The sequence below is a fragment of the Allobosea sp. CRIB-10 genome (assembly GCF_900112185.1).
GTDB lineage: Bacteria > Pseudomonadota > Alphaproteobacteria > Rhizobiales > Beijerinckiaceae > Allobosea.
On record NZ_FOKP01000002.1, the window covers coordinates 168,230 to 223,300 of the forward strand.

54 protein-coding genes, 1 tRNA gene and 1 pseudogene (1 of these 56 running past the window's edge) are annotated in these 55,071 nt (G+C 66.9%); 24 read left to right on the top strand and 32 right to left on the bottom strand.

Annotated elements, in window-relative coordinates; translation table 11 throughout:
* The 4 genes from BMZ69_RS03575 to BMZ69_RS03590 form a co-directional block, all read left to right on the top strand.
* Nucleotides 1-685 carry the 3' portion of an enoyl-CoA hydratase-related protein gene (locus BMZ69_RS03575; RefSeq protein WP_092154942.1) on the top strand. It extends 278 nt beyond the left edge of the window, so only the last 685 of its 963 coding nucleotides appear in the window; the start codon falls outside the window, past its left edge; the stop codon is at nucleotides 683-685.
* Between the two features lie 177 nt (nucleotides 686-862).
* Nucleotides 863-3,214, top strand: coding sequence for a putative bifunctional diguanylate cyclase/phosphodiesterase (locus tag BMZ69_RS03580; protein WP_175506653.1), 2,352 nt, complete (start codon nucleotides 863-865; stop codon nucleotides 3,212-3,214).
* A gap of 116 nt (nucleotides 3,215-3,330) precedes the next feature.
* Nucleotides 3,331-4,776, top strand: a complete 1,446-nt coding sequence (locus BMZ69_RS03585; protein WP_092154946.1) for a dihydrolipoyl dehydrogenase family protein — start codon at nucleotides 3,331-3,333, stop codon at nucleotides 4,774-4,776.
* 11 nt (nucleotides 4,777-4,787) lie between these two features.
* The gene (locus BMZ69_RS03590) at nucleotides 4,788-6,242 is read left to right on the top strand and encodes a sensor histidine kinase (RefSeq protein ID WP_092154948.1); all 1,455 of its coding nucleotides are present in this window, start codon (nucleotides 4,788-4,790) and stop codon (nucleotides 6,240-6,242) included.
* A gap of 127 nt (nucleotides 6,243-6,369) precedes the next feature.
* On the opposite strand, the gene BMZ69_RS03595 is transcribed toward BMZ69_RS03590, so the two are convergent.
* Complete coding sequence (locus tag BMZ69_RS03595) at nucleotides 6,370-6,996, bottom strand: S24 family peptidase (RefSeq protein WP_092154950.1); 627 nt, start codon at nucleotides 6,994-6,996, stop codon at nucleotides 6,370-6,372.
* Nucleotides 6,997-7,238: 242 nt separating this feature from the next.
* Between BMZ69_RS03595 and BMZ69_RS03600 the strand changes: the two genes are divergently transcribed.
* Together BMZ69_RS03600 and BMZ69_RS03605 are read left to right on the top strand one after the other, a co-directional pair.
* Nucleotides 7,239-7,595, top strand: coding sequence for a DUF952 domain-containing protein (locus tag BMZ69_RS03600; RefSeq protein WP_092155460.1), 357 nt, complete (start codon nucleotides 7,239-7,241; stop codon nucleotides 7,593-7,595).
* Complete coding sequence (locus BMZ69_RS03605; protein WP_092154952.1) at nucleotides 7,592-8,680, top strand: quinone-dependent dihydroorotate dehydrogenase; 1,089 nt, start codon at nucleotides 7,592-7,594, stop codon at nucleotides 8,678-8,680. Before BMZ69_RS03600 ends, BMZ69_RS03605 begins: the two co-directional genes overlap by 4 nt.
* 56 nt (nucleotides 8,681-8,736) lie before the next feature.
* On the opposite strand, the gene BMZ69_RS03610 is transcribed toward BMZ69_RS03605, so the two are convergent.
* The 3 genes from BMZ69_RS03610 to BMZ69_RS03620 all read right to left on the bottom strand — a co-directional run bounded on the left by BMZ69_RS03610 (nucleotide 8,737) and on the right by BMZ69_RS03620 (nucleotide 10,661).
* Nucleotides 8,737-9,333: a GNAT family N-acetyltransferase gene (locus BMZ69_RS03610; protein WP_092154954.1), complete on the bottom strand. Its 597-nt coding sequence runs from the start codon at nucleotides 9,331-9,333 to the stop codon at nucleotides 8,737-8,739.
* 145 nt (nucleotides 9,334-9,478) lie between these two features.
* Complete coding sequence (locus BMZ69_RS03615; RefSeq protein ID WP_092154956.1) at nucleotides 9,479-9,751, bottom strand: DUF6460 domain-containing protein; 273 nt, start codon at nucleotides 9,749-9,751, stop codon at nucleotides 9,479-9,481.
* 229 nt (nucleotides 9,752-9,980) lie between these two features.
* The gene (locus BMZ69_RS03620; RefSeq protein ID WP_092154958.1) at nucleotides 9,981-10,661 is read right to left on the bottom strand and encodes a response regulator; all 681 of its coding nucleotides are present in this window, start codon (nucleotides 10,659-10,661) and stop codon (nucleotides 9,981-9,983) included.
* Between the two features lie 294 nt (nucleotides 10,662-10,955).
* Here BMZ69_RS03620 and BMZ69_RS03625 point away from each other — a divergent pair, with 294 nt between their 5' ends.
* The 5 genes from BMZ69_RS03625 to BMZ69_RS03645 all read left to right on the top strand — a co-directional run bounded on the left by BMZ69_RS03625 (nucleotide 10,956) and on the right by BMZ69_RS03645 (nucleotide 14,496).
* Complete coding sequence (locus tag BMZ69_RS03625) at nucleotides 10,956-11,213, top strand: DUF4212 domain-containing protein (RefSeq protein ID WP_092154960.1); 258 nt, start codon at nucleotides 10,956-10,958, stop codon at nucleotides 11,211-11,213.
* Nucleotides 11,214-11,226: 13 nt separating this feature from the next.
* On the top strand, nucleotides 11,227-13,212 hold the full coding sequence (locus BMZ69_RS03630; RefSeq protein ID WP_092154962.1) for a sodium:solute symporter family protein: 1,986 nt from the start codon (nucleotides 11,227-11,229) through the stop codon (nucleotides 13,210-13,212).
* Between the two features lie 177 nt (nucleotides 13,213-13,389).
* Nucleotides 13,390-13,701 (top strand): YggT family protein, encoded by a 312-nt coding sequence (locus BMZ69_RS03635; RefSeq protein WP_092154964.1) that lies wholly within the window; start codon nucleotides 13,390-13,392, stop codon nucleotides 13,699-13,701.
* Complete coding sequence (locus tag BMZ69_RS03640; RefSeq protein WP_092154966.1) at nucleotides 13,698-14,039, top strand: hypothetical protein; 342 nt, start codon at nucleotides 13,698-13,700, stop codon at nucleotides 14,037-14,039. Before BMZ69_RS03635 ends, BMZ69_RS03640 begins: the two co-directional genes overlap by 4 nt.
* 73 nt (nucleotides 14,040-14,112) lie before the next feature.
* Entirely contained in the window at nucleotides 14,113-14,496 is a 384-nt protein-coding gene (locus BMZ69_RS03645; RefSeq protein ID WP_092154968.1) for a hypothetical protein, read from the top strand.
* A 1-nt stretch (nucleotide 14,497) separates the two neighbouring features.
* Here BMZ69_RS03645 and BMZ69_RS03650 read toward each other — a convergent pair whose 3' ends face one another.
* Nucleotides 14,498-16,135, bottom strand: coding sequence for a cisplatin damage response ATP-dependent DNA ligase (locus BMZ69_RS03650; protein WP_092154970.1), 1,638 nt, complete (start codon nucleotides 16,133-16,135; stop codon nucleotides 14,498-14,500).
* Nucleotides 16,132-17,187, bottom strand: a complete 1,056-nt coding sequence (locus tag BMZ69_RS03655) for a ligase-associated DNA damage response exonuclease (RefSeq protein WP_092154972.1) — start codon at nucleotides 17,185-17,187, stop codon at nucleotides 16,132-16,134. Before BMZ69_RS03655 ends, BMZ69_RS03650 begins: the two co-directional genes overlap by 4 nt.
* 60 nt (nucleotides 17,188-17,247) lie before the next feature.
* On the opposite strand from BMZ69_RS03655, the gene BMZ69_RS03660 reads away from it, so the two are divergent.
* From BMZ69_RS03660 to BMZ69_RS03680, 5 genes are all read left to right on the top strand, one after another.
* Nucleotides 17,248-18,183 carry a methyltransferase gene (locus BMZ69_RS03660; protein ID WP_175506654.1) on the top strand — a complete coding sequence of 312 codons (936 nt, stop codon included), beginning with the start codon at nucleotides 17,248-17,250 and terminating at the stop codon, nucleotides 18,181-18,183.
* A gap of 128 nt (nucleotides 18,184-18,311) precedes the next feature.
* Nucleotides 18,312-20,798 (top strand): ligase-associated DNA damage response DEXH box helicase, encoded by a 2,487-nt coding sequence (locus BMZ69_RS03665; protein WP_092155461.1) that lies wholly within the window; start codon nucleotides 18,312-18,314, stop codon nucleotides 20,796-20,798.
* Between the two features lie 44 nt (nucleotides 20,799-20,842).
* Complete coding sequence (gene pdeM, locus BMZ69_RS03670) at nucleotides 20,843-21,505, top strand: ligase-associated DNA damage response endonuclease PdeM (protein WP_092155462.1); 663 nt, start codon at nucleotides 20,843-20,845, stop codon at nucleotides 21,503-21,505.
* 193 nt (nucleotides 21,506-21,698) lie between these two features.
* Nucleotides 21,699-21,773: transfer RNA gene (locus BMZ69_RS03675), tRNA-Thr, on the top strand.
* 105 nt (nucleotides 21,774-21,878) lie between these two features.
* Nucleotides 21,879-23,585, top strand: a complete 1,707-nt coding sequence (locus BMZ69_RS03680; RefSeq protein WP_092154977.1) for a cis-3-hydroxy-L-proline dehydratase — start codon at nucleotides 21,879-21,881, stop codon at nucleotides 23,583-23,585.
* Nucleotides 23,586-23,631: 46 nt separating this feature from the next.
* Here BMZ69_RS03680 and BMZ69_RS03685 read toward each other — a convergent pair whose 3' ends face one another.
* From BMZ69_RS03685 to BMZ69_RS03705, 5 genes and pseudogenes are all read right to left on the bottom strand, one after another.
* Entirely contained in the window at nucleotides 23,632-24,813 is a 1,182-nt protein-coding gene (locus BMZ69_RS03685) for an enolase C-terminal domain-like protein (RefSeq protein ID WP_092154979.1), read from the bottom strand.
* Between the two features lie 10 nt (nucleotides 24,814-24,823).
* Entirely contained in the window at nucleotides 24,824-26,098 is a 1,275-nt protein-coding gene (locus BMZ69_RS03690; protein ID WP_244543195.1) for a TRAP transporter large permease, read from the bottom strand.
* Between the two features lie 5 nt (nucleotides 26,099-26,103).
* Nucleotides 26,104-26,616 carry a TRAP transporter small permease gene (locus BMZ69_RS03695; RefSeq protein ID WP_092154981.1) on the bottom strand — a complete coding sequence of 171 codons (513 nt, stop codon included), beginning with the start codon at nucleotides 26,614-26,616 and terminating at the stop codon, nucleotides 26,104-26,106.
* Nucleotides 26,617-26,625: 9 nt separating this feature from the next.
* A pseudogene (locus tag BMZ69_RS03700) lies at nucleotides 26,626-27,624 on the bottom strand (TRAP transporter substrate-binding protein).
* A gap of 54 nt (nucleotides 27,625-27,678) precedes the next feature.
* Nucleotides 27,679-28,338 (bottom strand): GntR family transcriptional regulator, encoded by a 660-nt coding sequence (locus BMZ69_RS03705; protein ID WP_092154983.1) that lies wholly within the window; start codon nucleotides 28,336-28,338, stop codon nucleotides 27,679-27,681.
* Between the two features lie 468 nt (nucleotides 28,339-28,806).
* Between BMZ69_RS03705 and minC the strand changes: the two genes are divergently transcribed.
* The 3 genes from minC to minE are packed head-to-tail and all read left to right on the top strand — an operon-like array spanning nucleotide 28,807 to nucleotide 30,674.
* Entirely contained in the window at nucleotides 28,807-29,559 is a 753-nt protein-coding gene (minC, locus tag BMZ69_RS03710; RefSeq protein WP_092154985.1) for a septum site-determining protein MinC, read from the top strand.
* Nucleotides 29,560-29,598: 39 nt separating this feature from the next.
* Nucleotides 29,599-30,414, top strand: a complete 816-nt coding sequence (gene minD / locus BMZ69_RS03715; protein WP_092154987.1) for a septum site-determining protein MinD — start codon at nucleotides 29,599-29,601, stop codon at nucleotides 30,412-30,414.
* The gene (gene minE / locus BMZ69_RS03720; protein WP_092154989.1) at nucleotides 30,411-30,674 is read left to right on the top strand and encodes a cell division topological specificity factor MinE; all 264 of its coding nucleotides are present in this window, start codon (nucleotides 30,411-30,413) and stop codon (nucleotides 30,672-30,674) included. The genes minD and minE overlap by 4 nt, the downstream gene beginning before the upstream one ends.
* A 40-nt stretch (nucleotides 30,675-30,714) precedes the next feature.
* On the opposite strand, the gene BMZ69_RS03725 is transcribed toward minE, so the two are convergent.
* From BMZ69_RS03725 to BMZ69_RS03740, 4 genes are all read right to left on the bottom strand, one after another.
* On the bottom strand, nucleotides 30,715-31,128 hold the full coding sequence (locus tag BMZ69_RS03725) for a (R)-mandelonitrile lyase (protein WP_092154991.1): 414 nt from the start codon (nucleotides 31,126-31,128) through the stop codon (nucleotides 30,715-30,717).
* Nucleotides 31,129-31,289: 161 nt separating this feature from the next.
* Entirely contained in the window at nucleotides 31,290-34,652 is a 3,363-nt protein-coding gene (locus tag BMZ69_RS03730) for an error-prone DNA polymerase (protein WP_092154993.1), read from the bottom strand.
* Nucleotides 34,649-36,184: a Y-family DNA polymerase gene (locus BMZ69_RS03735; protein WP_092154995.1), complete on the bottom strand. Its 1,536-nt coding sequence runs from the start codon at nucleotides 36,182-36,184 to the stop codon at nucleotides 34,649-34,651. Before BMZ69_RS03735 ends, BMZ69_RS03730 begins: the two co-directional genes overlap by 4 nt.
* A complete protein-coding gene (locus tag BMZ69_RS03740) occupies nucleotides 36,102-36,932 on the bottom strand; it encodes an ImuA family protein (RefSeq protein ID WP_210187986.1) in 831 nt (276 codons plus the stop codon). The genes BMZ69_RS03735 and BMZ69_RS03740 overlap by 83 nt, the downstream gene beginning before the upstream one ends.
* Before the next feature lie 174 nt (nucleotides 36,933-37,106).
* On the opposite strand from BMZ69_RS03740, the gene BMZ69_RS03745 reads away from it, so the two are divergent.
* The 3 genes from BMZ69_RS03745 (at nucleotide 37,107) to BMZ69_RS03755 (ending at nucleotide 40,268) form a co-directional block, all read left to right on the top strand.
* The gene (locus BMZ69_RS03745; protein ID WP_092154997.1) at nucleotides 37,107-38,111 is read left to right on the top strand and encodes a DUF808 domain-containing protein; all 1,005 of its coding nucleotides are present in this window, start codon (nucleotides 37,107-37,109) and stop codon (nucleotides 38,109-38,111) included.
* A 77-nt stretch (nucleotides 38,112-38,188) separates the two neighbouring features.
* Nucleotides 38,189-39,127, top strand: a complete 939-nt coding sequence (locus tag BMZ69_RS03750; protein WP_092154999.1) for an AEC family transporter — start codon at nucleotides 38,189-38,191, stop codon at nucleotides 39,125-39,127.
* A 43-nt stretch (nucleotides 39,128-39,170) separates the two neighbouring features.
* A complete protein-coding gene (locus tag BMZ69_RS03755; RefSeq protein ID WP_092155001.1) occupies nucleotides 39,171-40,268 on the top strand; it encodes an NADH:flavin oxidoreductase/NADH oxidase in 1,098 nt (365 codons plus the stop codon).
* An 11-nt stretch (nucleotides 40,269-40,279) separates the two neighbouring features.
* Here BMZ69_RS03755 and BMZ69_RS03760 read toward each other — a convergent pair whose 3' ends face one another.
* From BMZ69_RS03760 to BMZ69_RS03805, 10 genes are all read right to left on the bottom strand, one after another.
* Entirely contained in the window at nucleotides 40,280-40,588 is a 309-nt protein-coding gene (locus tag BMZ69_RS03760) for a DUF1330 domain-containing protein (protein ID WP_092155003.1), read from the bottom strand.
* Between the two features lie 2 nt (nucleotides 40,589-40,590).
* On the bottom strand, nucleotides 40,591-40,878 hold the full coding sequence (locus BMZ69_RS03765) for a DUF1330 domain-containing protein (RefSeq protein ID WP_092155005.1): 288 nt from the start codon (nucleotides 40,876-40,878) through the stop codon (nucleotides 40,591-40,593).
* A gap of 138 nt (nucleotides 40,879-41,016) precedes the next feature.
* Nucleotides 41,017-41,724, bottom strand: a complete 708-nt coding sequence (pyrF, locus tag BMZ69_RS03770) for an orotidine-5'-phosphate decarboxylase (RefSeq protein ID WP_092155007.1) — start codon at nucleotides 41,722-41,724, stop codon at nucleotides 41,017-41,019.
* A gap of 115 nt (nucleotides 41,725-41,839) precedes the next feature.
* A complete protein-coding gene (locus tag BMZ69_RS03775; RefSeq protein ID WP_092155009.1) occupies nucleotides 41,840-42,499 on the bottom strand; it encodes a DsbA family oxidoreductase in 660 nt (219 codons plus the stop codon).
* Between the two features lie 72 nt (nucleotides 42,500-42,571).
* On the bottom strand, nucleotides 42,572-42,898 hold the full coding sequence (locus BMZ69_RS03780) for a type II toxin-antitoxin system VapC family toxin (protein ID WP_348272448.1): 327 nt from the start codon (nucleotides 42,896-42,898) through the stop codon (nucleotides 42,572-42,574).
* The gene (locus tag BMZ69_RS03785; RefSeq protein WP_092155011.1) at nucleotides 42,895-43,140 is read right to left on the bottom strand and encodes a type II toxin-antitoxin system Phd/YefM family antitoxin; all 246 of its coding nucleotides are present in this window, start codon (nucleotides 43,138-43,140) and stop codon (nucleotides 42,895-42,897) included. Before BMZ69_RS03785 ends, BMZ69_RS03780 begins: the two co-directional genes overlap by 4 nt.
* 66 nt (nucleotides 43,141-43,206) lie before the next feature.
* A complete protein-coding gene (locus BMZ69_RS03790) occupies nucleotides 43,207-44,271 on the bottom strand; it encodes a lysine-2,3-aminomutase-like protein (RefSeq protein WP_092155014.1) in 1,065 nt (354 codons plus the stop codon).
* Entirely contained in the window at nucleotides 44,268-45,332 is a 1,065-nt protein-coding gene (gene epmA / locus BMZ69_RS03795; RefSeq protein WP_092155016.1) for an EF-P lysine aminoacylase EpmA, read from the bottom strand. The genes BMZ69_RS03790 and epmA overlap by 4 nt, the downstream gene beginning before the upstream one ends.
* Before the next feature lie 11 nt (nucleotides 45,333-45,343).
* The gene (locus BMZ69_RS03800) at nucleotides 45,344-45,661 is read right to left on the bottom strand and encodes a BrnA antitoxin family protein (RefSeq protein WP_244543196.1); all 318 of its coding nucleotides are present in this window, start codon (nucleotides 45,659-45,661) and stop codon (nucleotides 45,344-45,346) included.
* Nucleotides 45,642-45,914, bottom strand: coding sequence for a BrnT family toxin (locus BMZ69_RS03805; RefSeq protein ID WP_092155018.1), 273 nt, complete (start codon nucleotides 45,912-45,914; stop codon nucleotides 45,642-45,644). Before BMZ69_RS03805 ends, BMZ69_RS03800 begins: the two co-directional genes overlap by 20 nt.
* Before the next feature lie 153 nt (nucleotides 45,915-46,067).
* Between BMZ69_RS03805 and efp the strand changes: the two genes are divergently transcribed.
* Entirely contained in the window at nucleotides 46,068-46,637 is a 570-nt protein-coding gene (gene efp, locus BMZ69_RS03810) for an elongation factor P (protein ID WP_092155020.1), read from the top strand.
* 92 nt (nucleotides 46,638-46,729) lie between these two features.
* On the top strand, nucleotides 46,730-47,248 hold the full coding sequence (locus BMZ69_RS03815) for a DUF1993 domain-containing protein (RefSeq protein WP_092155022.1): 519 nt from the start codon (nucleotides 46,730-46,732) through the stop codon (nucleotides 47,246-47,248).
* 123 nt (nucleotides 47,249-47,371) lie between these two features.
* On the opposite strand, the gene BMZ69_RS03820 is transcribed toward BMZ69_RS03815, so the two are convergent.
* The 7 genes from BMZ69_RS03820 to rpoN form a co-directional block, all read right to left on the bottom strand.
* A complete protein-coding gene (locus BMZ69_RS03820; RefSeq protein WP_092155024.1) occupies nucleotides 47,372-48,829 on the bottom strand; it encodes a phospholipase D-like domain-containing protein in 1,458 nt (485 codons plus the stop codon).
* Between the two features lie 356 nt (nucleotides 48,830-49,185).
* Nucleotides 49,186-49,851, bottom strand: coding sequence for an MBL fold metallo-hydrolase (locus BMZ69_RS03825; protein ID WP_092155027.1), 666 nt, complete (start codon nucleotides 49,849-49,851; stop codon nucleotides 49,186-49,188).
* Between the two features lie 32 nt (nucleotides 49,852-49,883).
* The gene (locus BMZ69_RS03830) at nucleotides 49,884-50,216 is read right to left on the bottom strand and encodes a hypothetical protein (RefSeq protein ID WP_092155029.1); all 333 of its coding nucleotides are present in this window, start codon (nucleotides 50,214-50,216) and stop codon (nucleotides 49,884-49,886) included.
* Nucleotides 50,213-51,829: a fumarate hydratase gene (locus tag BMZ69_RS03835; RefSeq protein WP_092155031.1), complete on the bottom strand. Its 1,617-nt coding sequence runs from the start codon at nucleotides 51,827-51,829 to the stop codon at nucleotides 50,213-50,215. The genes BMZ69_RS03830 and BMZ69_RS03835 overlap by 4 nt, the downstream gene beginning before the upstream one ends.
* Before the next feature lie 128 nt (nucleotides 51,830-51,957).
* Nucleotides 51,958-52,419, bottom strand: coding sequence for a PTS IIA-like nitrogen regulatory protein PtsN (gene ptsN, locus BMZ69_RS03840; protein ID WP_092155033.1), 462 nt, complete (start codon nucleotides 52,417-52,419; stop codon nucleotides 51,958-51,960).
* Between the two features lie 84 nt (nucleotides 52,420-52,503).
* Nucleotides 52,504-53,091, bottom strand: coding sequence for a ribosome hibernation-promoting factor, HPF/YfiA family (gene raiA / locus BMZ69_RS03845; protein ID WP_092155035.1), 588 nt, complete (start codon nucleotides 53,089-53,091; stop codon nucleotides 52,504-52,506).
* Nucleotides 53,092-53,279: 188 nt separating this feature from the next.
* A complete protein-coding gene (gene rpoN / locus BMZ69_RS03850) occupies nucleotides 53,280-54,812 on the bottom strand; it encodes an RNA polymerase factor sigma-54 (RefSeq protein ID WP_092155038.1) in 1,533 nt (510 codons plus the stop codon).
* Nucleotides 54,813-55,071: the final 259 nt, after the last annotated feature.

Consider the following 55,071-nt stretch of genomic DNA (forward strand, 5'->3'; position numbering starts at 1 on the left):
CTTCCGCGGCACGGGGCCGTTCTTCACCCTCGGCGGCGATCTCGACTTCTACCTCGATTGTCTCGCCAAGAACGATCGTCCGGCCCTGGCTGAGTATGCCCGGCTCTCGGTCGAGGACGCCTTGCGCAATGCCAGCGGCCTCAACGGCATGGCCGTCACCCTGTCGACGATCCACGCCAAGGCGATCGGCGGCGGCATCGACGCGCCGCGCTCATGCAACATCATGATCGCCGAGGAACAGGCCTCGTTCGTCTACCCCGAGATCAAGTTCAACCATTTCCCGATCACGGCCGTCGGGCTGCTGTCGCGCCGCATGGGTCCGCGCGCCGCCGAGCACATGCTGCAATCCGGCGAGGAGATGAGCGCCGCCGAGTTCCTGGCCGCGGGCGGGCTGGAAGCGGTCGTTCCGACCGGCACCGGCGAGGACTGGATCCGCAAATACGCGTCCGACTCGCTGCCGATCCACGCAGCCCGCACCGCCCTGTTCTCGGCCTTCAACCGCCGCGCCGGCAATCTGCGCGAGGAGCTCGACTATCTCGGCCAGCTCTGGACCGACTGCATGCTGCGCCTGCACCCGAGCGCGATCTCGAAGCTGCAGCGCATCGCCCAGACCCAGGACCGCATGCTGGCGCGCGTGTACCAGCGCAGCCCCGAAGAGGCCTTCGCCAGTGCCGGCGCGGCCTGAATGAACCGTCAAATGGAGTCGCACGATCGGCATTCGCGCCGATCGTGCGACTCCGCCGTGTAACTCTCATGAAACTTTTACCTTTCCCTCTTATAGCCGTTAGGTGATGCGGCACAGGATGGGCTCGTTCACCCGCCTCTCCCGAGACCGTCAAAAAGGCAGGAGTGGATGGCGGGAGTGCCGAACCGGTTGCATAGCGCCAGCGCCGACAGAGCGATCGCAGAGCAGCCGGCCGGACACGAAGGCCGGAGCGCGGTTGATCTCGCCGATTATCGCCTGCTCGTCTCTTCCCTGTTCTCCTCGCCCGGCTCGATCATCCCGGGCGGGATCGCCGGCATCCTGACGCCTTTCCTGTGCTGGGTCGCGACCCGGGCCGAGCTGTTCATGGTTCTGACGATCTGCGTCGCGCTCGTCGTCGTCATGCGGATCATCACGGTCGTCCGGTATCGCAGGCTCGACCATTCCGAGGATACACTCGCCCAGACCGAGCGCTGGGACCGCGAATATTTCTTCGGCGCCACCGTGTTCAGCGCGGTGCTCGGTTTCAGCTGCTATGCGGCGCTGGCCTGGACGGACGATGCCGCCGCCCACATCACCTCGGTCTCGTCGACGATCGCGCTCGCCTCCGGCTATGTCGCGCGCAATGCCGGGCGGCCGAAATTCGTCGCCGTTCAGCTTCTGACCTTCTGCGTGCCGATGGCGATCGGCCTGATCCAGGCGCACAACCCCTATTACCAGTATATCGGCTATTTTGCCTTCCTCTATGTCGTCGCCAACATCGCGATCACCAACTCGCTGCATCGCAACCTGCTGGCGTTGAGCGACGCCACCAAGCAATCCAAGGCGCTGGCGACGGCGCTGCGCTCGCAGAACCTGACGCTCGACGCCGCGCTCAACACGATGATCCACGGGCTGGCGATGTTCGACCGCAAGCTCGACCTCGCGGTCTCGAACGCGCCGCACGCCGCGCTCTACGGCATTCCGGAGACGCTTGCTTTGCCCGGCACGCCGATCAGCGCGATCGCGCGTTTCCTGGTCGAGCGGCAAGTGATGAACCCCGAGCAGGTGCGCGACATCAAGGCGGCCCTCGATGGTGTCCAGGCGACGCAGCAGGCGGCCGTCTACGAATTGCAGTCGCGCAACGGCCGGATGCTCGTCGTCACCATCGCGCCCGCGGCCGAAGGCGGCGTGCTGATGCTGACCGAGGACGCGACCGAGCGGAAGGCGACCGAAGCGCGGATCGAGCAGATGGCGCGCTTCGACGAACTGACCGGGCTCGCGAACCGCTTCGAGTTCAACACGCAGCTCGCCGACGCCTTCCGGCGGCAGGAGCGCACCGGCGAGACCTTCGCGCTGCTCTATATCGACCTAGACGGCTTCAAACAGGTCAACGACAATCTCGGTCACGACATCGGCGACCGCGTGCTGATCCAGACGGCGGCGCGCCTGAAGAGTGCGATCCGCCACAACGACCTGCTGGCGCGCTTCGGCGGCGACGAATTCGTGCTGATCCTGCCGGCGACCGATGTCGCGACGGTCCGGATGATCGCGCAGCGCATGATCGAGGCGATGGACCGCGCTTTCGAGCTCGAGACCAAGACCGTCTATGTCACCGCCAGCATCGGCATCGCGCTCGCGCCGACAGACGGCGCGACGCCGGCCGACCTGCTGCGCCATGCCGACACGGCGCTCTACAAGGCCAAGGGCGCCGGCCGCAACACCGCGACCTTCTTCGACCCGGCCATGGCCGAGGAGATGCTCGAACGCCACGAGATCGAGGTCGATCTGCGCCAGGCGACCACCGAAGGCGCGCTGGAACTGTACTACCAGCCGATCATCGACCTGCGCACGCAGGAGATCGTGACGCGCGAGGCGCTGATGCGCTGGCGCCACCCGACGCGCGGCATGGTGCCGCCCGGCGTCTTCATCCCGATCGCCGAGCAATCCGGCCTGATCGCCGGGATGGGCGACTGGGCCATCCGCCAGGCCTGCCGCGACGCGGCGAAATGGCCCGGCGGAATCGGCGTTTCCGTCAACATCTCGCCGCTGCAGTTCCGCGAGCCGGGGCGGATCGTCGAGACCGTCAAGAACGCGCTGCTGCTCGCCCATCTCGCGCCGGGCCGCCTGACGCTCGAAGTGACGGAATCGCTGCTGATCGAGGACAACAAGACGACGCTCGAGGTGATCAACGAATTGCGCGCGATCGGCGTCAAGTTCGCACTCGACGATTTCGGGACGGGCTATTCCTCGCTCGCCTATCTCTCGACCTACCCGTTCTCGCAGGTGAAGATCGACCAGAGCTTCAGCCGCGACGTCAACAGCGACGAGGCCTCCAAAGCGGTGATCGAGGCGGTCTGCCAGCTCGCCCGGAGGCTGTCGATGAACGTCGTCGTCGAGGGAATCGAGACCGAGGCGCAGCGCATGGCGGTGCAACTCCTCGGCGCACAGCGGGCCCAGGGCTATCTGTTCGGCCGGCCGCAACCTGTGTCGGAGTTCAGCAAGGGCGACGAGCCGCGCAAGATCGCCTGAGGGCGAACTCCCTCTTGTCGGCCTCGGCTCCTTCCAGCCTACTATCGTCTCAGCGAACTTGATTCCGCCGCAACGGCAACGCATCTGCACGAGCGAGACAGCCACGGAGATGCGGCGTGAGCGAAACCGCCAGCCCAGCAGCCAGCAAGGAGCCGCTGACGCCGGATATCTGCGTCATCGGCGATGGCCCGGGTGGGCTCGCGGTCGCGACCGCCGCCGCGCTGTTCGGCGTCCGCACGGTGCTGATCAGGCAAGGCGGCGGCGCCTATCCGCTGAATGAAGGCGCGCGCGGCCAGGCCTTGCGTGCCGTCGCCGCTCAGGCGCGACTGATCGCCGGCGCCGCGGCCTTCGGCACCGTACCGGATACGAGCCAGATCGATTTCGGGCGCGTGCGAGCTCATCTCGACCAGGTTGCGGCTCGCTCGGCCGTGAACGACTCGGATGAGCGCTTGGCGGCCCTGGGTGTCCTCGTGCTCAAGGGCGATGCGCGTTTCCAGAACCGCCATCAGATCGTCGTCGGCGAGACGGTGATCAAGGCGCGACGCTTCGTCGTCGCGACCGGATCATTGCCGACGATGCCTGACATTCCGGGCCTCGCCGACCTGCCCTGCCTGACCGAGGACGGCATCTTCGAGCTGGCGAAACGGCCGGAGCGACTGATTGTGCTCGGAGGCACGGCAACGGCAGTCGAACTGGCGCAGGCGATGCGTGCACTCGGCTGCGAGGTCGCACTGATCGCGCGGGAAGGCCTCTTGCCCGACGAGGACCCGGAAGCGGTCGGGGTGCTCCGGCGCAGCCTGCTCGGCGAAGGCGTGACCTTGCATGAAGGCCGGCCGATCCTGCGCGCCGAGAGCCATCGGCAGCGGCCTCGCCTCGTGCTCGACGGCGAGATCAGGATCGACGGCACGCATCTCCTGGTCGCGAATGGGCGCCGGCCGAATGTTTCAGGCCTCGAGCTCGATCTCGCCGGGGTCCGCAGCGACGAGGCCGGCATCATCGTCGACGCCTCGCTGCGCAGCGCCAATCGCAGCATCTACGCCATCGGCGCATGCGCCGGCGGCGCGGCCGCCGGACCGGCATCGAGCCATGCCGCTCAGCATCAGGCCGGGCTGGTGCTGCGCAACGCCCTGTTCCGCCAGCCGGTCCGCTTCAGGCGCGAGCTGGTGCCGCGCACCGTCCATGCCAGTCCAGAACTGGCATGCGTCGGCCTGAACGAGGCGCAGGCGCGCGCGCAAAGCGAGATCCGGGTGCTGCGCTTTCCCTATGCCGAGAGCGCACGTGCCCAGGCCGAGCGGCAGAGCGAAGGGCTGATCAAGCTGATGACTGACCGCAAGGGCGGCATCCTCGGCGTCGTCATCGCCGGGGCTCAGGCGGCCGAACTGATCGTGCCCTGGGGTCTTTCCGTGCAGAAGCGGATGAATGTCAGGGAGATGGCCGGGCTGATCGCGCCATTCCAGAGCCTGTCGGAGCTGTCGCAGAAAGCGGCGCTCTCGTTCCAGGCGCCGCTCGCGGCCAAGCCCGGCATTCGCCGCCTCATCGGCTTCCTGCGCCGTTTCGGATAGACTGGCTGTCGATGTCAGTGAGACGGTTCGATCCCAATACCCTGTCGATCAGCGTCGCGCGCGGACCGACCCAGCTCGGCCTGTCGGCGAAGCTCCTGGTCCTGACCATCCTGTTCGTGATGCTGGCCGAGGTGCTGATCTACCTGCCCTCGGTCGCGAACTTCCGGCGCAACTGGTTGAACGATCGCCTTGCAGCGGCGCAGATCGCCGTGCTGGTCCTCGAGGGCTCGCCGGCCGAGGGCTTGCCGGAAGGCAGCGAGGAGCGGCTGCTGGCCGGCGTCGGCGCCTCGGCCATCGCCGCGCGCGTCGGCGGCGCGCGCCGCCTGCTCAGCCTCGATTCGATGCCGCACGAGGTCGCCAGGACCGTAGACCTGCGCGATCAGAGCTGGATGCAGTCGATCGTCGAATCGGTGGCGACTTTGGTCAGCCCCTCGCATGAGATGCCGATCCGCGTCGTCGGGCAGGCGGTCGGCGCCGCCGACTTCGTCGAGATCGTCATCGACGAACGGCCGCTGCGCCGCGCCATGCTGAAATTCTCGGTCAACCTGACGCTGGTCACGCTGGTCATTTCGATCCTGACGGCGGGGCTGGTCTATCTCTCGCTGAACTGGCTGATCGTGCAGCCGATCCGGCACCTCGCCGCCAATGTGATGGAATTCGAGCACGATCCGGAGAATCCGCGCCGGATCATCGAACCGACGCAGCGCGTCGACGAGATCGGCGAGGCGCAGCGCGCACTGGCGCGCATGCAGGCGACGCTGGCCGACGACCTCAGAGCCAAGAAGCACCTCGCAGAGCTTGGCCTCGCCGTCAGCAAGATCAACCACGACCTGCGCAACATGCTGGCCGCGGCTCAATTGATGTCCGATCGTTTGACCGAGACACGCGATCCAAAGATCCGGCGCTTCGCGCCGCGCCTGATCGCGACGCTGGGACGCGCCATCGATTTCTGCCAGGCGACGCTGGCCTATGGCCGGGCAGCCGAGGCGACGCCATCCTTGCGCGACGTAGCGCTGCGCCAGCTCGTCGCCGAGCAGGCCGAGTTGCTCGGCCTCGGCGAGAACGGCGCGATTCATTTCGCCAACGAGGTGCCGGCCGAGGTCATCGCTCCCTGCGATCCCGACCAGATGGCGCGCGTGCTCTCCAATCTGATGCGCAATGCGATCCAGGCGCTCGACGGCCTCAGCGAGGCCGGCGAACGGATGCCGATGCTCAGAATCAGCGCCGGCCGGCGCCATGAGGAGATCGTCCTGCGTATCGCCGACAACGGTCCGGGCGTGCCGCCGCGCGCGCGCGAGAACCTGTTCCAGGCCTTTCGTGGCTCGGTCAATCCCGGCGGCACCGGCCTCGGACTTGCCATCGCCGCCGAGCTGGTGCGCCTGCATGGCGGGATGATCGCGCTCGAACCGTCCGAGGTCGGCGCGGTGTTCACGGTGTCGCTGCCGGCGCAGCGCATGGCGGCGTAACGTCTCACAGCCCTCAGCCTGCGTCTCGAAGGAGGCTCCAGATGGTTCCGGAGACTCCACGAACATCGTTCGAGACGCCGCTTTGCGGCTCCTCAGGATGCGGGCTGTTGATGGTCGGGCCGATACTCTACTGGCTCGCCCAGATCACCCGCGCCATGAAGGCGATCTCGGACAGCGCCAGCACCCGATCGGCATGCTCGGGATTGAGTGAGGCGAGCTCGACCGTCTTGGCCGTCTGGCGCCTGAGCTGCTTGGCCAGCACCTCCCCCTCGACTGTCTTGACCACGACGCGATCGCCGCGGCGGATCGCAGCGCCGGGCGAGACGATGATGGTGTCGCCGTCGCGATAGAGCGGCAGCATCGAATCACCGGCGATCTCGAGCGCATAGGCCTTCTCGTCCTGCAGGCCGGGAAAGGCCACCTCGTCCCAGCCGGAGCCGGCCGGGAAGCCGCCATCGTCGAAGAAGCCGCCGGAGCCCGCCTGGGCGAAGCCGATCACCGGAATCGTGTGCGCCGGCGGTGCGCCGCGGCGGACGACGTTCATGAACTCGTCGAAGGAGGCGCCCGTCGCAGAGAGGATCTTGGCGATCGATTCGGTCGAGGGCCAGCGTTCGCGCCCGTCAGTGCCGACGCGCTTGGAGCGGTTGAAGGTGGTGGCGTCGAGCCCGGCCTTGCGCGCCAGACCCGACGGCGTCAGGCCATAGCGCTGGGCGAGCGTGTCGATCGCGCTCCAGATCTGATCATGGGACAGCATCGCGGGGAGGCCTCGATCCTGGTGGTGCCGACAGGGCGCAAAGCGGGGATAGAAATAGGAAATATCCCCTATTCGATAAGAATTCAATCTGTTTCATACGTGCCCCATCCCGAGTCGTCCCGGCCGGAGCGCAGGGAGACCCGGAAGGACCATGACCGCAGCCAAACAGAAAATCGGGGACCGGCCCGGTGCGGCACGCTTTCCCCTTTTGCCGACGCCCGTCAGGCGATATGTCCGGCGCCATGCCGCTCGTCTACAAGATCTGTCCTGAAGCGCTCTGGCGCGAAGCCGAGGCCAACGGCCTCTTCCAGGGAGCGCCGGTCGACCTCGCCGACGGCTTCATCCATTTCTCGACCGGCGCGCAGGTCCGCGAGACCGCTGCTCGGCATTTCGCCGGCCAGGATGGGCTGCTGCTGATCGCCATCGACGATGCAGCCCTCGGCGAGGCCCTGCGCTACGAGCCGTCGCGCGGCGGGACGCTGTTTCCGCATCTCTACGCCACGCTCGACCCGAAGCAGGCGCGCTGGATCGCGCCGCTGCCGCTGGCCGAGAACGGCCATGTCTTTCCAGAGGATATCTTGCCGGAGGATGTCGCGTGATCGGAGCGCTGTTCGGCCTGGCCCGGCCCCTGATCCACAAGCTCGACGCCGAGCAGGCCCACCGGCTGACGATCGCGGCGCTGGCCGCCGCGCCCCCGCTGCGGCCGGCGGCCGATGCGCCCTCGCTGGCGGTCGAGGCCTTCGGCCTGCGCTTTGCCAATCCGGTCGGCCTCGCCGCCGGCTTCGACAAGAATGCCGAGGCGGTCGACGGCGCGCTCGGGCTCGGCTTCGGCTTCGTCGAGATCGGCGGAGTGACGCCGCTGCCGCAGCCGGGCAATCCGCGCCCGCGTGTCTTCCGCCTGCCGGAAGACGAGGCGGTGATCAATCGCTACGGCCTCAACAGCGAGGGCATGGAGGCGGTCGCGGCGCGGCTGGCCGCCCGCCGTAAGAAGGGCGGCATCGTCGGCGTCAACCTCGGCGCCAACAAGGACTCGGCCGACCGCAGCGCCGATTATGCGGTGCTGGCGGGAAGGCTCGCCCCGCTCGCCGATTTCCTCACCGTCAACGTCTCCTCGCCGAACACGCCGGGCTTGCGTGACCTGCAGGCCGAGAGCGCTCTCGACGACCTGATCGCGCGCACCCTCGCCGCCCGCGACGAGGCTTCCGCCGGGGCTAAGCCGACGCCGGTGCTGATCAAGATCGCGCCGGACCTCACCATGCCCGAGCTCGATGGGATGATTTCGGTCGCGCGGCGTCGCAAGGTCGACGGCATGATCGTCTCGAACACGACGATCGCACGACCCGACAGCCTGCGCAGCGCGAGCAGAGCCGAGACCGGCGGCCTCTCGGGCAAGCCGCTCTTTACGGCCTCGACGCGTATCCTCGCCGAGACCTTCCTGCGGGTGGAGCGCCAATTCCCGCTGATCGGCGTCGGCGGCATCGATTCGGCGCAAACCGCCTTTGCCAAGATCCTGGCCGGGGCGAGCCTGGTGCAGTTCTATTCGGCGATGGTGTTCAAGGGCCCGGGGCTGGTCGGCGAGGTCAAGCGCGGCCTCGACATGCAGGTGCGCAAGGCCGGGCTGCCGCGCCTCGACGCGCTGATCGGACGTGACGCCGAGGCGATCGCACGCGGGCAGATTGGCTGACCGCAGCTTCGGCCGCCTCCGCTATGAGGCGACCGCGCGAGATCGGCGCGCAAGACTCAGTTTCGATCAGACTGCGCCGGACGCAGCATCGGCGTCAGGACCGGCGACGAGCCGTGCTGGATGGTTCCGAGTATTTCGAACCCGTGCCGTTGATAGAGCGGGATATTCCGCGGGTTCGACGATTCCAGATAGGCCGCGACGCCGTCGCGGTCGCAGCGTGCGAGCGCATGGGTCATGAGCGCGTTTCCGATTCCCTGCCCCTGCCGTGCTGGATCGGCGCCGATCAGCGGCAGATACCAATGCGGCACCTCCGGATGATAGCGCGCCATCGAATCGAACACCGCTTCGACATCGGGCAGGATCGCCGGATCGGCGTTTGTCGTGATCAGGCGATCGAGCGCCTCGATATCCGGCTCCACGCCGGGCGGAAGCCACAGCGCAGCACCGCCGAGATCATCGCTGACATAGGCGCTGTCGCTGTCATAGGAAGCGGCGCCGAATGCGCGGATCAGATCGGGCATGACAGCGAGATAGGTCTGCGCCTCCCTCAATGACCAGCGGGCCATCGGATCAGTCGCAAAAGCAAGGCCGATGACCGCGGAAACGGCGCTTTCCTCGCTACGGGTTGCGGAACGGACAGCGATGGACGTCATGGGATGGTCCGTGGTTGCGATCAGCTCGCACGGATATGGGGTCGCTGGCACGCCGGCGCCATGACAGCGCGCGCCTGGCCGCTCAGCACCGAGCCGTCGGGAAACCGGCGAAGGGTCGAAAGCCGACTCCGTTCCTCGCCCATCCCTATCGCTTCGAGGCGAACAAGCGGCTGATCAGCCAGAGCGGCACGACGATCAGAGCGCCGGCGAGCGCCCAGCCGCCGACCTCGCGGACCGCGTCGAAGCCCATATCGGTGAGCGAGCGGACGAAGCGCAGCGCCGAGTCGAAGAGGCCGCGCGGCGACAGGCCGAGAAAGGCCATGGCCGCGCCGACCAGCAGCGAGATGAAGAACAGGCGCACGAGGACGCTGAGGACGGAACCGCCCAGGAAGCGCTCGGTGCCACCGCCATTGGCCATGGAAATCCCCTTCGGATCGACAACGGGACAAAACCCGCTCGCGGTTGAACCTGCGCTGAACGCCGCCGTCAATCAGTAAACGCCAAGTGTCATCAGCCTCGCCCGTCATTCAGGCCGCAGCGAAGCGGAGCGCCGGAATCCATCGTAGGGGGCTGAACTCTACGATGGATTCCGGAGCTGCGCGGCTGCGCCGCTTGTCCGGAATGACGGCTCACCTAGCCGCAAGAACTCAGCTCGTCGCCGAGGCGCCCTGCGCTGCCCAGCCGGCGCCGGCGATCTTGGCGGCGGCGATCACGGCCTGGGTGCGGCTGTCGACATTGAGCTTGGTCAGGATCGCCGAGACATGCGCCTTGACCGTCGCTTCGGAGACGCCGAGCTCATAGGCGATCTGCTTGTTGAGCAGCCCCTCCGACAGCATCATCAGCACGCGCACCTGCTGCGGCGTCAGCGTGGCGAGACGCCGGACCATGTCGGCGGTCTCATGGTCGACCGGGGCGGTGAGATCGACGCCCGGCGGGGTCCAGACGCCGCCATCGAGCACGGCCTGGATCGCCTCGCCCATCTGCGCGACCTCGGCGGTCTTGGGCAGGAAGCCGAGCGCGCCGAACTCGATGCAGCGGCGGATCACGGCCGGATCGTCATTGGCCGAGACGACGATGACCGGGATCTCCGGATAGGAGGCGCGCAGGAAGAGCAGGCCGGAAAAACCCTGCACGCCCGGCATGGACAGATCGAGCAGGATCAGATCGGTGTCGGCGGTCTCAACCAGGGCTTGGCCGAGCGCCTCGAGCGAGCCGACCTCGCTGACCTCCGAGCCAGAGAGCGCATGAGAGACCGCCTGGCGCAGCGCGCCGCGAAAGAGCGGATGATCGTCGGCGATCACGATCCGGGTCGACGGCTGGCGACTCATTGCAGGCGTTCCTCGCATCCTTGCGGTCAGTTTGACCTCGCATGTGCGTGATCTCAAGCACAACCACCTTCGGCGGCGGATATTCAACGCGGTCCTCCGGCGGGATCGCGTGCGCCAACTGCCGGCAAGCTATCGAGGGCTTCTATAGTCCTACGCCTTAAGTCGGCATTCTTTCAGCCAGTGCGCTGCATTAACCTAGGAGCGGGCAGCTGGGGCAGCGGGCGCGATTCGCGACAAAATCCGGCAGTCGCTATAATATAATATAACAAAAATAGCCATGGAGGGAGATTTATCATGAATTCACCCGACGAGAGCAAGCACTGGGATAAAACCAGCCGCCTCATGATCACCATGATGAGTATCTGGTTCTTCTTCGGCTTCGTGATCCATATGTTCGTCAATCAGCTGAATACAATAAAAATATTTGGATTTCCGTTCGGATACTACATGGCAGCCCAAGGCTCCCTGATCGTATTCGTCGCGATGCTGTTCTGGTTCGCCAAAGCCCAGGACAAGATCGACCGCGAATCCGGCTTCGCCGAAGACGAGTGAGGGGAAACCGGTCATGACAGCGCAAGCAACATCCCGAGGCGGGGACTTCACCTCGAACCTCGGCCGCATCTACGGCATCTACACCGGCGGCTTTGCCGCCTTCATCATTCTGGTCGCGATTCTGGAGAGGGCCGGCGTCCCGAACCAGATCCTCGGCTACATGTTCGTCGGCTTCACGGTCCTGGTCTATGCCTTCATCGGCATCGTCTCGCGGACCGTTCAGGTGTCCGAATATTATGTCGCGGGCCGCAAGGTCCCCGCCTTCTACAACGGCATGGCGACCGGCGCCGACTGGATGTCGGGCGCCTCGTTCGTCGGCATGGCGGGCTCGCTCTTCCTGCTTGGCTATGACGGGCTCGCCTTCGTGCTCGGCTGGACCGGCGGCTATGTGCTCGTCGCCGTGCTGGTCGCGCCGTTCCTGCGCAAGTTCGGCGCCTATACCGTCCCCGACTTCCTGGCTGCGCGCTATGGCGGCAACACCGCCCGCATGCTCGGCGTCATGGTCCTGCTCGCCTGCTCCTTCACCTATGTGGTGGCGCAGATCTTCGCGACCGGCCTGATCGCCCAGCGCTTCCTCGGCATGGACTTCGTCGTCGCGGTCTATGTCGGCCTGCTCGGCATCCTGGTCTGCTCGATGCTCGGTGGCATGCGCGCCGTCACCTGGACACAGGTCGCGCAGTACATCGTGCTGATCGTCGCCTATCTCGTGCCGGTGGTGATCCTCTCGGCGAAGAAGTTCGGCCTGCCGATCCCGCAGCTGACCTATGGCTCGGCCATCGCCGAGATCACAGCGCTGGAGCAGAGCTTCGTTGCCAAGGGCCTGGCGACCGAAGCCGTCATGGCGGCCAAGGCGCACACCACGCCGTTCAACAGCTATTCTCCGGCCAACTACTTCGCGCTGATCCTCTGCCTGATGGTCGGCACCGCCTCGCTGCCGCATGTGCTGATGCGCTACTTCACCACGCCGTCGGTGCGCGATGCGCGCATGTCGGTGGCCTGGTCGCTGCTGTTCATCTTCCTGCTCTACTTCACGGCGCCGGCCTATGCGGCGTTCTCGAAGCTCGAGGTCTATTCGACCCTGATCGGCAAGAACGTCGCCGACATGCCTGCCTGGGTGTTCACCTATGGCAAGCTCGGCCTGGTGACGATCTGCGGCAAGGCCGCCGACAGCGTCGCCACCATCACCGCCGCCTGTCAGGCCCTGCCCGGCCACGCCGGCGTGCTGCGCCTCCAGGACTTCGGCATCAACACCGACGTGGTGGTGCTGTCCACGCCGGAGATCGCCGGCCTGCCCTATGTCATCGCCGGACTCGTCGCCGCCGGTGGCCTCGCCGCCGCTCTCTCGACCGCCGACGGGCTCCTGCTCGCCATCGCCAACGCGCTCTCGCACGACATCTACTACAAGATGATCGACAAGAACGCGCCGACGGCACGCCGGCTCATCGTCTCTCGCGTCCTGCTCGTTGTGGTGGCGGTCGCCGCGGCCTGGACGGCCTCCAAGCGGCCGGCCGACATCCTGGCGATGGTCTCCTGGGCATTCTCACTGGCCGCCGCGGGGCTTTTCCCGGCGCTGGTGCTGGGCATCTGGGACAAGCGGACCAACCGTGCCGGCGCGATCGCCGGCATCATCGCCGGCTTCGGCCTCTGCCTGTTCTACCTCGTCGTCACCCGCTACTTCCCGGGTCATGGCGCCGCCTATTTCGGGATGAGCTCGCTGCTCAATCCCGTCACCGGCGCGCCGCTCGTCGATGTCGCCAAGGCGCTGGCCGCGCCGAACGGCATGGAGACCTGGGTGGCGGGCACGCATCCGCTAGCCTCGAAGGTCGGCTGGTTCAACATGAACAACATCTCGTCGGCGATCTTCGGCCTGCCGGTCGGGTTCATCGTGATGTTCGCAGTGTCGCGCCTGACCGCGGCGCCGTCGCAGGAGTTGCAGGACTTCGTCGACAACTGCCGGCGCCCGCGCGGCGGCACGATCATGGAAGAGAAGACCACCTGACCGCGATCGGATCGCTCATCGCTCGCGAGGGGGCGGGACCTTGTCCCGCCCCCTTCTTGTCCACATCGCCAGAGCGGGATGCGAAAAAATGGCGACGGTTCCTCGCATCCTGCTCTAACTCTGTGTGAGAGGCGGCATCCCGCTCTCATCGCATCGATCTGCCTCGGAGTATCGCGCGTGGCCCAGGAAGCCGGCTTCTGGCTGTTCCATCTCCCGAATATGCTTCTGGCGGCGATGATCTACACGCTGATCGGCCGCTACATCCTGTCGCTCTTCTTTCCGCCCGACAGCGACAAGGTGATCTGGACCGTGTTTCGTCAGGTCACCGATCCCATCCTCGACGCCGTCCGCGTGATCACGCCGGCCATCGTGCCGGCACCGCTGGTCAACATCTTCGCCGTCGTCTGGCTGCTGCTGGCGCGGATCGCCTTCTATTTCCTGATCCGATCGCTCGGCCTCCTGCCGACGGTCACCGGAGCAGCCTCATGACGGACGATCGCGAAAAGCTTATTCGCCAGGACGGGCTGCTGATCGGCATCGCCGGCGCCTCCCTCCTGTCGGGCATGCACTTCTCTCCTTTCTTCGATCCGGCTTTCGTGCTGGTGAAGTTCCTGGTGGCACCGGCGTTCTTCATCTCCTCGCCGCTGCTGCTGTTCTACTTCACCTCGCTGCTCGTCTCGGTGGCCTGCCTGATCGTGGCGGGTGTCCCGGCAGCGCTCTATGAGCGCGCCAAGCATCCGGGCACCAGCAGCGGCACCTCGCTCGGCATCTGGCTCGCCGGTTTGCTCGTGCTTGCCGCTCCGGTCTTCTTCGGCATGGCCGGATAGTCACGAAAGGGTGATTTCGAAGCGGCGCGGCACTGGTCCAATCTGGACCTATGCTGCAATGCGGAAGAGCGCCATGCCGCCCGACCTGATACGCCGGCTGCGGCTTTGTGCCGAGATCTCGACCGCGCGGGCCTGCGGTTTCTCCGGGCTGGCGACGCTCTGCCTGATGGTCGGTCTGTCGAGCAGCGTCGCGACCACCCTCAAGGCCGGCGGCTATTCGGCTCTGCTCGTCGCCTGCGTGCTGTTGATGATGGCCCAGCGGGCCCGGAGCCGGCCGTTCAAGCGCACCGAGATCTGGCTGATGCTGGACGATAGCGAACGTCCGCCGGAGGCGCTGGCCCAGCAGCTTCTCGGGGAGGTCCGCCGCGCCACTTTCCTGCGCTTTGCCGCCTATCACGCGCTCGCGGCGGCGGTGATGCTGGCCAGCGCCTTCCTGGCGACCGCAAGCCGCTTCTGAGTCACGGCCCCGCCGGCAGCAGCGCCTCCAGCGTCTCGATCCGATCGGCCTCGCCCGGCGGCTTGTCCCAGCGGATGCGGTTGATCCGGGGAAAGCGCATGGCGATGCCGGATTTGTGCCGCGTCGAGCGCTGCAATCCCTCGAACGCCACCTCGAAGACGAGGCCGCTCGTGACCGTATGCGTCACCTCGCGCACCGGGCCGAAGCGGTTCAGCGTGTTCTTGCGGACATAGCGGTCGATCTCGATGAGTTCCTCGTCGGTGAAGCCGAAATAGGCTTTTCCCACCGGAACGAGCTCGTCTGCGCCCCCTTCCCCGACCCGCCAGACGCCGAAGGTGTAGTCGGAATAGAAGGATGAGCGCTTGCCGTGGCCACGCTGGGCATACATCAGCACGCAGTCGACCAGCCGGGCATCGCGCTTCCATTTGTACCAGTAGCCCTTCGGGCGGCCGGGCAGATATGGCGAGTCGAGCCGCTTGATCATGCAGCCCTCGACTGCCTCCGCATCGGCACCAGCGCCGGCAGAAGCCGGATCGGAGCGGGCCTCGGTCAGCGCTTCCCAGCTCGCGAAGGTAATGCGCGGCGAGAGATCGAAGCGGGCACTGTCAAGCCTACCGAGAAAGGCCTCCAGCCTCGCGCGTCGCTCCGTATAGGGATGTGCGCGCAGATCATCGTCGGCCTCTGCCAGAAGGTCGTAGGCGCGGATATGCGCCGGGAATTCGGCCAGCATCTTCGGCGTCACCTGCTTGCGGTTGAGCCGCTGCTGCAGCGTGTTGAAGCTCTGGACCACGCCGTCGCGCATCACCAGCAATTCGCCGTCGATCGCGCCGTCCTGCGTCAACGCTTCGGTGAGGTCGGGAAAGGCGCCGCCGATCTCCTCGCCGGTGCGGGAATAGAGCCGGACGGTACGGCTGCCGTCGGCGCGCGTGCCGGCAACGGCCTGGACGCGGATGCCGTCCCATTTCCACTCGGCGGCGAACTCATTCGCCGCAAGCTTGTCGAAATCGCCGTCCTCGATCGCATGCGAGAGCATCACCGGACGGAACGGCGCCGGATCGGTCGCCTCAGGCCGGGGCGCCCTGCCCTCCAGCCAGGCGAAGAGCGCGGTGTAGGGCGGCTCCAGCCCGTGCCAGACCTGCTCGACCTCGTCGGCCGGAATGCCGCCGAGGCTGGCAGCGGCCGTCTTGGCGAGGCGGGCGGAGACGCCGATGCGGAGCGATCCGGTGATCAGCTTGAGCAGGGCCCAGCGGCCGGTCTCGTCGAGCGCATCGAGCCAGGAGGCGATCAGGCGCGGCATCTCGGTCTTGCCGGAGTTGCGCAGACCGGCGACGACATCTGGCAGATGCGGCACATCGTTCGCGCCATGACGGGCCGGCCACATCAGCGCGACCGTCTCGGAGAGGTCGCCGACATAATCGTAGGAGAGCGCGAACAGCACCGGGTCGGTCCGCTCGGCGATCAGGGCCCGGATCAGGCCGGGCTTGGCGTTCTGGAAGACCAGCCCGCCGGTCATCGCCGCCAGCGCATAGCCGCGATCGGGATCGGGCGTGGTACGCAGGTAATCGGCGATCAGCGCGAGCTTGCCGTTGCGGCGCGGCTCATAGGCGAGGCGGTCGAGCAGCCAGGCGAAGCGGTTCATGGCGACGCCTCCGCCGGCCTGGCGTCGGGCTCGGCCTCGCCCTCGTCGCCATAGCCGACGAGATGCAGCGGCATGCCCTTGAGGCCGACCGTGCCGCACCAATGCGCCAGCGCCTCGGCCTCGCCATGGGTGATCCAGATCTCGTTCGCCTGGACCTCGCGGATCGTCGCCTGGAGATCGTCCCAATCGGCATGGTCGGAGATGATCAGCGGCAGCTCGACGCCCTTCTGGCGCGCCCGCGCCCTGACCCGCATCCAGCCCGAGGCGAAGGCGGTGACCGGATCGGGAAAGCGTCGCGACCAGAGGTCCTGGATCGCGCTCGGCGGGCAGATGACGATCTCGCCGGCAAATGCCTTGCGTCCCTCGCCCTTGCGCCCGCCAGGCTCGATCTTGCGGATCTCCCCGAGCGGGATGCCCTGCGCCTGGTAGAACTCGGTGATCTTCTCGACCGCGCCGTGGATGAAGATCGGCCGCTCGTAGCCGGCCTCGCGGATCAGCGCCATCAATCGCTGCGCCTTCCCCAGCGAATAGGCGCCGACGATATGGGTGCGATCAGGAAAGAGCCGGACGGAATCGAGCAGCTTGGCCGCCTCGGCATGGGCCGGCGGATGGCGGAAGACCGGCAGGCCGAAGGTCGCCTCGGTGATGAAGACGTCGCAGGGCACGGGCTCGAAGGGCGCGCAGGTCGGATCGCGCTCGCGCTTGTAGTCGCCGGAGACGACGATGCGCAGGCCCTTGTGCTCGACCACGATCTGGGCCGAGCCGAGAACATGGCCGGCGGGAACGAAGCGGAAGTCGACGGAACCGATGTGCACGGTCTCGCCGGGAGCGGCCACCTGCTGGGTGTCAGCGAAAGCCTCGCCATAGCGCAACGCCATGATCGCCAGAGTCTCGGATGTCGCCAGCACGGCGCTATGGCCGGCACGGGCGTGATCGGAATGGCCATGGGTGATCAGCGCGCGCGCCACCGGGCGGACCGGATCGATGTAGATGTCGGCCGGCGGGCAATAGAGCCCGGCCGGGGTCGGCGTCAGCAGATCGGAAGGCTTCATCGTCTGGCCAGTGTCATCTGCCTTCGTTAAACCCGCAGCATGATCGAAAAGGGCAGCAGCGTGTACTCCGCCAGTTCCGGGGATGAGCGCCTCGACCGTCGCTATGCCTGGGCCGAGGCGGCCCTGAAGGATGGCGACCCGCAGGCGGCGATCGACATCCTCGATCAAACGCTCGCCGAGAACTACGGTTTCACTGCCGCCTGGCATCTCTATGGGCTGGCCCAGGAAGCGCTCGGGCACAATGAGGAGGCCGCGACCGCCTGGCGGCAATGCCTCGACCTCGACCCGAACGACCATGTCGGCGCCAAGCTCGACCTCGCCCGCATCGGCGCGCTGCCGGCCGAGCAGGCGACCTCGGAGAATTTTTCAGGCGCGCTGTTCGACGGCTATGCCGAGCGCTTCGACAGCCATCTCGTCGGCACGCTGCGGTACCGGGCGCCAGTGCTACTGAAGGAGGCGCTCCTGCGCCATTGTACCCAAACCGGCCGCCCCTTCCAGTTCGCGACGGTCCTTGATCTCGGCTGCGGTACAGGATTGATGGGTGAGGCGATCCGGGCGGAGACGGACTTCCTCGCCGGCTGCGATCTCTCGCCGCGGATGATCGCCAAGGCGCGCGACAAGCTGCGCGGCGATGGCGGCCCGCTCTACGACAAGCTCGCCACCGCCGGTCTCACTGCTTTCCTTTCGAGCCGGCCCGACGCCTCGGCCGATCTTGTCATCGCCGCCGACGTCTTCGTCTATCTCGGCGACCTTGCCCCCTCCTTCCATCAGAGCGCGCGCGTGCTCAAAGCGGGCGGGCTCCTCGCATTCACCGTGCAAAGCCATGGTGGCGAAGGCATCACCGTCGGCCAGGACCGGCGCTTCGCCCATGCCGAAGCCTGGGTCAGGGAGGCGCTCGTCGAGACGGGGCTGAACCCCGCACTGGTCGAACCGCAGAGCACGCGGATCGATCGTGGTCAGCCGGTGCCGGGGTTGATCGTGGTAGCGGAGCACTGAGGCGCAAGCGCAGGAACCACGACGCAGAACCCCTCTCCTTCCAGGGGAGGGTTCCCCGAGCCCTTGCTTCTATTGTGCGGTCGACGCCCGTTCCCTTTTCGTTCGACAAGGCCTATCTCTGTCGCTCGATGGATGCGCCCTCGCCTCTCCCACCGGCCTTCTCCGCCTGGTTCGCCAGCCGCGGCTGGAGCGTGCGGGCGCATCAGCTTGCCTTGCTGGAAGAGGCCCGGGCCGGGCGCTCTACCCTGCTGGTCGCGCCGACCGGGGCCGGCAAGACGCTCGCCGGCTTCCTGCCTTCGCTGCTCGAACTGACCCAGCGCGGCGGCGAACGCGACGGCCTGCACACGCTCTATGTCTCGCCGCTGAAGGCGCTCGCGGTCGACATCGCCCGCAATCTGGAAACGCCGATACGGGAAATGGGGCTCGCCGTGAAGGTCGAGACCCGCACCGGCGATACCTCGCCGGCCAAGCGCGCCCGCCAGATCGAGCGCCCGCCCGACATCCTGCTCACCACGCCGGAACAGCTCGCTCTCCTGGTCTCGCACCGCGACGCCAAGCCGTTCTTCGCGAACCTGCGCCGCGTCGTGCTCGACGAGTTGCACGCGCTCGTCACCTCCAAGCGCGGCGACCTGCTCTCGCTCGATCTCGCCCGTTTGCGCACGCTGGCGCCTGAAATGAGCGCGGTCGGCCTCTCGGCGACGGTGCGCGAACCGGCCGACCTCCAAGCCTATCTCGGCGGCGCGGGCACGCCATCCGGCCTCGTCACCGTCAAGGGCGGGGCGCAGGCACAGATCGGGATCATGCACACCAAGCGGCGGCTGCCACTGGCGGGGCATGTCACCGCTCATGCCGTCGACGACATCTACGCCGCGATCCAAGCCCACAAGCTGACGCTGGTCTTCGTCAACACCCGCATGCAGGCCGAGTTCATGTTCCAGGCGCTGTGGAGCGTGAACGAGGAGACGCTGCCGATCGCGCTGCATCACGGCTCGCTCGATGTCGGCCAGCGCCGCAAGGTCGAGGCGGCGATGGCGGCGGGCAAGCTCAAGGCCGTCGTCTGCACCGCGACGCTTGATCTCGGGATCGACTGGGGCGATGTCGACCTCGTCATCAATGTCGGCGCGCCCAAGGGCGCGAGCCGCCTGATGCAGCGCATCGGCCGCTCCAACCACCGCATGGACGAGCCCTCGCAGGCGTTACTGGTGCCATCGAACCGGTTCGAGCTGCTCGAATGCCGCGCCGCACTCGATGCGGTGGCAGAGGCAGCGCAGGACACCCCGCCGCCGCGGACCGGGGCGCTCGACGTGCTCGCCCAGCATGTCCTTGGGGTCGCCTGCTCCGACGGTTTCGAGCCCAATGCGCTCTATGAGGAGGTCCTGACCGCCTCGCCCTATGCCGACCTCGATCGCGCCGATTTCGACGCCGTAGTCGATTTCGTCGCGACCGGCGGCTATGCGCTGAAGAGCTATGAACGCTTCGCCAAGCTCCGGCGCAGCAAGGACGACATCTACCGCGCCAGTAATGCCCGCGTAATCCAGCAATACCGGATGAATGTCGGCACCATCGTCGAATCGACCATGCTCAAGGTCCGGCTCGGCCGCTCCAGGCCGGCGCGACCCGGCGGCCAGCAGATGCTCAGCCGCGGCGGACGCATACTCGGCGAGCTGGAGGAGTACTTCGCCGAGACGATGACGCCGGGCGACACATTCGTCTTCGCCGGCGAGGTGCTGCGCTTCGAGGGCATCGTCGAGAACGAGGTGGTCTGCTCGCGCACCGCCGCCGGCACCGACCCGAAGATCCCGTCCTATAACGGTGGCAAGTTCCCGCTCTCGACCTTCCTCGCCGCTCGCGTGCGCGCCATCCTGGCTTCGCCGAAGGAATGGACGAAGCTGCCGGACGAGGTCTCGTCCTGGCTGCATGCTCAAAGGCTGAAATCGCGCCTGCCCAAGCCGGGCGAGCTGCTGGTCGAGACCTTTCCGCGTGCGGGGCGCTTCTTCCTCGTCGCCTACCCGTTCGAGGGCCGCCTCGCCCACCAGACGCTCGGCATGCTGCTGACGCGCCGGCTGGAGCGGGCGCGCCTGAAACCGCTCGGCTTCGTCTGCAACGACTATGGCATCGCGGTCTGGACGCTCGGCGACATGGGCGCGGCGATCGCCCGTGGCGCACTGTCGCTCGACGAGCTCTTCGCGCAGGACATGCTCGGCGACGATCTCGAGGACTGGCTGGCCGAATCGGCACTGATGAAGCGCACCTTCCGCTCCTGCGCCGTGATCGGCGGCCTGATCGAGCGCCGCTTCCCCGGCCAGGAGAAGAGCGGCCGGCAGGTGACGATCTCGACCGACCTCGTCTACGACGTGCTGCGCCGGCACCAACCCGACCATGTGCTCTTACGCGCCGCGCGCGCCGATGCGGCGACGGGCTTGCTCGACATCGGCCGACTGGGTCAGATGCTGACACGGATCAGCGGGCGAATCGTGCATCAGCCGCTCGATCACGTCTCGCCGCTTTCGGTCTCGGTCATGCTGGAGATCGGGCGCGAGGCGGTCAGTGGGGAAGCGGCCGACGAGATCCTGGCCGAGGCGGAAGCGCAGATGCTCGAAGAGGCGATGGCGTGAACCTGGCGGCGAAGGAAGCGGGAGAGGTGGCGGCCGAGGCGTTCATGCTCGGCCGGCTCGCGCTCGTGCCCGATCTCTCCGGCGCGCTCTATCTGCCGGATGAGCGCACGCTCGTCGTCGCCGACCTGCATCTGGAGAAGGGTTCGGCCTATGCGGCGCGCGGCATCCTGCTGCCGCCCTATGATTCCGCGGCGACGCTGCGGCTGCTCGGCGCCGCGATCCTGCGCTACCAGCCGGCGCGCGTGATCGCGCTCGGCGATTCCTTCCATGATCGCGGCGCCGAGGCGCGGATCGACGAGAGCTGCCTTGCCACCTTGCGCGCCTGTCAGGCCGGCCGCGACTGGCTCTGGGTCAGCGGCAACCACGACCCTTCGATCTCGGCGGCAATGGGCGGCACTGTCGCTGACGAGCTCGAGCTGCGCGGCGTCAGGCTGCGGCACGAGCCGAGCCCCGCCGGGGCGCTCCCTGAGATCGCCGGCCACCTGCATCCCGCCGCCAAGGTCCGCATGCGCGGCCGGGCGCTGCGCCGGCGCTGCTTCGCGCTCTCGCCGAGCCGCTGCGTCATGCCGGCGATGGGCGCCTATGCCGGCGGGCTCAATGTCCGCGACGCCGCCTTCCGGCCGCTGTTCGGCCTGGGTTTCTTCGCCCATCTCCTCGGCGACGGCAGGCTCTTTCGCATCGACCACCGCCTGCTGCTGCCGGACTGAGACGGAGGGCCGCAGCAAGGTCGAGCACTCCATTGGTCATGGAGAGGTCGAGCGCCCTTCATTTTCATGTGCAGGGATATGTGCGGAACAGGTTGCGTCGGGGCGGGGCTTGTGGCATCAGGACGCCGCTTCGGAACGGCGCGGCGCCTTCCCGGTCCTCAAGTGACCTGAAACGCCAGCATATCCCGGTCCTGCTGCGGTAGCTCAGTGGTAGAGCACTCCATTGGTAATGGAGAGGTCGAGAGTTCAATCCTCTCTCGCAGCACCAGCCCTTCCCGTTGACATCGTTGGGGCCTTGACGATGCGGGGCTTGCGCCCGTTCTGATGTTACAAAGCCCGTAACAGATCAGATCGCGCCGCGTTGATCAACGACATGAATACAGCCGCACCACAGGACGACGGGATCGCGATCCTTCCCGGCAGCGCAGCCGGGCCGATCATCGTGATGACGGAGCCGTTGAGCTTCTGGGGCGGTGTCGATCCCGCGACGAGCACGGTCATCGATATCCACCACCCCTCGCACGGCGCCGCGCTCGCCGGCGCGGTTGTGATGATGCCGACCAGCCGGGGCTCCTGTTCGGGCTCAGGCGTGCTGCTGGAGCTCGCGCTCTCAGGCAAAAACCCCGCGGCCTTGGTCTTCGCCGGCCCGGAGGACACGCTGACGCTTGGCGCGATCGTCGCTGCGGAGATGTTCGGACGCCGTATCCCGGTCATTCGCCTCTCACGGGAAGCTTTTGCCGCTCTGTCCTCCGCGAAAGAGGCAAGGATCACGCCGGAGGCCATACGGGCGGAGGACGGACATTTGTCGATCCAGCTCTCTGCCGCAGTCCGCGATGATATGAGGTTGTCAGCCGCCGATCGCCGCATGCTCGACGGGAACGAGGGGATCGCTGCCCAGCAGGCCATGCGCATCCTCTGTGCCATGGCCCGGCAGCAAGGCGCGAGCGAGCTCGTCGACGTGACGCGCGCCCATGTCGACGGCTGCATCTATGCCGGCCCGGCCAACCTTGTCTTCGCCGAAAAAATGGAGGCGCTGGGAGCACGCGTCCGCATCCCGACGACGATGAACGCGATCTCGGTCGATCACGCGAACTGGCGCCGCCAAGGCGTCGCGCCGGAATTCGGCGAGCCTGCGGCGCGCCTCGCCGATGCCTATGTGCGCATGGGCTGCCGGGCGAGTTTCACCTGTGCGCCCTATGCGCTGCCGGACCCGCCGGAGTTCGGCGAGATGATCGGCTGGTCTGAATCGAATGCAGTGATCTTCGCCAATTCGGTGCTCGGAGCCCGGACCGCGAAGCACCCCGACTTCCTGGATTTCTGCATTGCCGTCACCGGCCGCGCGCCGCGCGCCGGAGCCTTTCTCGACGAGGGCCGGTGTGCTCGTCGTGCGGTCCGGATCGAGCTGTCGGAAGGAGCCGATTCCTCGGCCTGGCCCCTGATCGGCTATCTTGCGGGCCTGGCCTCCCCTGACCGAATCCCGCTGATCACGGGCCTCGAAAAGGCGCAGCCGACGCAAGACGAGCTCAAGGCGCTCTGCGCCGCCTTCGGTACGACGTCCGCCGCCGCCATGCTGCATATCGCGGGCGTTACCCCGGAAGCCGGCAGCCTCGGCGGCAGCCCCGAGGACGTGATCGTCATCACGCGCGAGGACCTCGCAGCCGGCTGGAGGAAGCTCAACGCCGGACCATCGCAGATCGATCTCGTCGCCATCGGCAGCCCGCATGCCTCGCTCGACGAATGCCGGGCCGTCGCCGAACGGCTCGGCGGCCGCCCGCTTGCCAAGGGTCTCTCCGTCATCATCACCACCGCGCGGAACGCGGCAGAAGCGGCGCAAGCCGACGGAACGGCGGAGCAGCTCCGGCGGAGCGGCGTCGAGATCGTGTCGGATCTGTGCTGGTGCTCGATCACCCGCCCGGTATTCCCGGAGACGGCCAAGATCATCCTGACCGACTCCGGCAAATACGCCCATTACGGCCCCGGGCTCTCCGGCTGCACCGTGCGGCTGGGCACGCTCGGCGATTGCATCGAGGCCGCGCTGACAGGCTCCGCGCCGCCGCGGCTGCCCGGCTGGCTGGCCTGAGCAGCCTCGACGCCACCGCCCGAATGCACAGTCGCTCTGCGGTGACCTACAGCCTGAACACCTCCCGCGCCGTCTCATGGGCGCGAATGTAGTCCCAGTCATAGGTGACGCCGAGCCCGGGGCCGGTCGGGACCGGGAAGCAGCCATCCCTGTCGACGCCATCGAGCTGGTCGCTGTAGCCGCAGGCATAGACCGGCGGCACCGCGTTCGGGCAATCGGGCCCGACCAGCGCGAGCTCATAGAAATTGGTATTGCGGGTCGCCGCCATGCAGTGGCGGTGGGCCGGGCCGCAGGCATGGATCTCGACATCGACGCCGAAGGCCTCGGCGAGATGGGCGATCTTCATCGCGCCGGTGATGCCGAGATCGTATTCCGGATCGGAGCGCAGCGCGTCGGTGCCACCATTGATCAGGAAATCGGCCTTGGGCTCGAAGCCGCGCAGATATTCGGTCTGGAGGATCGGCGTCTTCAGCATCTCGCGCAGCTTCTTGTGGGCGAAGGCCGAGACGCCGCAATCGCGCATCGGGTCCTCGTACCAGAAGTAATTGCCCTCGTCGCAGGCGCGCCCGACATAGAGCGCGTCGGCGAAGGTCCTGAGTTCGTTGGCCGGGTCGAGCATCAGGGTCATGCGGTCGCCGACCGCCTTGGCGACATGCAGGACGTTAGCGGCTTCCTCGCGCGCATCGCCATCATGCCAGCCATGGACCTTGAAGGCGCGGTAGCCGAGATCGTAGCAGGCCTCGGCGAAATCGACGAAGGCCTCCTTGCTGTCGAGCCCGCCATTGCGGTCGCCGTGATAGGTCGAGGCATAGGTCTTGAGCTTCGACCTGAAGCCGCCGAGCAGCTGCGAGACCGAGGCGCCGAAGCGCTTGCCGGCGAGGTCCCAGAGCGCGATGTCGATCGGCCCGATGCCCATGCCGTCATGCTGGCGCAGCTCCCGCTTCATGTCGTTCCAGATCTCCTCGCGGTGATCCGGATTGCGGCCGAGGATGTTGGGCGCGAGCAAGAGCGTCTGCGCCATGGTGGCGCGGGTGCCGCCCCAATGCATGACATATTGCCCTTCGGCGCCGTCCTCGCTGCGGATGACGACGGCGAACTTGGTCAGTTGCAGCTCTGAATTCGGCTTGTAGCCGATATTGTAGACGGCGCGCGCGTTATCGGCGGACGGCCCGAGATTCCTGGCCTTGAACGAGAACTCGACGATCTCGACTTCGGTAATTTTGGTCATGAGCAATTCCTCAGAAGCCTGCGACACGGGGCAGCCACAGGCTGAGCGCGGGCACATAGGTGATGATGGCGAGGGCGACGATCAGCGCGATCAGGAAGGGCCAGAGCTCGCGGAACAGCGGCCCAAGCTTCTCGCGGGTGATCGCCATGGCGACGAAGCAGAGCACCCCGACCGGCGGCGTGACCTGGCCGATGACGAGGTTGACCAAGAGCACGATGCCGAAATGCACGAGGTCGATCTGCAACGAGCTCAGCAGCGGCAAGAGGATCGGCACCAGGATGATCATGATGGCGATCGTCTCCATGAACATGCCGGCGATCAGCAGGGCGATGTTAAGGATCAGCAGCACGACCAGCGGGTCGGTCGAGATCGACTTCATGAAGTCGGTGACGAGCTGGGGCGCCTGGTCGACGGCGAGGATCCAGCTGAAGGGCGAGGCCGCCGCGACGATGGCGAGGATGACCGCCGTCTCGCGTGCCGTGCCGACCAGGATCGCCGGCAGATCGGCGAGACGGATCGTGCGATAGATCAGCATGCCGACGACCAGCGAATAGGCGGCGGCGACGCCGGCGATCTCGGTCGCGGTGAAGAGCCCGGCGCGGAAGCCGACGATGATCAGCACCGGCATCAGCAGCGCGAGCGAAGCGTATCTGAACTCCGTCCAGAGATTGGCCAGCGAGAAGGCTCCGGCCGGGCGGAAGTCGCGCTTCAGCGCCATGATGGCGATGGTCGCCATGATGCAGCCGGCCATGACGAGGCCGGGAATGATGCCGGCGACGAACAGGCTGCCCAGCGAGATGTTGGCCTGCCAGGCATAGACCACCATCAGGATCGAGGGTGGGATGATCGGCCCGAGCGTGCCGGCGACCGCCGCGAGCGCCGCGCCGAAGGCGCGCGGATAACCCAGCTTCTCGAGCTGCGGCACGAAGACCCGCGCCGCCGCGGCGGTGTCGGCGACGGAGGAACCGGAGATGCCGGAGAGGAAGACCTCGCCGACGACGAGGGTATGCGCCGGGCCGCCGCGGATATGGCCGACCAGCGCCTTGGTGAAGCTGAACAGCCGCTCGGAGATGCCCGACGCGTTCATCAGCGATCCCGCGAGCGTGAAGAGCGGGATCGCCAGCAGCGGGAAAGACTGCACGCCAGCGACGATGCGCTGCGCCGCCACGGTGAGCGGGATGCCCTCCATGAAGATCACCAGCAGGGCCGAGCCTGCCATGGCGATCCAGATCGGCGTGCCGACGACGATGAGCAGGGCGAAGGCGCCGAGGAGCAAGGTCACCATGGCCGCTACTCGCGCGTCGTGATGTCGGACCAGAGCGCCCCGGCGGGCCCCTCATCCAGCAGGTTGCGCAGGAGGTGCAGCAGCGAAAGCACGCTGCCCACGAAAAGCGGCGCGATCATCCAGCCGGCGGAGATGCCGAGCATCGGCGTCAGGTTCGGCATTTCGCGCTGGAGATAGCGCCAGGAGAAGACGGTCAGCGTGCCCAGCACCACTGCCGTCGCCAGGAAGGCGAGCAGGCCGAAAGCGCGGGCGAGCCAGCGCGGCGCGAACATCACGATCACGTCGATGATGATGTGGGTGCGGGCGTGGAAGGCATTGGCGATGCCGAGGAAGACCATCCAGGCGAAGAGCAGCAGGATGAGCTCCTCCGACCAGGTCAGCGGATCGCTCAGCACATAGCGGAAGACGACGGCCGCGCAGACCAGCGTCGCGATGGCGGCGTGGAGGAGCGCCAGGGCGACGTCCTCCACACGGCTCGACCAATCGTCGAGCCGCCGGATCAGGGTGAGGCCGGTCATCGCTGCGGACTAGCGCTGGCGCTGCTTGTCGATCGAGGCGAGCACACGGTCGAGATGGGCCTTGCCCCAGCGCCCTTCCATCGCGGTGGCGACGACCTTGGACTTGGCGGCGAAGGCATCGCGATCGACATCCTCGACGATCTTGGAGCGACCGGACTTGCGGATGTCCTCCAGCATCGAGGCCTCGCGCTTCTGCTGGAGATAGGTGTTCATCGCCGAGGCGCGGGCGGCTTCGGCGAACAGCACCTCGCGATGCTCGGGCTTCAGCCTGGCGAGGCTGTCCTTGTTGATGACGATCATATTGTTCTGGAGCATGTGCTTGGTCATCGCGACGAAGCCCTACACCTCGTAGAACTTGCGCGAGAAGATCGTCGGGATCGGGTTCTCCTGGCCGTCGACCGTCTTCTGCTGGAGCGCGGTGTAGACTTCGCCGAAGGGCACCGGCGTCGGCGCCGCGCCATAGGCCTTGATCATCTCGACCCAGACCGGGCTCTCCGGCACGCGGATCTTGAGGCCCTGCAGGTCTTCCGGCTTCTTCACGGCGCGGTCGAGCGTCGTCATGTTGCGCCAGCCCCAGTACCAGATGCGGGTCACAGGCACGATGTTGTGCTTGTCGCGCAGCTCGTCGAAGATCGGATCGAAGGCGTCGGAGCGGATGACGGCTTCAGCCTCGGTCCAGTCCTTCCAGAGGAAAGGCGCGCTCGGGATCTCCAGCGCCGGAACCAGCGAGGACGCCGCCGCCATCGAGGGCGCTGAGAGGTCGAGCGCGCCTTCCTTGACCTGCTTGAAGAGATCGACCTCCTTGCCGAGCTGCTCGGCCGGGAAGACGCGGATGGTGACGGCGCCGCCGGTACCCTTGTTCACCCGCTCGGCAAACTCCTGGAAGAGCTCGCCGGCGATCTCGGCGGTGGTGTTGGCGTGGCCGAAGCGCAGTGTCTGGGCCTGCGCCGCGCTGGCGATGAGGCTGCCGGCGAGCAAGGCCGCGGCGGCGATACGTCTCAAGATCATGCTTGTCCTCCCTGATGGTGAACCGGGCCGTTTTCGGCCTCGGGGCTGTTGCGGCTATTTGATCAGCCGCTCGTAGGAACCTTCGAGATGCAGGCGCATCGCCTGGCTTGCGGCATCCGGATCGCCCGCTTCGAGCGCATCGACGATGCGGAAATGCTCCTGATGGGTCAGGCCGACATCCTGCTCGCGCGTCAGGTAGAGCCGCGAGATGTGCAGGTGGAAGCGCAGGTCATCATAGCTCTTGAGCGCGACCTGGTTGCCGGCAGCCTGCAGGATGATGCGGTGGAAGCGGTCGTCACCCTCGGTGAAGCCGCGATGGCTGCGGTATTCGCGCGCGGGCTCGCCCGCCATCATGACCGCAACCGCATCGCGCAGTGCCTGGATGACATCCGGGCCGGGCTGGCGCCTGGCCGCCTCGGCCGCCGCCCAGGGCTCGATCACGCCGCGGAAGCTGTAGACGTCCTCGTAATAGCGCTGGTCCGGTAGCGGCGCCGTGGCGAAGCCGATGAAGGGCTCGGCCCTGACCAGCCCCTCGGCGACGAGCCGCGCCAGCGCCTCGCGGATCGGCGTCGAGGAGACCTGAAGCTCGCGCGCCAGGGCATCGACATTGAGCTTCTCGCCCGGCGCATAGGCCTGGTCGAGGATGCGCTCCTTGATCGCCTCATAGACCTGGTCGCCGAGCACGACCCGCTCGATCCTGCGCGCTCCGTTCAACGTCCTGCATCCTATATCTTGGATCGTGCATGATCCTAGAGCGAGCGCTCATTGGAGTCAATCCATTCGGCGGCGGACAGCCACGCTTCGAATCGAGCGCTCGCCCGAACAGCTGAGCTGATCGAATCGCACGATTCGGTTCGGTGCGCGGCCTCAGGATCCATCGTCCGGCATAGCCGAGCGCCGGACAAAATTTAGCATTAACAAAGACCATCCGCCCTTTGAGCGAATGCGAGCCGCAGTTGCGCGTGCATTTGCGCTCAGGCGCCCGCACGCGCTTCCGCAACTGCACGCCCCGCCGCTCACAACTTCACCTCCAGCGCGGCTAATATTGTATCGCATTGATAATAAATGATTTTGCAGTCACCCTCGGCATCTGGTCGAGCATTGTTCCCAGCAGGCAGCCTTGGGATTTACCGCTCGTTAACCATTCGATTCCTACATCTGGGGAACCGAAAATTTACCAAGATGACCGCCGTGTTAACCCAACCCCGGCCGATCCGCCTCAAGGGGCGTTCCTATCTCGCGTTGACGCTGACGCCCGAGCTGCCCTTCGAGGACTGGCTGGTGCGGCTCGACGATCTCGCCGGCCGCTCGGCCGGCTTCTTCCTGCGGCGGCCGGTCGTGCTGGACGTCGAAGGGCTGGAGATCGACCGCGCCCAGTTGCGCGACCTCGTCGGCAAGCTCGGCACGCGCAATGTCCGGATCATGGGCATCGAGGGCGCTCGACCCTCCATGCTGGGGGCCGACCTGCCGCCGGCCATGTCGGGCGGCAAGGCGACCGGGGACATCGAGGAGCCGGCGGCGGCGGCTCCGGTCAATGAGACCCCTGCTCCCGCCCCGGTCGAGAGCGCGGCAGAGATACCGGCGGCACCGCTGCCCACCGCCGGCGTCCCGGCCTCGCTGGTCGTCACCCAGCCGGTGCGCTCCGGGCAGTCCATCTTCACCGAGGGCGACATCACCATTCTCGGCTCGGTCGCCTCCGGTGCCGAGGTCATCGCCGGCGGCTCGATCCATATCTACGGCACGCTGCGCGGCCGGGCGATGGCCGGCACGCTCGGCAATGCCGCAGCGCGCATCTTCTGCCGCAAGCTGGAGGCCGAAATGGTCGCCATCGACGGCTTCTACAAGACGGCCGAGGAGCTCGAACCCGGCCTGCGCGGCAAGCCCGCCCAATTCTGGCTCGACGGCGAGACCTTCACCGCCGGATCAATGGCTTAAATCGACAGACGGCGCGTCCCCAGGAACTAGGAGAGGTCAATGGGCAAGGTCATCGTGGTCACATCGGGCAAGGGCGGCGTCGGCAAGACGACCTCCTCGGCCGCCCTCGGCGCAGCCCTGGCGCAGAACGGCGACAAGGTCGTGGTCGTCGACTTCGACGTCGGCCTGCGCAATCTCGACCTCGTCATGGGCGCCGAGCGCCGCGTGGTCTACGACCTCGTCAACGTGATCCAGGGCGAGGCCAAGCTGACGCAGGCGCTGATCCGCGACAAACGGCTGGAATCGCTCTATCTGCTGCCGGCCTCGCAGACGCGCGACAAGGACAACCTTACCGCCGAGGGCGTCGAGAAGGTCGTCGGCGCGCTCCGGACGCATTTCGACTGGGTGATCTGCGACAGCCCGGCCGGCATCGAGCGCGGCGCCACCCTCGCCATGCGCCATGCCGACGTCGCGATCGTGGTGACCAATCCGGAAGTCTCCTCGGTGCGCGATTCCGACCGGATCATCGGCCTGCTCGATTCCAAGACGGCGAAGGCCGAGGCCGGCGAGCGCATCGAGAAGCACCTGCTCCTCACCCGCTACGACCCCGCCCGGGCCGAGCGCGGCGACATGCTCAAGGTCGACGACGTCCTCGAAATCCTGTCGATCCCGCTGCTCGGCATCATCCCCGAGAGCATGGACGTGCTGCGCGCCTCCAATATCGGCTCGCCCGTCACCCTGGCGGATGAGCGCAGCGCCCCGGCGCTGGCCTATTTCGACGCGGTGCGGCGCCTGCGGGGCGAGAGCCTCCCCGTCACCATCCCCGGCGAGAAGCGCGGCTTCTTCGGCAAGTTCTTCGGGAGGAAAGCGGCATGAACCTGCGTCGTCTCTTCTTCCGGCCGCAGTCGGCCCCGGCCGCGCGCGAGCGCCTGCAGGTCCTGCTCGCCCATGAGCGCCTGTCCTCGGAGGGCTCCGACCTCGTCACCAAATTGCGCGACGAGATCCTGCAGGTGATCGCTCGGCACGTGCAGGTCGACAACGAGAAGGTCAACGTCCGCATGGAGCGCGGCGCCCAGGTCTCGACGCTGGCCGTCGACATCGAGATCCCGTTCGAGGCGGGCAAGAAGGCGGCCTGAGGGCCGCCTTTTCCTTTCATATTCAAGGCCCTTGCCGGCCTCACATCACCGCCGGGCCGCGGCCGTCATATTCGGCGTCGGTGACCTTCTCGAGCCAATCGACGACCTTGCCGTCCTTGGCTTCCTGCACGGCGATATGCGTCATCGCCGTCTGCGGCCCGGCGCCGTGCCAGTGCTTCTCACCCGGCGGGAACCAGACGACGTCGCCCGGCCTGATCTCCTCGACCGGCCCGCCCCAGCGCTGCACCCGGCCGAAACCGGCCGTGACGACCAGCGTCTGGCCGAGCGGATGAGTGTGCCAGGCCGTGCGCGCGCCGGGCTCGAAGGTGACGCTGGCGCCCTGCACGCGCTCGGGTGCATGCGGATTGAACAGCGGATCGATGCGGACGGTACCGCTGAACCAGTCGCCCGGACCTTTCGTCGACGGGCGGGTTCCGGCGCGGATGATGTCCATGGGCTGTCTCCTTGGGCCTGCAGTGCGATGCCCGGATTCTATGATGCTTTTCGTGCACCGTCATTGCGAGCGCAGCGAAGCAATCCAGTATCGTAGTGCTCTACGCCTTCCTGGATTGCTTCGTCGCTTGCGCTCCTCGCAATGACGACAACGCCTTCACCTCAATGGAAGTCACGCGATTTCGGCAGGATCCGGACATTACGGGGATGACGGGCCCGCGGAGCCTGCGGGTGCTTGAACTCGTCGGCGCGCGTCAGCACGATCTCGGCGCGGTGCGTGTCGGAGAGGCCGAGCAGCTCGGCCGAGCGGTCGACGACGCGCTTGGCCATCAGATGGATCACGCCCTCCGGGCTCTTCTGCACCCTGCCCTCGACCAGCAGCAGCCGGGCCGCCATGACCTCGCGGCGGAAGCGCTCGAAATCGCGGGCCCAGAGCACGACATTGGTGATGCCGGTCTCGTCCTCCAGCGTGATGAAGATGGCATTGCCCTTGCCCGGGCGCTGGCGCACCAGCACGACGCCGGCGACGCTGGCCCAAGCGCCATCCCGCATTCCTGACATCTGCTCGCAGCTGGCGACGCGCTCGCGGGCGAAGCGGGCGCGCAGCAGGCCCATGGGGTGACCCTTCAAAGAGAGCCGCGCCGTCTGGTAGTCGGCGACGATGTGCTCGGCGAGCGGCATCAGCGGCAGCGCCATGGTGCGTTCCGCCCCGAGCTCGCGCGCCTGCGCCGCCTCGAACAGCGGCAGGGCGTCGTCGTCCGGCAGGCGGCGCACCGCCCAGAGCGCCTCGCGCCGGTCGAGCCCGAGCGAGCGGAAGGCATCGGCATCGGCGAGCAGGCGCATGGCGCGCGCCGGCAGGCGGGCACGGCGAGCGAGTTCCTCGACATCGCGATAGGGCTCGGTCCGGGCTTCGACGAGACGCTCCGCCCAATCCTCCCTGAAGCCGTCGAGCTGGCGCAGGCCGAGGCGCAGCGCCCAGGGACTTTTCCAGCCCGGCCCTCCTGGCTCCAGCAGATTGTCCCAGGCGCTGGAGTTCACATCGATCGGGCGCGGCTCGACGCCGCCATTCTCCTGCGCTTCCCGGACGATCTGGGCCGGTGCGTAGAAGCCCATGGGCTGCGAGTTCAGCAGCGCCGCGGCGAAGATCGCCGGGTGATGACATTTCAGCCAGGAGGAGACATAGACCAGCTTGGCGAAGGAGGCGGCGTGGCTTTCGGGGAAGCCATAGCTGCCGAAACCCTTGATCTGCTCGAAGCAACGCTGGGCGAAATCGCGCTCATAGCCGCGCTCGACCATGCGCTCGACCATCATCGCCTCGTATTGGCCGATGGTGCCGACATTCCGGAAAGTCGCCATGGCGCGGCGCAAGCCGTTGGCCTCGGGGTCGGTGAACTTCGCCGCGGTCATGGCGAGCTGCATCGCCTGCTCCTGGAAGAGCGGCACGCCGAGGGTACGTTTCAGGACATTGCGGAGTTCGTTCGGATCATGCGGCGACGCCGGTGAAGGATAGTCGACCGGCTCGATGCCCGCCCGCCGCTTCAGATAGGGATGCACCATGTTTCCCTGGATCGGGCCGGGCCGGACGATCGCGACCTGGATGACGAGATCGTAGAGCTTTCGCGGCTTCAGGCGCGGCAGCATGTTCATCTGCGCCCGGCTCTCGACCTGGAAGACGCCGAGCGACTTGCCCTCGCAGAGCATGTCGTATGTGGCCTCATCGCCGTCCTTGATATCGGCCAACGCGTAGCTTTGTCCCTCCCTGTGCGCGATCAACTCAAAAGCCTTGCGGATGCAGGTCAGCATGCCCAAGGCGAGCACGTCGACCTTCATCAAACCAAGCGCGTCGATGTCGTCACGGTCCCATTCGATGAAGGTGCGGTCGTCCATCGCGGCATTGCCGATCGGCACGGTTTCGTCGAGGCGGCCGCGCATCAGCACAAAGCCGCCGACATGCTGCGAGAGATGGCGCGGGAAGCCGAGCAGGCGCACCGCAAAGCGCACGGCCCGAGCGATCACCGGATTGTCGGGGTCAAGCCCGGCCTGGCGGATCTGGGTGCGGGTTATGTCGGAACCCCAGCTGCCCCATTGCGTCGAGGCGAGGCGGGCGGTGACGTCCTCGGTCAGCCCCAGCGCCTTGCCGGCCTCGCGCATGGCGCTGCGCGGCCGATAATGGATCACCGTCGCGGCGATGCCGGCGCGCTCGCGGCCGTATTTCTCGTAGATCCACTGGATCACCTCCTCGCGGCGCTCATGTTCGAAATCGACGTCGATATCGGGCGGCTCGCTTCTTTGCTCGGAGATGAAGCGGGCAAAGAGCAACTGGTATTCGTTCGGATCAACGGAGGTGATGCCGAGCGCGTAGCAGACAGCGGAGTTGGCGGCCGAACCCCGGCCCTGACAGAGAATGCCCCGGCTTTCGGCGAATTCGACGATCTGGCGGATGGTCAGGAAGTAGCGGGCGTAGTCGAGCTTGCCGATCAGGACGAGCTCGTCATCGACCTGGCTTTGCACCTTCTCCGGAATGCCGGCTGGATAGCGCATCGGCAGGCGCCGACGCACCAGTTCCTCCAGCCAACCCTGCGGCGTCCAGCCCGGCGGGACCGGCTCGTCCGGATACTCGTATTTCAGCTCCTCGAGATCGAAGTCGATGCGGCCGAAGAGATGCTGCGTCTCTGCGATCGCCTCCGGCGCCTCGCGGAAGAGCCTCATCATCTCCTGCGGCGGCTTGAGATGGCGCTCGGCATTGGCCTCGAGCAGGCGGCCGGCCCTGTCGATCGTCGTGCCCTCACGGATGCAGGTCAGCAAATCCTGCAGGTCGCGCTGCTCGGGTGCGTCGTAGAGCACGTCATTGGTCGCGATCAGCGGGGTGCGGGTCGGCGCCGCGATGCTGCGGAGACGGGCGAGGCGGCGGCCGTCGTCGCCGCGGCGCGACATGGTCGCAGCGAGCCAGACCGCGCCGGGCGCGGCGGCATCGAGCCGGGCAAGGATGTCGGAGAGACCGTCAAGACGGCGCTCGGGCATGACGATCAGCAGCAGGTCGCGGGCATCGTGCAGCAGGTCGTCGAGAGAAAGGATGCACTCACCCTTCGTTTTCGTCTTCAGATTGCCTGTCGTCAGCAGGCGGCAGAGCCGGCCCCAGCCCGCACGGTTGGCGGGATAGACGACGATGTCGGGCGTGCCGTCGGCGAAGACAAGGCGGCTGCCGGTGGCAAGCTTGAAGGCCTTCGCCATCGCCTGGAGCTGCGACAAGGTGAAAGGCAGATCGTCGAAGGCCGGGTTCTCGACCCAGATATATTCGCCCGGGCTGCCGCCCTCGCGGATCTTCTCGGGGGCGAGCACGCCGTCCTCGCGCAGGTCGCGCAGCGCGGCCCAGGCCCGCACCACGCCGGCGACGGTGTTGCGGTCGGCGATGCCGAGACCGGCCTGGCCGAGCAGCAGCGCGGTCATCACCAGGTTCGGCCCGGGCGAGGCGCCGCGCAGGAAGGAGAAGTTCGTCGCGGCGACGGGTTCGGCATAGGCGGTCATGCGAACAGCCCGTGCAGATACCAGCGCGGCGCCGTCGTCTCGCGGCCATAGAGGCCGGCGCGGAAGAGCCAGAAGCGGCGCCCCTGCGCATCCTCCACCCGATAATAATCGCGCGTATGTTCTCCCGGTCCGTCGCGCCACCAGTCCGGCGCGATCCGCTCCGGCCCCTCGGCGCGGGCGATCTCGTGCAGCACGCGGCGCCAGCGGAAACGCAAAGGCGGGCCATCGGGCACCTCGGCCAGGGTCTCGACCGGCTGCGGTGGCTCGAAGAGCTGGAGCGGACGAGCCGGCGGCTCGTCTGGCTGGGCAACGGGCCAGGGCAGCGCCTCGTTCGACCTAGCTGCGGCTGGGACAAGCGCAGCCTCCTGCTCGGGCTGATGGCTGTCCCGCGCGACGAAGCGCAAGACGCGCTCGCGGCCGAAGCGAGTAACAAGACGATCGACGAGATCGGCGACCGCCTCCTCCTCGACTGCGCGCCCGTCGAGGCTCGCCTGCGGCGTGCCGAGCGGCTCGCAGACGGGCACGGAAAGCCTGATCGCGTCATAGCCGAAGCCCGGATCGAGCGGATCGGCCAGGCTGTCGATCCGCTCGCGATAGAGCCGCAGGATCGCGGCAACGTCGCGCGACGGCCGGCCGGTCTCCAGCTGAAGCCGGCGCACGGCGCCATCGCTGCGGAAGAAACTGACCTCGAAGGCACGCCCGCCCTCGCCGCGCGCCTCGAGCAGGCGACCGGCCTCGCCGAGCAGGCGGGCGACGATCTCCTCAAGCCCGTCAGTATCCTGCAAAGGATCGGGGAAATGCCGCTCGACCACGCAATCGGGCGGCGGACGCAGGGGCGTGATCCGGGCATCCTCATGGCCGAGAACGCGGCGCAGCTTCGTGACGAGCGCCTCGCCGAAGCGAGCGGCGAGCGTGTGCGAGGGGCGGCCGGCGAGATCGCCCAGCGTCTTCAGCCCGGCGCGCGACAAGGCGATCACCGTCTCGGACGAAGCTTCCAACGCGGAGACCGCTAGCGGCAACGTCCGCTTCTCATCCTCGCCCGGCAGCGAGATGGCACAGCGGCCGAAACGGGAGAGGGCGCGCGCCGCCTGCGGCGTGCCGGCGATGCTCGCAAAGACGGTGAGGCCGAGCCAATCCATGCTGCGGCCGACGCGCTGGCGCAGCGCCGCCTCGCCGCCGAAGAGATGGGCGCAGCCGGTGATGTCGAGCACGAGCCCATGCGGCGGATCGAGCGCGACGAGCGGGGTGAAGCGGTCGCAGAGCGCGGCGAGCCATTCGATCAGGCGCTGGTCGGCGGCAGGATCGGTCTCGACAACGGTCAGCTCGGGGATACGGGCCCGGGCATCGGCCAGGGTCAGGCCGCGGGTCAGGCCGAGCTTGAAGGCGCGCTGGTCGCAATCGGCGAGACGCAGCGCACCGCGATCCTTCTCGACCAGGACGAGTGGGCGCTCATCCGGCCCGGCGGAGCCCCGCCGGCGAAGGCGTTCGCTCGCCAGATAGGGAAACCAGAGGGCGAGATAGCGGCGCGGCATATCCCGCTCCATTCTTGCTGCCTCCCTCGCTCCCGATCCTGTCCCGGAAACATCGTTCGTCACGGTTCCACTCCACACGCCACTCACGCTCACCAAGGCCGCCGCGATGGCGCAGCAGCCGCAATCCGAAGGCGGGATTGCCCGGCGCCTGCGCCTCCCGCGCCCGCGACGGCAAGGCACGCACCTGCCAGCGCGTGCTGGCGGCGCTAGGCTGTGGCTGCGCCGCCACCCGCAACAGCAGGGTCAGGACGCCGGAGGTCTCCGCCGCCAAGGCGAGGCGGCGGCTGGCGGTGAGGTCGAACTGGCGCGGTGCGCCCCAAGGCTCGATCAGGGTCGCCCCGAGCGCGGCGCAGCGGGCCGCCTCTGCGCCGGCCCGCAGCGCCCCCTCGCCGTCGCGGACCCGCACCAGCACGATCTGCGCGGGATCGAGCCCGAGCTCGGCCAGGCCCGGCGGATGCAGCCGCCCGGCCTCGGCGTCGAGGAAATCCTGCCGGACCCAGAGCACCGGCCGCGCTCCGGCAGCGCGCAAAGCCAAGGCCGCGGCGCAGCCTGTGGCGGCGGGCAGATCGGCCCCGGCCGCGGCATAGACCTCATGCAGAGCCGCGCGCGCCAGGCCACCACCCAGCGGTTCGTCCAGCGAAGGTACGCCGAACGCGACACGCTCCACTGGCGACAGCTGGCGCGCCAGCCCCGCCAGAGCGAGGCTCTGCCGCAGGGCGGCGAGGGAACGGGTGGAGGCTTCGGTCATCAGGATAAATGTTCACTTTTTGTTCCTAGCATAAAACGACTCCAAACGGCTCCAGAGTCAAGCCCGCATCCGCTTCCGCTTGCCTGCGGGCGCCTCGCTGCTGTCATATCAGGGCAAACCGGATCGCCTATCAGCTCAGCGCCGCCCGCTCCGCGGCCTCGCCTGGAGACCGCCATGAGTTCGGGACTCTTCGCCCTTCTCGACGATGTCGCAGCCCTGGCCAAGGTCGCTGCGGCCACGCTCGACGACGCCGCCGCACAGGCGACCAAGGCCGGCGCCAAGGCGGCCGGCATCGTCATCGACGACGCGGCAGTGACGCCGCGTTACGCCGTCGGCTTCGCGGCGGAACGCGAATTGCCGATCATCTGGAAGATCGCGCTCGGCTCGCTCAAGAACAAGTTGCTCTTCCTCTTGCCGGCGGCGCTGGTGCTGACGCTCGTCGCGCCCTGGGCTATCACGCCGCTGCTGATGATCGGCGGCGCCTATCTCTGCTTCGAGGGCTTCGAGAAGGTCTACGAGCTCGCGGTGCCGCATGCGCATCACGACGAAATTGCCGGCGAGGGCGGCACCGACATCCTCGACGCCAAGCAGCTCGAGGAGCAGAAGATCGCCGGCGCGATCAAGACCGACTTCATCCTCTCGGCCGAAATCATGGCGATCACGCTCTCCACCATCACCGCCTCCTCCTTCTGGATGCAGGCGCTGGTGCTGGCAGTGGTCGGCCTCGGCATGACGGTCCTGGTCTATGGCGTCGTCGCCCTGATCGTGAAGGCCGACGATGCCGGCGTCGCCCTGTCGCGCAGCGGCATCCTGCCGATCCGGCTGCTGGGGCGCGGCCTCGTCGCCGGCATGCCGCCCTTCCTCAAAGTGCTGAGTGCGGTTGGCACCGCGGCGATGCTCTGGGTCGGCGGCGGCATCATCATCCACGGCCTCGCCGGCTACGGGCTCGCCGGGATCGAGCATGTCATCCATGATGTCGCGGTCGTGGTCGGGAAGGCCTGGCCGGCGCTGACCGGCGTGCTCGAATGGCTGACGACAGCGGCTGCCTCGGCCGTGTTCGGGCTCATTGTCGGCGGGCTTTGCCTCGTCGGCATGCACTTCATCGTCGAACCGGTGCTGAAGGCCTGGCGCGGTAGTGGCGTGAAGCCGGCAGCCCTGCCGGAAAAGCAGGGCCACTAGGCAGCAACGGGACCACACGGCGGCCCGAAATCTGCTAGCGCTGGCAACCGGTCCGGCTCGCGGGCCGCGGTGCCCTCATGCTGCAATTCCTCGCCACCAGCACGCCCTTCTTCGCGGTGATCGCGCTCGGCGCCTTCACCGCCTGGCGCGGAATGTTCAGCGCCGATGCGGTCAGGGTGTTCAACACCTTCGCCTTCATGGTGGCGACGCCGGCGATGGTGTTGCGGGTGATGTCGCGCCAGCCGATCGCTGAACTCTGGAACGGCATCTTCTTCGCGGCGCTCGCCCTGATCGGGGTCGGGGTACTCGGACTCGCCATCCTGCTGCAGCGTCGCCTGCTCGGCCTGCCCTTCCCCAACGCCGTGTCTCGGGCGCAGGCCCTGGTCGGCGGCAATTTCGCCTTCCTCGGCCTCCCGCTGATGCTCGCCTTCCTCGGCGACAGCGCCGCAGCGCCGCTCGCGATCGGCCTGATCTGCGACACCGCCCTGATCGTGCCGCTCTCGATCGGGCTGATCGAGGCCGGGCGTGGACGCGGCTCGCCCCTTGCGATCGCGTTCAGGCTCGTCCGGGGCACGATCGTCAACCCGTTCATGCTCTCGATCATGGCCGGCATCGCTTTGTCGCTGAGCGGGATTGCGTTGCCTGAGCCAGTCGACCGTTTCCTGCTCTTCCTCGGCGCCTCGGCGGCGCCGGTCGGCGTCTTCGCGCTGGGGATCGCCGCCTTCCAATGGAGTCGCGAAGGCAAGCTGCCTTTGCGCGGGGTCCTGCCGCTGGTTGCCGGCAAGCTCGTCCTGCATCCCCTGCTGACCTGGGCGGTGCTGGCGCTGGTGCTGAAGCTCGACCCGTTCTGGGTCCAGGCCGGCGTGCTCTATGCGGCGCTGCCGATCGCGGCCAATGTCTTCGTCATTTCCGAACGCTTCGACACCGGCAGCCGCCCGATCGCGGCGGCGATCGTGATCTCGACCGCCGCAGCCGCCCTCACCTTCCCGCTAGCGATCTGGCTGATCTCGCCCTGAGCCGCCATCATACGGGTCCAAAACCGCCCGTCCGGAGACGTCCATGCCAAGCCAGCTCTTCCAGCCCTTCGATCTCGGCGGCCTTCATCTGACGAACCGGGTCGTGATCGCGCCGATGTGCCAGTATTCGGCTGAAGACGGCTCGGCCACCGATTGGCATCTCATCCATCTCGGCAACCTCTCCTTGTCGGGCGCCGGACTCCTGATCATCGAAGCGACGGCGGTCGAGCCGGAAGGGCGGATCAGCCCGGACGATCTCGGCCTGTGGAGCGACGCCAACGAAGCGGCGCTCGGGCGCGTGCTCGAAGCCATCCGGCGCCATTCGGACATGCCGGTCGGCATCCAGCTCGGCCATGCCGGCCGCAAGGCCTCGGTCCATTCGCCCTGGACCGGTGGCGGACAGCGCCCGCTCGAGGATCGCGGCTGGCAGACGCTCGCTCCCTCCGCCCTGCCGATGCAGGCCAAGGACCGGCCGCCGCTGCCGCTCGACGCCGCCGGTTTGAAGCGGATCCGCGAAGCCTTCGTCGCGACGGCGCGCCGGGCGGTGCGGCTCGGCCTGCAGGCGATCGAGCTGCACTGCGCCCATGGCTATCTGCTGCACCAATTCCTGTCGCCGCTGGCGAACCAGCGCGACGACGCCTATGGCGGCTCGCTGGAGAACCGCATGCGCTTCCCGCTCGAGGTGTTCGGTGCGGTGCGCGAGGCGGTCCCGGCCACGATCCCGGTCGGCGTACGCGTCTCCGGGACCGACTGGGTCGAGGGCGGCTGGGACATCGGCCAGACCGTCGCCTTCTCCGAGGTGCTGAAGGCGCGCGGCGTCAGCTTCATCCATGTCTCCAGCGGCGGGGTCTCGGCTGCGCAAAAGATCGCGCTATCGCCGGGCTACCAGGTGCCGCTGGCCCGGGCGGTCAAGGCGGCGACGGGCGTGCCGACCATCGCCGTCGGGCTGATCACCGATTACGAGCATGCCGAGGCGGTCGTCGCCGGCGGCGATGCCGACATGGTCGCGCTGGCGCGTGGCATTCTCTACGAGCCGCGCTGGCCCTGGCACGCCGCCGCCCATCTCGGCGCCAGCGTCAAGCCGCCGAAGCAGTATCTGCGCTCGCAGCCGAGCCGGTTCCGGACACTGTTCGAGAACTGAGGAAGCCGGACTCAATCGCCCGGCTGCGCGCCCTCGTAACCCTCGATGATGACGAGGTCGACCGGGCCGACCTTGGCGAGGTGCTGCACGGCCGCCTGGTATTCCGGCGAGTCGTAGCAGGCGCGCGCCGTCTCGATGTCCTGGAACTCGATGACGACATTGTGCTTGCGGCCCTCACCGCGGGCGAGTTTGTACTCGCCACCGCGCACGAGGAACTTCGCACCGTATTTGGCGAAGGCGATGGCGTTGAGCGAGCGGTAGGTGGCGTATTCCGACTCGCTCTGCACGTCGAGCCGGGCGATCCAGTAGCCTTTCGCCATGCTCACGCCCCCTCGACCGCGATCAGGTCGATCTCGCCGGCGCCCTCGCGCAGCTTGCGCGCCTCGGCATATTCGGCAGAGAACAGATAGGCCTTGGCCGTCGCGTAATCGGGGAATTCGAGGACGACGTTGCGGGCCACGCCCACGCCCTCGCCGACCGTCATCTGGCCGCCGCGCACCAGCGGCGTGCCGCCATATTGCTTGATCGCCTCGGAAGCCTTCGCGGCGTAGACCGCCCATTGCGTCGCATTGGTCACCTTGGCGCGACCGATCACATATCCCTTGGGCATTGCCGTATCCGTATCCGGTGGAAAGGAGCGGCAGACTATCGCATCGGACCGAAAAGTGGACCCCACTTTTCGGAAGACTCCGATGCGACAATACTATGATAGATCATCGTGATCGCGTCCGTTCGGACGCGCGATGATCTAGGCGGCCCCGGCGATCTCGTCCATGACCGCAGCCGCCGCTGCACGCGGGTCAGCCGCGCGGATGATGGGACGTCCGACGACGAGGTGATCGGCGCCGGCGCGGATCGCTTCGGCCGGGGTGAGGGTGCGCTTCTGGTCGCCGGCGGCGCTGCCGGCCGGGCGGATGCCGGGGGTGACGATCGCCATGTCCGGCCCGATCACCTCGCGGACGATCTCGGTCTCGGCGGCAGAGCAGACGATGCCGTCGACGCCGGCGCTGCGGGCCTGCTGAGCGCGCATGCGCACGAGGTCGCGCACGGCGAGGCCGTAGCCGGCATCCTTGAGGTCGCCGTCGTCATAGGAGGTCAAAGCGGTGACGGCGAGCAGCTTCAGCGCCGCCTCGCCGCGCCCCTCGACAGCGCCGCGCATGGTCTGCGGATAGGCGTGCACGGTCAGGAAAGTGACGCCGAGCTTGGTCAGTGATTCCACACCCTCGGTGACGGTGTTGCCGATGTCGTGCAGCTTGAGATCGAGGAAGACCTTCTTGCCCTCGGTCACGAGCTGGCGGGCAAGGTCGAGCCCGCCGGCGAAGGCGAGCCGATAGCCGATCTTGTAGAAGCTCGCCCCGTCGCCTAGCGTCGAGACGATGCGGTAGGCGTCCCAGACCGTCGGCACGTCGAGTGCGACGATCATGCGGTCCCGGAGATCGTTGATCTTCTGCGTCATCGCCTTCCCTCCACCTGCTCCCGAGGTGAAAGGCACGATTCGAATCGCCGCGCAAGGATTATCTCATTTCTGAGACAAGTCCTTTTTTCGATCCGCCGCGAATGCACAGAATGCCTCACTCATCCTCGTCACGAGGCTTCGCCGCCATTACCTGCGCAAAAACCTGCGTCCAGACCTCCGGCGGCTGGGCGCCCGAGACCGCGAGCTTGCCGTCGACGATGAAGAAGGGCACGCCGGTGACCCCGACCTTCTGGGCATGCGCCTCCAATCCGACGATGGTCTCGCGCAGCTCGTCATTGGCGAGCTCGTCGCGAGCCGCCTGCTCGTCGAAGCCCTGCTCGACGGCGATCGCGACCAGCGTCTCCAAGTCGCCGATATCGCGCCCCTCCTGCCAATAGGCCTTGAACAGCGCCGCGGTCATCTCGCCGCCGCGCTGCACGGTCGCGGCGGCGGCGACGAGCATATGCGCCATGCGGGTGTTGACGCTCTTCGTCACCTTCGCCCAGTTGAAGGTGACGCCGCTCTCCAGCGCCGCCTCCGACAGACGCAATTCGATCTCGCGCCGCTTGCCGGGGCCGAACTTGCCGTCGAGATAGGCGGTGCGGTCCATGCCCTCGGCCGGCATCTCCGGATTGAGCTCATAGGGCAGCCAGGTGATGGCGACGCGCTCGGTGAGATTATGGTTGGCGAGCGCGGTCTCGAGCCGGGTCTTGCCGATGAAGCACCAGGGGCAGGCGATGTCCGAGACGATCGCGAGCGGCAGCTTGTCCTGCATTGATGATCTCCGCTCAAACTGTTTGGACCGGGTCGCCGTAATGGGCGAGCAACGCGTCCGAAGTCAAAAGTGTCAGGCTCTCGGCCCGGCCTGCGCGACCAGCATCCGGTCGAACGGGTCCTTGTGATGGCTCGGCAGCCTATCCAATACGAGGGCGTGCTCCCCGAGCACCGGCATCTCGCAATAACCGTTGTCGAGCAGGCCACGCCGCAGAACCTGCAAACTGACCGAGAAATCCGCCCTTCCGAGGGCATTCTTGATCGCGATCTCCCAGAGGCTGACGACACTGAAGAGCAGTTCGTTGTCGGGATCCTGCAGCAGGTGCAGAGCTTTCGCGGACAGCCGGTGTGGTTGTCCCGCACTCCATAACAGCAAATGCGTATCCAGCAGCAGCTTCACGAACGGCTTTCGAACAGGCCAACGATCTCCTCGGCTCCCATTCGGTCGAAATCGTCAGGCACGCTGATCTCTCCATCCATGAAGCCTATGCGCCGAACCAACCGGAGCTCCCCCTCATCGAGCGGCACGAGCTTGACCATCGGCTTTCCGGCCTTGGCAATAACGACGCTCTCGCCCTTCGACACCCGCTCGACCAACCGCGAGAGATTGGTCTTGGCTTCGTGGATGTTGACTGTCTTCATGTCCGCTCTCGAACTTAGTTCATCGGACTTAGTCTAGCACCTAGCCTTTGGGATCGATACCGCCGCCTATATCGGCGGATAGGCGTGGAGGTCGCCATGGCGATCCTCCGCGAAACCTTGCGCGCCGGGCGTCTCGCAGCCCGAAAGGAAGGCGGGCCCGACCGGAATCTTGCCGGCCCCGCCGGGGATGTCGAGGATATAGGTCGGCTGGCACAGGCCGGAAAGGTGGCCGCGCAGGCTTTTGACCAGCGCGTGCCCCTCGGCCAGCGAGAGCCGGAAGTGAGATGTGCCCGGCGCGAGGTCGGGATGGTGCAGGTAGTACGGCTTGACCCGGTTCTCGACGAAGGCGCGCATCAGTGCCGACAGCGTCTCGACATCGGCGTTGACGCCCTTGAGCAGCACGCTCTGGCTGACGAGGACATGGCCGGCATCGGCGAGGCGCGCCAGCGCGGCCTTCGAGTCCGTCGTGAACTCGCGCGGATGATTGGCGTGGACGGCGATGTAGCTCGCCTTGCCGGGGATGCGCAGCGCACGGGCATAATCCTCGGTGATGCGCTCGGGCTGGACCATCGGCACGCGCGTATGCCAGCGCGCCACCTTGATCTGCGGGATCGCGGCAAGGCGCCTGGCCACCTCGCGCACCCGCCTGCCTGAGAGGATCAACGGGTCGCCGCCGGTCATGATCACCTCCCAGATCTCAGGGCGGGAAGCGAGATAAGCGAGCGCGGCCTCTAACTTGTCGCCGGTCAAGGCGTCGCCGCCGGGTCCGACCATCTCGCGACGGAAGCAGAAACGGCAATAGACCGGGCAGGCATGGACGAGCTTGAGCAAGGCCCGATCCGGATAGCGATGGACGATACCCTCGACCGGCGAATGCGCCTCGTCGCCGATCGGGTCGGCGAGCTCCTCCGGCAGGGTCGTCAGCTCGGCCGCGGCGGGAATGAACTGGCGAGCGATCGGATCGGCTTCGTCGGCCGGATCAATCAGGGCCGCGATCGCCGGCGTCACCGAGACGGCATAGCGCTTCGCCACTTCGCCCAGCGCCTGCCGCTTTTCAGGCGCGACGAGACCACGCTCGACGAGAGCGTCGAGCGTCCTGAGCGGCTGACCGGGCGGCTGGTGGATCGTCATCGCCCTCCCCTGCCCGGTTCCGCGACCGGCGTCCAGAGCACATCCTCGATCCGGCGCGCGCCCGTGGCGAGCATGACGAGGCGATCGAAGCCGAGCGCGATGCCAGAGGATTGCGGCATCACGGCGAGCGCGGCGAGGAAATCCTCGTCGACCGGATAGCGCTCGCCATAGATGCGCTGCTTCTCGTCCATGTCGGCCTCGAAACGCCGCCGCTGCTCGGCCGGATCGGTCAGTTCGCCGAAGGCGTTGGCGAGCTCGACCCTGCAGGCATAGAGCTCGAAACGCTCGGCGACGCGCGCATCGCCGGGCTTGGGCCGGGCCAGCGCCGCCTCCGAGATCGGGTATTCGCACAGGATGGTGGCGCGGCCGCGGCCGAGCTCAGGCTCGACCTTCTCGGAGAGGACGCGGCTGAAGACGTCGGACCAGCTGTCGTCCTCGGCGAGACGGATGCCGGCGCCCCGCGCCTGCGCGGCCAGCGCTTCGCGATCGGTCGCTCCGTCGTCGGCGATCGTCGCCAGCAGATCGATGCCCGCATGGCGGGCGAAAGCCTCGTGCAAGGTCACGCGCTCAGGCTCGGCGAAGGGATCGACCTCGCCGCCGCGCCAGCGCAGGACGGTCGTGCCGGCAGCACGGGCAGCCTCGGCGAGCAGTGCCGCGCAGTCCCGCATCAGCGCCTCGTAATCCTCCCCGGCGCGATACCATTCCAGCATGGTGAATTCGGGATGGTGCAGCGCGGTGCGCTCGCGATTGCGGAAGACGCGGGCGAAATCGAAGATCCGCGGCTCACCCGCCGCCAGCAGCTTCTTGGCGGCGAATTCCGGCGAGGTGTGCAGATAATAGGGGTGGCCAGCGCCGGCGTCGTCGATCAGCGTCGTCGAAAAGCCGTGCAGATGCGTCTCGTTGCCGGGCGAGAGCTGCAGGATCGCGGCCTCGACCTCGATGAAATCGCGCGCCTCGAACCAGCGCCGCAGCGCCGTCTTGATCCGACTACGGGCAAGAAGCATGGGGCGCCGGTCGGCATGGATGTCCGGCCGCCAGAAGGGCGGGAGCGTGTCGCTCATGATGCCAGCACTCAGCCTGCCTTCTTGAGCAGGGCTTCGCGCAGGATATCGTTGATGCGCGTCTGCCAGCCGGGGCCATCGGCCTTGGCGCGCTCCAGCACGTCCTGATCCAGCCGGATGCTGACCAGCTTCTTGGTCGGCGCCTTCTGCGGGCCGCGCTCGCCCTGCCGCCGCCGGTGCTCGCGCATCAGCGCGACCAACTCGGGCGGAAGTACCTCATAGGCGGGTCGCATCTCAGCAAAGTCGGCCGCGGTCAGCTCGCGCACCTCGCCATCCTCGTCGGTCAGCGGTTCGAGGTTGGGATCGATATCAATCGGCTTTCTGCTCACAGCGCTTCACCTCCCGCGCATTCGCCTTGCGAAAGCTGATCACGCGAATACCGCCCGGTATCGGCGTGAAGCAGACGACGAAGAGGCGATCTCCAATCAATCCCAGCGAAACGAAGCGACGCTCGGGATACGGAAAACGGCGATCCTCATGCGTTTGCGCCGTTTCCCACGCGAATTCGTCAACCAGCATGAACGGCAGCCCGCGCTCGCGGATATTCCGCTCGTTCTTGCTGGGATCGAATTCGATCTTCACAGCTTTAATTGTATCTACATCACCCGATTGTCAAGGGATTGAGCCGCGTTTCCGGACACTACGCTTCCGTTTCAGGCCTCGATGCGGTAGTGGCGCGGCACAGGATTTCGCATAGCGCGCGGATCGAGCCCGCGCCAGCCAAGGAAACATCACGTGGTCAAGGTCATCGCCTCTTCCGTCCGCAAGGGCAACGTCCTCGAAGTCGACGGGCACCTCTGCTCGGTGCTCTCGGCCGAGAGCTTCTTCCCGGGCAAGGGCACGCCGACGACGCAGATCGACATGCGCCGCATCGCCGACGGCGTGAAGGTCACGCAGCGCTACAAGACGACCGAGCAGGTCGAGCGCGCCTATGTCGAGGATCGCGACTTCACCTATCTCTACCAGGACGGCGAGCAGTACGTCTTCATGAACCCCGAGACCTACGACCAGCTCCCGGTCGACGGCGACGTGGTCGGCGACATGGCGCCCTATCTCCAGGAAGGCATGAAGGTCACGCTCTCGGTCTTCGAGGACCGGGCCGTCGCGATCGAGCTGCCGCAGCGCGTCACCCTCGAAGTCACCGAGACCGAGCCGGTGACCAAGGGCCAGACGGCCTCCTCCTCCTACAAGCCGGCGATCCTCTCCAACGGCGTGCGCAGCGCCGTGCCGCCGCATATCGGCGTCGGCACCCGCATCGTGGTGATGACCGCCGACGGCTCCTATGTCGAGCGCGCCAAGGACTGATCGCGGCGCCCGCTGACATCGGCGGCAAAAGGCTTATATCGACGAACGCAGCGGGCCCTTTCCGGGCCCGTTTTCGTTGGTGAGGTCTTCCGATGCCGCTTTCCGCCTATGACGCCGTCTTCCCCGGTTTCATCCAGACCCTGAAGGCGCTCGACGCCATCCTCGACAAGGCAACGGCGGAGGCTTCTCAACGCAAGATCCAGGCGGAGGTGCTGCTGTCGAGCCGGCTCGCGCCGGACATGCTGTCCTTCACCCGGCAGATCCAGTTGATGTCGGATTTCGCCAAGAACGCCGCGGCGCGGGTGAGCGGGGCGGAGAACCCGCGCTTCGCGGACGAGGAAAAGAGCTTCGAGGAGCTGAAGGGGCGGATCGCCAGGACGCTCGACTTCATCGCCTCGGTCGACAAGGGCGCGCTCGATGCCGGGCTAGACAAGGACGTCACTTTCCCGCGTGGCCCCTCGGCGACCGTGACGATGAAGGGCGCCGACTACCTCACGCGTTTTGCCGTGCCGAACTTCTATTTCCACGCCACGACCGCCTACGACATCCTGCGCGAGAACGGCTTCCAGATCGGCAAGCAGGACTTTTTGAAGGGCGTGTTTGACGGCTGAGGCTTTGTGCCGTCATGCTCGCCCTTGTGGCGAGCATCCAAGTCTTGAACACCACCTTCGATAAAGGAAGACGTGGATGGTCGGGACAAGCCCGACCAAGACGGTAATTGGCTACCCACGACCTCACAGATAAGGCGAGCAGAGCCAGAGCATCCGGTCGAGCAGGCGCAAGGGGAAGGGCCGTGCCCGCAGCTCCTTCAGCGTGACCGGGCGCGACCTTGCGATCGCGGCGTCGATGCGCTCCTCGATGCCGCGGGTGAAGCTTTCGTCGAGCACTTCGAGATCGATCTCGAAATTCAGCCTGAGCGAGCGCGCATCGAGATTGGACGAGCCGACATAGGCCCAGCTCCCATCGATCGCGAGCAGCTTGGAGTGGTCGAAAGAGCCGGTGGCGCGCCAGATCCGGCAGCCGTCCTTCAGCACCTGGTCGAACTGCGCCCGCATCGCGCGATCGACCAGGACGAGATTGTTGACATCAGGCACGACGATATCGACGGCGACACCACGACGGGCCGCCGTGACCAGCGCGCTGATCAGCTCGCGGTCCGGCAGGAAATAGGGTGACATGATCCGGATCGAGGTTCGCGCCACCGAGAAGGCGCCGATAAGCAGCTTGTGATTGGTCTCCAGGCTGGCATCGGGCCCAGACGCCACGGCACGCATCAGCACGGTCGGGCCTTGAGTCGCAACCTGAGGCGTGACCGCCCAGGCATCGCCGGCGAGTTCCTCGCCCGAGGCGAAGCGCCAATCCTCGGCCGCGACGCCGAACAGATCCTCGACGACCGGGCCCTCGACGCGGAAATGCGTGTCGTGCCCCGCGGCCTCGCCGGCGAATTCGGTGGTGAAGCCCTGGCGGATGTTCATGCCGCCGGCGAAGGCGACAAGCCCGTCGACGATCAGCAGCTTGCGGTGCGTGCGCAGGTTCGCATAGGGCAATCTCAGGCCGACGATGATATTGCCGTTGAAGACATCGACCGGCACGCCGCCCTTCTGCAGGTGGCCAACGATGCTCGGCACCGAATAGCGCGCGCCGACGGCATCGATCAGCACGCGTACCGTGACACCGCGCCCGTGAGCCGCGATCAGCGCGTCGGCGATGCGCAGGCCGAGCGGGTCGCGATCAAAAATGTAGGTCTCGAGGATGATCGAGCGCTGCGCCGCCGCAATCGCCGCGATCATCGCGGCATAGGCCTCGTCGCCGGTCCTGAGCACCGCGATGGCATTGCCGGTCTTGAGATGGCGGCGCGTCGCCTTGTCGCCCAGGGTCTTCAGCGCGGCGAACCGACGCCCGACATCGCCGGCGACCTCGGCATCCGAGACCTCGAATGTCTGCGCCTTCGACAAGGCGCCGAATCCGTGCCGGCGCTGCGAGACGATCGAAGCGCGGCGGATGCGGTTGATGCCGCCGACCGCATAGACCAGCGGCCCGATGATCGGGGAGAGCACGATGACGCCGACCCAGCCGATGGCGGCGCGGACCTCGTCCTTGGTCATCGCGGCATGGCTGGCGGCGACCACGGTCAGCACCAGCGAGGCGAAACCGAGGATATGTGGCCAATAGGCTGAGAGAATCTCCCACATATCGGCGACTATCGCATGGGAAACGAAACCGGCAATGCGATCAGCCGCTTATCGAGACGCGCCGACTTTCATGGCGAAACCCTCTTGCAAAGGCAGGACCACATTCCCATATTCGGGTCACGCGGATGTCGAGAGCGTTCCACAGCCCTCCGTCCCGTTGAAGACGGCCATGAGCCCGAAGGCAGCGACGCCGGATGTACGCGCGCCCTTCCGGACATGGCCGTTAGCGTTTCTGCGTCATCACCTTTACCGTCATGGTCGGGCTTGTCCCGACCACCCACGTCTTCGCATCAATGATCGCGCGCAGTGTTCAAGACGTGGATGCTCGCCACAAGGGCGAGCCTGACGGCGGTGGCCTACTGCGAATTCCCCTGCAGGAACGGATTGGTCCGGCGCTCCTCGCCGAGCGTGCTGGCCGGACCGTGGCCGGGCAGGAACTGGACGTCGTCGCCGAGCGGCAGCAGCTTGCCCTTGATCCCGCCGATCAGGTCCTTGTGGTTGCCATAGGGGAAATCGGTGCGGCCGACCGAGCCGGCGAAGATCGTGTCGCCGGCAAGCAGGAAGCGCAGATCCTTCTGGAACAGCGTGACATGGCCGGGCGTATGCCCCGGCACATGCTGGACGGTGAATTCGAGATCGCCGACCGAGACGGTGTCGCCTTCGGCAAGCCAGCGCGTCGGCGTAACCGCCTGCACGCCGCGCATCTCGAACATCAGCCCCTGCTGCGGCAGGGCGTCGAGCAGGAACCTGTCGGCCTCATGCGGGCCGATGATCGGCAGGTTCAGCACCCCGGCGAGCTCGGTCGCGCCGCCGGCATGGTCAATATGGCCATGGGTCAGCCAGATCGCAGCCGGCGTGACGCCGAGCTCCGTCAGCGCGCCGCGGATGCGTTCGACATCGCCGCCAGGATCGACGACCGCGGCCTCCTTGGTGCGCGTGCACCAGACGACAGAACAGTTCTGCTGAAAGGGCGTCACCGGCACGACGGCGATGCCGAGCGGGCTTTCAGTCTGGTCGGTCATCGCATGCCTTTCCTTGGGAGAGCCGAAGCTGTCTATCGGCCGCCGCAGCGATTGGCGAGCAGCACGCGGTAATCGGCCAGGGACTGGTCCATCTGGGCGACGTTCTCCTCGCGTTGCCGGCCGGTCTGGCAGGTCGCGAAAACCGAGCGCGCCTTCTGCATGAAGGCGACATGGTCGCGCCAGGCGGCGCATTGCGTCGCCTGGTCGGCCGTGGCGACCTGCTGCATCTTGTACTGCCGCTGGCGCATCGCCGCCTCGTTCTGGAACAGGTCGCGCGTGCACGTCGCTGGAACGGGGCGCGGCTGTGCCAATGCGAGAGCAGGAGCCAGGGTCAGCAGGACAGCGATGGCAGCACGAACGATCATCCGAGATTCAGCTCCTTGAAGAAGTCGTTGCCCTTGTCGTCGATCACGATGAAGGCCGGGAAATCCTCGACCTCGATGCGCCAGACCGCCTCCATGCCGAGCTCGGGATATTCGAGCAGCTCGACCTTGCGGATGCAGTCCTGGGCAAGGCGCGCCGCCGGGCCGCCGATCGAGCCGAGATAGAAGCCGCCATGGGCCTTGCAGGCCTCGCGAACCTGGGCCGAGCGGTTGCCCTTGGCCAGCATCACCATCGAGCCGCCGAAGGACTGGAACTGGTCGACGAAGGAATCCATCCGGCCTGCCGTGGTCGGGCCGAACGAGCCGGAGGCGAACCCCTCCGGCGTCTTGGCCGGGCCGGCGTAATAGACCGGGTGGTTCTTCAGATAGTCCGGCATGCTCTGGCCATTTTCCAGCCGCTCGCGGATCTTGGCATGGGCCGAGTCGCGCGCGACGATGATCGTTCCGGTCAGCGAGAGCCGGGTCTTCACCGGGTATTTCGTCAATGTGGCGAGAATCTCGCTCATCGGCCGGTTGAGGTCGATCTTGACGACGTCGCCGCCCAGCTTGGCCTCGTCGATCTCCGGCAGGTACTTCGACGGATCAGTCTCAAGCGCCTCGAGGAAGATGCCGTCCTTGGTGATCTTGCCCTTGGCCTGGCGATCGGCCGAGCAGGAGACGCCGAGGCCGATCGGCAGCGAGGCGCCGTGGCGCGGCAGGCGGATGACGCGCACGTCATGGCAGAAATACTTGCCGCCGAACTGCGCCCCGACGCCGAGCGCCTGCGTCAACTTGTGGACCTCCTCCTCCATGTCGAGATCGCGGAAGGCATGGCCGCTGGCTGAGCCCGTGGTCGGCAGCGCGTCGAGATATTTGGTCGAGGCCAGCTTGACCGTCTTGAGGTTCTGCTCGGCCGAGGTGCCGCCGATGACGATGGCGAGGTGATAGGGCGGGCAGGCTGCGGTGCCGAGCGTCAGAATCTTCTCCTTCAGGAATGCCATCATCCGCTCCTTGGTCAGGAGCGAGGGCGTCGCCTGGAAGAGGAAGGTCTTGTTGGCCGAGCCGCCGCCCTTGGCGACGAAGAGGAATTTGTAGGCGTCCTCACCCTCGGCATAGATGTCGATCTGCGCCGGCAGGTTGGTCGCGGTGTTCTTCTCCTCGAACATGGAGAGCGGAGCGACCTGCGAATAGCGCAGATTGCGTTTCAGATAGGCATCGTAGACGCCCTCGCCGAGCGCTGCCTCGTCGTCGCCCTCGGTCCAGACCTTGCGGCCCTTCTTGCCCATGATGATCGCCGTGCCGGTGTCCTGGCACATCGGCAGCACGCCGCCGGCGGCGATATTGGCGTTCTTGAGCAGGTCATAGGCGACGAAGCGGTCGTTCCCGGTCGCCTCGGGATCGTCGAGGATCCTGGCGAGCTGGGCGAGATGGCCCGGGCGCAGCAGGTGGTTGATGTCGATGAAGGCCTGCTCGGAGAGCCGCTTGATCGCCTCGCGCGAGACGCTCAGGACCTCGCGACCGCCGACCGTCTCGACGCTGACGCCGTCGCTGCCGAGCGAGCGATAGGGCGTATTGTCCTCTCCGAGGGGGAAGAGATCGACATGGGTATAGGCCATCGGCGGCACTCCGTGGTTCGGCGGCGCCGTGTGGGGCGCCTCTTTTGCCGCGTCATAGCCCCTCGGGGCATGGCCTCCAAGCCCAGACTGAAATCATTCCAAGTCGAGCACGGCGGCCCGTTGCCGCGTCAGGCCGCCTTGGCGGCGGTCTCCGCCAGGATGGCGTAGATGGCGGCCGGGTCATGCGCGTGGCGTACCTGCTCCAGCACCGCCTGGTTGCGCAGCACGCGGGCGACGCGGGCCAGCGCCTTGAGATGGTCGGCCCCGGCCCCTTCCGGCGCGATCAGCACGAAGATGATGTCGACCGGCTGGCCGTCCAGCGCCTCGAAATCGATCGCCTTCTCGGCGCGGGCGAACAGGCCGACGAGCCGATCGATGCCGGCCATGCGGCCGTGCGGGATCGCGATGCCGTCGCCGATCCCGGTCGAGCCCAAGCGCTCGCGCTGGAGCAGGGATTCGAAGAGCTCGCGCTCGGGCAGGCCGGTGAGCAAGGCGGCGTGCTGCGCCAGCTCCTGCAGGGCCTGCTTCTTGCTGTTGGCGCGCAGCGGCGAGATCACCGCGTCGGGCCGGAGAAGATCGGTCAGCGTCATAACCCAATCCATGCATGTCCCGTGCCGGAACGCGGGCGCCACCGGCATCCCGGCCGGCACCCGAATTCCATCAGCGGCGGGACTTCAAGAAAGAGAAGCCGGCGGATCGATCCAGCCGATATTGCCGTCGCGGCGGCGGTATACGACGTTCATGCGGCCATTGCCAGCATGGCGGAAGATAACCACAGGCGCGCCGGTCAGATCGAGCTCGGCGACCGCGTCGACGACCGTCATCTGGTGCAGGGATTTGGTCGATTCGGCCACGATCACCGGGTTCTCGCCGCTGTGATCGACCTCCTGCTCCTCGACGTCGTCATCGGGAGCGGCGATCACATAGCTGGGGATTTCCATCAGCGGCTCGCGCCCGTTCGCCGCGGCGGAGCGATCTTTCAGCCGGCGCTTGTAGCGGCGCAGCCGCTTCTCGATGCGCTCGGCCATCTTGTCGAGGCTGGCATAGGGATCATGCGCCGTGGCAGAGGCTTCCAGCGTGATGCCCGAGGACAGGTGCAGGACGCCGTCGGTCTTGAAGGCGGTGCCGTCCTTGCCGACGGTGATGTGGCCCTGGTATCCACCCTCGTAGTACTTGCCCAACGCTGCGGCGACCCTGGTCTCGGCCTGTCCCCGCAGGGCCGCGCCCACATCGAGGTTTTTGCCGGAGATTCGCAAGCTCATGGAGTGCTTCCCCTTCTTGTCGCCATGGTCCGTAGCCGACCATCCCAAGGAGGTAAGAACGCCCTCATGGGGTTGTCAATGTGCGGAACGGCGCAGTTGCAGGGGTAGCAGGGCGAGGCTGCAAACAGCTCATGATCTGACGCGCATGTCGCGCTGCAGTGCAAAACAGACCTGACACGGCCCGCCCGTCAGCGCCCGGCGAGTGCCATCGCCGCCTTCTCGCGACGCCGTTCCATCGAGGAGGGAATGCGCAGCGATTCCCGGTACTTCGCCACGGTGCGGCGGGCGATGTCGATGCCGCTGTCCTTCAGCCTGGCGACGATGGCATCATCCGAGAGCACGTCCTTCGGCGGCTCGTCGTCGATCATCTGTTTGATGCGGTGCCGTACGGCTTCGGCGGAGTGCGCCTCGCCATAGCCGGTCGCCGCGATCGCGGCGGAAAAGAAGTATTTCATCTCGAAGACCCCGCGTGAGCAGGCGAGGTACTTGTTCGATGTGACGCGCGAAACCGTCGATTCGTGCATGCTGATCGCATCGGCGACCGTCTTGAGGTTGAGCGGGCGCAAATGCTCGACACCATGGGCGAAGAAGCCGTCCTGCTGGCGCACGATCTCGCTGGCGACCTTGAGGATGGTGCGGGCGCGCTGCTCGAGCGAGCGCGTCAGCCAGTTCGCCGTCTGCAGGCATTCGGCGATGAAGGCCTTCTCGGTGTCGCTGCGCGCCGCCCTGGAGACGCGGGCATGATAGGTCTGGTTGACCAGCACGCGCGGCAAGGTGTCAGGGTTGAGGTCGACCAGCCAGGAGCCGTCCGGCGCGGTGCGGATGAAGACGTCAGGCACCACCGTCTCGGCTGCCGAGCCACCAAAGGCGCGCCCGGGCTTGGGATCGAGCCGCCGGATTTCGGCGACCATGTCGGCGATATCCTCGTCGTCGACGCCGCAGATGCGCTTGAGCGCGGCGAAGTCACGCCTGGCGAGGAGCGGCAGGTTGGCGACGAGGGCCTGCATGGCCGGGTCAAAACGGTTGCGGTCGCGCAGCTGGATCGCCAGGCACTCGCCGACATCGCGGGCAGCGACGCCGCTGGGATCGAAGCCTTGGACGATGGCGAGGACCTGCTCGACGCGCTTGAGGTCGACGCCGAGACGCTCGGCGATATCGACCAGCGGCTCGGTCAGATAGCCGGAATCGTCGACGCCATCGATGATGTGGCTACCGATCAGGCGGTCGGCCGGCGCAGTCACGGCGAGGTCGAGCTGGGCGCCGAGATGCTCGTGCAGCGAGAGCTCGCTGGTCAGGCCGTTCTCGAAGCTGTCGGGCCCCTCCTCGAAGGAGCCGCCGGAGCCGCCATAGGCACCGCCGATGATCGGCAGGCTGTCGGCCCCTTGCGTCTCCAGCCGGGCTGCCTTGGGCTGCTCGTTCTGGAAGACGTTGTCGAGCCCGGTGCCGAGTCTGCCCTCGATGCCTTCCTGGGTGTTCAGGCTCTCGGCACGAGCGTAGGTCTCCGCATCGGCCGCATGCGCGCTTTCGCCGGCGCCATTGGCGATGGCCGGCTCCGCAGCCTCGTCGCCGCGCTCGAGCAATGGATTGCGCTCCAGCTCGCCCTCGACGAAGCTCTGCAATTCAAGATGGGAGAGCTGGAGCAGCTTGATCGCCTGCAGCAATTGCGGCGTCATCACCAGGGACTGGCCCTGGCGTAGCTCCATGCGTGGCATCATCGCCATCGCGATCCCGACTCCCTCAAGCCCGTTTGGACATTCACCGAGCCCTCATTCTGAGGAGCCATTCCGTCAGGAATGGCGTCTCGAAGGATGCTCCAGATGCTTCCGGAGCTCGCTTGAGCATCCTTCGAGACGCGCCTGAAGGCGCTCCTCAGGATGAGGGCTGGAGTGTCCAAACGATCGCTTAGCCCATATCAATTCGGCACGGTTCTTGCCTGTGGAACAGACTAACCGCCGACTGCGACCGCGTCAAAGCCTTGGG

Excerpts from the sequence above, each read along its gene's own strand:
- BMZ69_RS03590 (WP_092154948.1), top strand. The coding sequence starts at position 4,788 with ATGTCAGTGAGACGGTTCGATCCCAATACCCTGTCGATCAGCGTCGCG.
- BMZ69_RS03595 (WP_092154950.1), bottom strand. The coding sequence starts at position 6,996 with ATGCTGTCCCATGATCAGATCTGGAGCGCGATCGACACGCTCGCCCAG.
- BMZ69_RS03600 (WP_092155460.1), top strand. The coding sequence starts at position 7,239 with ATGCCGCTCGTCTACAAGATCTGTCCTGAAGCGCTCTGGCGCGAAGCC.
- BMZ69_RS03610 (WP_092154954.1), bottom strand. The coding sequence starts at position 9,333 with ATGACGTCCATCGCTGTCCGTTCCGCAACCCGTAGCGAGGAAAGCGCC.
- BMZ69_RS03615 (WP_092154956.1), bottom strand. The coding sequence starts at position 9,751 with ATGGCCAATGGCGGTGGCACCGAGCGCTTCCTGGGCGGTTCCGTCCTC.
- BMZ69_RS03620 (WP_092154958.1), bottom strand. The coding sequence starts at position 10,661 with ATGAGTCGCCAGCCGTCGACCCGGATCGTGATCGCCGACGATCATCCG.
- BMZ69_RS03625 (WP_092154960.1), top strand. The coding sequence starts at position 10,956 with ATGAATTCACCCGACGAGAGCAAGCACTGGGATAAAACCAGCCGCCTC.
- BMZ69_RS03630 (WP_092154962.1), top strand. The coding sequence starts at position 11,227 with ATGACAGCGCAAGCAACATCCCGAGGCGGGGACTTCACCTCGAACCTC.
- BMZ69_RS03640 (WP_092154966.1), top strand. The coding sequence starts at position 13,698 with ATGACGGACGATCGCGAAAAGCTTATTCGCCAGGACGGGCTGCTGATC.
- BMZ69_RS03645 (WP_092154968.1), top strand. The coding sequence starts at position 14,113 with ATGCCGCCCGACCTGATACGCCGGCTGCGGCTTTGTGCCGAGATCTCG.
- BMZ69_RS03650 (WP_092154970.1), bottom strand. The coding sequence starts at position 16,135 with ATGAACCGCTTCGCCTGGCTGCTCGACCGCCTCGCCTATGAGCCGCGC.
- BMZ69_RS03655 (WP_092154972.1), bottom strand. The coding sequence starts at position 17,187 with ATGAAGCCTTCCGATCTGCTGACGCCGACCCCGGCCGGGCTCTATTGC.
- BMZ69_RS03665 (WP_092155461.1), top strand. The coding sequence starts at position 18,312 with ATGGATGCGCCCTCGCCTCTCCCACCGGCCTTCTCCGCCTGGTTCGCC.
- pdeM (WP_092155462.1), top strand. The coding sequence starts at position 20,843 with ATGCTCGGCCGGCTCGCGCTCGTGCCCGATCTCTCCGGCGCGCTCTAT.
- BMZ69_RS03680 (WP_092154977.1), top strand. The coding sequence starts at position 21,879 with ATGAATACAGCCGCACCACAGGACGACGGGATCGCGATCCTTCCCGGC.
- BMZ69_RS03685 (WP_092154979.1), bottom strand. The coding sequence starts at position 24,813 with ATGACCAAAATTACCGAAGTCGAGATCGTCGAGTTCTCGTTCAAGGCC.
- BMZ69_RS03690 (WP_244543195.1), bottom strand. The coding sequence starts at position 26,098 with ATGGTGACCTTGCTCCTCGGCGCCTTCGCCCTGCTCATCGTCGTCGGC.
- BMZ69_RS03695 (WP_092154981.1), bottom strand. The coding sequence starts at position 26,616 with ATGACCGGCCTCACCCTGATCCGGCGGCTCGACGATTGGTCGAGCCGT.
- minC (WP_092154985.1), top strand. The coding sequence starts at position 28,807 with ATGACCGCCGTGTTAACCCAACCCCGGCCGATCCGCCTCAAGGGGCGT.
- minD (WP_092154987.1), top strand. The coding sequence starts at position 29,599 with ATGGGCAAGGTCATCGTGGTCACATCGGGCAAGGGCGGCGTCGGCAAG.
- minE (WP_092154989.1), top strand. The coding sequence starts at position 30,411 with ATGAACCTGCGTCGTCTCTTCTTCCGGCCGCAGTCGGCCCCGGCCGCG.
- BMZ69_RS03725 (WP_092154991.1), bottom strand. The coding sequence starts at position 31,128 with ATGGACATCATCCGCGCCGGAACCCGCCCGTCGACGAAAGGTCCGGGC.
- BMZ69_RS03730 (WP_092154993.1), bottom strand. The coding sequence starts at position 34,652 with ATGACCGCCTATGCCGAACCCGTCGCCGCGACGAACTTCTCCTTCCTG.
- BMZ69_RS03735 (WP_092154995.1), bottom strand. The coding sequence starts at position 36,184 with ATGCCGCGCCGCTATCTCGCCCTCTGGTTTCCCTATCTGGCGAGCGAA.
- BMZ69_RS03740 (WP_210187986.1), bottom strand. The coding sequence starts at position 36,932 with ATGACCGAAGCCTCCACCCGTTCCCTCGCCGCCCTGCGGCAGAGCCTC.
- BMZ69_RS03745 (WP_092154997.1), top strand. The coding sequence starts at position 37,107 with ATGAGTTCGGGACTCTTCGCCCTTCTCGACGATGTCGCAGCCCTGGCC.
- BMZ69_RS03750 (WP_092154999.1), top strand. The coding sequence starts at position 38,189 with ATGCTGCAATTCCTCGCCACCAGCACGCCCTTCTTCGCGGTGATCGCG.
- BMZ69_RS03755 (WP_092155001.1), top strand. The coding sequence starts at position 39,171 with ATGCCAAGCCAGCTCTTCCAGCCCTTCGATCTCGGCGGCCTTCATCTG.
- BMZ69_RS03760 (WP_092155003.1), bottom strand. The coding sequence starts at position 40,588 with ATGGCGAAAGGCTACTGGATCGCCCGGCTCGACGTGCAGAGCGAGTCG.
- BMZ69_RS03765 (WP_092155005.1), bottom strand. The coding sequence starts at position 40,878 with ATGCCCAAGGGATATGTGATCGGTCGCGCCAAGGTGACCAATGCGACG.
- pyrF (WP_092155007.1), bottom strand. The coding sequence starts at position 41,724 with ATGACGCAGAAGATCAACGATCTCCGGGACCGCATGATCGTCGCACTC.
- BMZ69_RS03775 (WP_092155009.1), bottom strand. The coding sequence starts at position 42,499 with ATGCAGGACAAGCTGCCGCTCGCGATCGTCTCGGACATCGCCTGCCCC.
- BMZ69_RS03785 (WP_092155011.1), bottom strand. The coding sequence starts at position 43,140 with ATGAAGACAGTCAACATCCACGAAGCCAAGACCAATCTCTCGCGGTTG.
- BMZ69_RS03790 (WP_092155014.1), bottom strand. The coding sequence starts at position 44,271 with ATGACGATCCACCAGCCGCCCGGTCAGCCGCTCAGGACGCTCGACGCT.
- epmA (WP_092155016.1), bottom strand. The coding sequence starts at position 45,332 with ATGAGCGACACGCTCCCGCCCTTCTGGCGGCCGGACATCCATGCCGAC.
- BMZ69_RS03815 (WP_092155022.1), top strand. The coding sequence starts at position 46,730 with ATGCCGCTTTCCGCCTATGACGCCGTCTTCCCCGGTTTCATCCAGACC.
- BMZ69_RS03820 (WP_092155024.1), bottom strand. The coding sequence starts at position 48,829 with ATGTGGGAGATTCTCTCAGCCTATTGGCCACATATCCTCGGTTTCGCC.
- BMZ69_RS03825 (WP_092155027.1), bottom strand. The coding sequence starts at position 49,851 with ATGACCGACCAGACTGAAAGCCCGCTCGGCATCGCCGTCGTGCCGGTG.
- BMZ69_RS03830 (WP_092155029.1), bottom strand. The coding sequence starts at position 50,216 with ATGATCGTTCGTGCTGCCATCGCTGTCCTGCTGACCCTGGCTCCTGCT.
- BMZ69_RS03835 (WP_092155031.1), bottom strand. The coding sequence starts at position 51,829 with ATGGCCTATACCCATGTCGATCTCTTCCCCCTCGGAGAGGACAATACG.
- ptsN (WP_092155033.1), bottom strand. The coding sequence starts at position 52,419 with ATGACGCTGACCGATCTTCTCCGGCCCGACGCGGTGATCTCGCCGCTG.
- raiA (WP_092155035.1), bottom strand. The coding sequence starts at position 53,091 with ATGAGCTTGCGAATCTCCGGCAAAAACCTCGATGTGGGCGCGGCCCTG.
- rpoN (WP_092155038.1), bottom strand. The coding sequence starts at position 54,812 with ATGGCGATGATGCCACGCATGGAGCTACGCCAGGGCCAGTCCCTGGTG.